43 protein-coding genes and 4 pseudogenes are annotated in these 57,671 nt (G+C 53.8%); 16 read left to right on the top strand and 31 right to left on the bottom strand.

All coding sequences use genetic code 11. The features are described from left to right. The first annotated feature begins 373 nt into the window (after window positions 1-373). From AC2FIO_RS21140 to AC2FIO_RS21115, 6 genes are read left to right on the top strand one after another with little or no spacing between them, the layout of a single operon-like run. Window positions 374-1,534: a LacI family DNA-binding transcriptional regulator gene (locus tag AC2FIO_RS21140; RefSeq protein WP_496699858.1), complete on the top strand. Its 1,161-nt coding sequence runs from the start codon at window positions 374-376 to the stop codon at window positions 1,532-1,534. Continuing rightward, window positions 1,531-2,886 (top strand): ABC transporter substrate-binding protein, encoded by a 1,356-nt coding sequence (locus AC2FIO_RS21135; protein ID WP_496699857.1) that lies wholly within the window; start codon window positions 1,531-1,533, stop codon window positions 2,884-2,886. Before AC2FIO_RS21140 ends, AC2FIO_RS21135 begins: the two co-directional genes overlap by 4 nt. 57 nt (window positions 2,887-2,943) lie before the next feature. Further along, a complete protein-coding gene (locus AC2FIO_RS21130; RefSeq protein ID WP_496699856.1) occupies window positions 2,944-4,176 on the top strand; it encodes a carbohydrate ABC transporter permease in 1,233 nt (410 codons plus the stop codon). Then, on the top strand, window positions 4,176-5,384 hold the full coding sequence (locus AC2FIO_RS21125) for a carbohydrate ABC transporter permease (protein WP_496699855.1): 1,209 nt from the start codon (window positions 4,176-4,178) through the stop codon (window positions 5,382-5,384). The genes AC2FIO_RS21130 and AC2FIO_RS21125 overlap by 1 nt, the downstream gene beginning before the upstream one ends. 5 nt (window positions 5,385-5,389) lie before the next feature. Then, window positions 5,390-6,637 (top strand): MGH1-like glycoside hydrolase domain-containing protein, encoded by a 1,248-nt coding sequence (locus AC2FIO_RS21120; RefSeq protein WP_348774500.1) that lies wholly within the window; start codon window positions 5,390-5,392, stop codon window positions 6,635-6,637. Next, window positions 6,637-7,692, top strand: coding sequence for an ABC transporter ATP-binding protein (locus AC2FIO_RS21115; RefSeq protein ID WP_496699854.1), 1,056 nt, complete (start codon window positions 6,637-6,639; stop codon window positions 7,690-7,692). Before AC2FIO_RS21120 ends, AC2FIO_RS21115 begins: the two co-directional genes overlap by 1 nt. 2 nt (window positions 7,693-7,694) lie before the next feature. Here AC2FIO_RS21115 and AC2FIO_RS21110 read toward each other — a convergent pair. Then, window positions 7,695-7,823, bottom strand: a pseudogene (locus tag AC2FIO_RS21110) (IS6 family transposase); the annotation flags it as partial. Between the two features lie 125 nt (window positions 7,824-7,948). On the opposite strand from AC2FIO_RS21110, the gene AC2FIO_RS21105 reads away from it, so the two are divergent. After that, on the top strand, window positions 7,949-8,980 hold the full coding sequence (locus AC2FIO_RS21105; RefSeq protein ID WP_282150826.1) for a GlxA family transcriptional regulator: 1,032 nt from the start codon (window positions 7,949-7,951) through the stop codon (window positions 8,978-8,980). Here AC2FIO_RS21105 and AC2FIO_RS21100 read toward each other — a convergent pair. From AC2FIO_RS21100 to AC2FIO_RS21070, 7 genes are read right to left on the bottom strand one after another with little or no spacing between them, the layout of a single operon-like run. Then, complete coding sequence (locus AC2FIO_RS21100) at window positions 8,958-9,890, bottom strand: 3-hydroxyacyl-CoA dehydrogenase NAD-binding domain-containing protein (RefSeq protein ID WP_496699853.1); 933 nt, start codon at window positions 9,888-9,890, stop codon at window positions 8,958-8,960. The genes AC2FIO_RS21105 and AC2FIO_RS21100 overlap by 23 nt on opposite strands. Then, the gene (locus AC2FIO_RS21095) at window positions 9,890-10,630 is read right to left on the bottom strand and encodes an SDR family NAD(P)-dependent oxidoreductase (protein ID WP_496699852.1); all 741 of its coding nucleotides are present in this window, start codon (window positions 10,628-10,630) and stop codon (window positions 9,890-9,892) included. The genes AC2FIO_RS21100 and AC2FIO_RS21095 overlap by 1 nt, the downstream gene beginning before the upstream one ends. Then, window positions 10,630-12,048 carry a gamma-aminobutyraldehyde dehydrogenase gene (locus tag AC2FIO_RS21090; protein ID WP_496699851.1) on the bottom strand — a complete coding sequence of 473 codons (1,419 nt, stop codon included), beginning with the start codon at window positions 12,046-12,048 and terminating at the stop codon, window positions 10,630-10,632. Before AC2FIO_RS21090 ends, AC2FIO_RS21095 begins: the two co-directional genes overlap by 1 nt. A gap of 10 nt (window positions 12,049-12,058) precedes the next feature. Then, on the bottom strand, window positions 12,059-12,991 hold the full coding sequence (gene kce / locus AC2FIO_RS21085) for a 3,5-dioxohexanoate:acetyl-CoA acetone transferase (RefSeq protein ID WP_496699850.1): 933 nt from the start codon (window positions 12,989-12,991) through the stop codon (window positions 12,059-12,061). Continuing rightward, window positions 12,991-13,785 carry an SDR family NAD(P)-dependent oxidoreductase gene (locus AC2FIO_RS21080; RefSeq protein WP_496699849.1) on the bottom strand — a complete coding sequence of 265 codons (795 nt, stop codon included), beginning with the start codon at window positions 13,783-13,785 and terminating at the stop codon, window positions 12,991-12,993. The genes kce and AC2FIO_RS21080 overlap by 1 nt, the downstream gene beginning before the upstream one ends. Before the next feature lie 5 nt (window positions 13,786-13,790). After that, window positions 13,791-15,290 (bottom strand): choline-sulfatase, encoded by a 1,500-nt coding sequence (gene betC, locus AC2FIO_RS21075; protein ID WP_496699848.1) that lies wholly within the window; start codon window positions 15,288-15,290, stop codon window positions 13,791-13,793. A gap of 23 nt (window positions 15,291-15,313) precedes the next feature. Beyond that, window positions 15,314-16,435: an aromatic ring-hydroxylating oxygenase subunit alpha gene (locus AC2FIO_RS21070; RefSeq protein ID WP_496699847.1), complete on the bottom strand. Its 1,122-nt coding sequence runs from the start codon at window positions 16,433-16,435 to the stop codon at window positions 15,314-15,316. A 482-nt stretch (window positions 16,436-16,917) separates the two neighbouring features. On the opposite strand from AC2FIO_RS21070, the gene AC2FIO_RS21065 reads away from it, so the two are divergent. Both AC2FIO_RS21065 and AC2FIO_RS21060 read left to right on the top strand, forming a co-directional pair. Further along, entirely contained in the window at window positions 16,918-17,487 is a 570-nt protein-coding gene (locus AC2FIO_RS21065; RefSeq protein ID WP_496699846.1) for a hypothetical protein, read from the top strand. A gap of 545 nt (window positions 17,488-18,032) precedes the next feature. Then, window positions 18,033-18,718: pseudogene (locus AC2FIO_RS21060) on the top strand (IS5 family transposase). A 485-nt stretch (window positions 18,719-19,203) separates the two neighbouring features. Here AC2FIO_RS21060 and AC2FIO_RS21055 read toward each other — a convergent pair. Beyond that, complete coding sequence (locus tag AC2FIO_RS21055; RefSeq protein ID WP_282121420.1) at window positions 19,204-20,883, bottom strand: BCCT family transporter; 1,680 nt, start codon at window positions 20,881-20,883, stop codon at window positions 19,204-19,206. A 366-nt stretch (window positions 20,884-21,249) separates the two neighbouring features. On the opposite strand from AC2FIO_RS21055, the gene AC2FIO_RS21050 reads away from it, so the two are divergent. Next, on the top strand, window positions 21,250-22,182 hold the full coding sequence (locus AC2FIO_RS21050; protein WP_496699845.1) for a LysR family transcriptional regulator: 933 nt from the start codon (window positions 21,250-21,252) through the stop codon (window positions 22,180-22,182). 136 nt (window positions 22,183-22,318) lie between these two features. Here AC2FIO_RS21050 and AC2FIO_RS21045 read toward each other — a convergent pair whose 3' ends face one another. From AC2FIO_RS21045 to AC2FIO_RS21020, 6 genes are all read right to left on the bottom strand, one after another. Beyond that, a complete protein-coding gene (locus AC2FIO_RS21045) occupies window positions 22,319-24,052 on the bottom strand; it encodes an adenylate/guanylate cyclase domain-containing protein (RefSeq protein ID WP_496699844.1) in 1,734 nt (577 codons plus the stop codon). A gap of 379 nt (window positions 24,053-24,431) precedes the next feature. After that, complete coding sequence (locus AC2FIO_RS21040) at window positions 24,432-25,418, bottom strand: zinc-dependent alcohol dehydrogenase family protein (protein WP_496699843.1); 987 nt, start codon at window positions 25,416-25,418, stop codon at window positions 24,432-24,434. 41 nt (window positions 25,419-25,459) lie between these two features. Further along, a complete protein-coding gene (locus AC2FIO_RS21035; protein WP_496699842.1) occupies window positions 25,460-26,305 on the bottom strand; it encodes an enoyl-CoA hydratase/isomerase family protein in 846 nt (281 codons plus the stop codon). A gap of 92 nt (window positions 26,306-26,397) precedes the next feature. Further along, window positions 26,398-27,186, bottom strand: a complete 789-nt coding sequence (locus tag AC2FIO_RS21030) for an SDR family NAD(P)-dependent oxidoreductase (RefSeq protein ID WP_496699841.1) — start codon at window positions 27,184-27,186, stop codon at window positions 26,398-26,400. Between the two features lie 12 nt (window positions 27,187-27,198). Then, a complete protein-coding gene (locus tag AC2FIO_RS21025; RefSeq protein ID WP_496699840.1) occupies window positions 27,199-28,164 on the bottom strand; it encodes a TIGR03571 family LLM class oxidoreductase in 966 nt (321 codons plus the stop codon). Between the two features lie 12 nt (window positions 28,165-28,176). Then, window positions 28,177-28,551 carry a hypothetical protein gene (locus AC2FIO_RS21020; protein WP_496699839.1) on the bottom strand — a complete coding sequence of 125 codons (375 nt, stop codon included), beginning with the start codon at window positions 28,549-28,551 and terminating at the stop codon, window positions 28,177-28,179. Window positions 28,552-28,664: 113 nt separating this feature from the next. On the opposite strand from AC2FIO_RS21020, the gene AC2FIO_RS21015 reads away from it, so the two are divergent. Then, entirely contained in the window at window positions 28,665-29,570 is a 906-nt protein-coding gene (locus AC2FIO_RS21015) for a LysR family transcriptional regulator (RefSeq protein WP_282151899.1), read from the top strand. A 241-nt stretch (window positions 29,571-29,811) separates the two neighbouring features. On the opposite strand, the gene AC2FIO_RS21010 is transcribed toward AC2FIO_RS21015, so the two are convergent. The 7 genes from AC2FIO_RS21010 to AC2FIO_RS20980 all read right to left on the bottom strand — a co-directional run bounded on the left by AC2FIO_RS21010 (window position 29,812) and on the right by AC2FIO_RS20980 (window position 37,684). Continuing rightward, a complete protein-coding gene (locus tag AC2FIO_RS21010) occupies window positions 29,812-32,184 on the bottom strand; it encodes an autotransporter family protein (protein ID WP_496699838.1) in 2,373 nt (790 codons plus the stop codon). A 324-nt stretch (window positions 32,185-32,508) separates the two neighbouring features. After that, complete coding sequence (locus AC2FIO_RS21005) at window positions 32,509-33,375, bottom strand: NAD(P)-dependent oxidoreductase (RefSeq protein WP_282168680.1); 867 nt, start codon at window positions 33,373-33,375, stop codon at window positions 32,509-32,511. A gap of 409 nt (window positions 33,376-33,784) precedes the next feature. Further along, entirely contained in the window at window positions 33,785-34,117 is a 333-nt protein-coding gene (locus tag AC2FIO_RS21000) for an NIPSNAP family protein (protein ID WP_496699837.1), read from the bottom strand. A 136-nt stretch (window positions 34,118-34,253) separates the two neighbouring features. Continuing rightward, window positions 34,254-34,766, bottom strand: coding sequence for a DUF6653 family protein (locus tag AC2FIO_RS20995; RefSeq protein ID WP_496699836.1), 513 nt, complete (start codon window positions 34,764-34,766; stop codon window positions 34,254-34,256). An 82-nt stretch (window positions 34,767-34,848) separates the two neighbouring features. Further along, complete coding sequence (locus tag AC2FIO_RS20990) at window positions 34,849-35,952, bottom strand: alpha/beta fold hydrolase (RefSeq protein WP_496699835.1); 1,104 nt, start codon at window positions 35,950-35,952, stop codon at window positions 34,849-34,851. Between the two features lie 386 nt (window positions 35,953-36,338). After that, a complete protein-coding gene (locus tag AC2FIO_RS20985) occupies window positions 36,339-36,842 on the bottom strand; it encodes an outer membrane protein (RefSeq protein WP_282168684.1) in 504 nt (167 codons plus the stop codon). A 146-nt stretch (window positions 36,843-36,988) separates the two neighbouring features. Then, window positions 36,989-37,684, bottom strand: coding sequence for a hypothetical protein (locus AC2FIO_RS20980; RefSeq protein WP_496699834.1), 696 nt, complete (start codon window positions 37,682-37,684; stop codon window positions 36,989-36,991). Window positions 37,685-37,880: 196 nt separating this feature from the next. On the opposite strand from AC2FIO_RS20980, the gene AC2FIO_RS20975 reads away from it, so the two are divergent. Next, on the top strand, window positions 37,881-38,606 hold the full coding sequence (locus AC2FIO_RS20975) for a TetR/AcrR family transcriptional regulator (protein WP_496699833.1): 726 nt from the start codon (window positions 37,881-37,883) through the stop codon (window positions 38,604-38,606). Window positions 38,607-39,067: 461 nt separating this feature from the next. Here the strand turns inward: AC2FIO_RS20975 and AC2FIO_RS20970 are convergent, their stop codons facing one another. The 6 genes from AC2FIO_RS20970 to AC2FIO_RS20945 form a co-directional block, all read right to left on the bottom strand. After that, entirely contained in the window at window positions 39,068-40,468 is a 1,401-nt protein-coding gene (locus AC2FIO_RS20970; RefSeq protein ID WP_282168687.1) for a TRAP transporter large permease, read from the bottom strand. A gap of 11 nt (window positions 40,469-40,479) precedes the next feature. Then, complete coding sequence (locus tag AC2FIO_RS20965; RefSeq protein WP_496699832.1) at window positions 40,480-41,112, bottom strand: TRAP transporter small permease subunit; 633 nt, start codon at window positions 41,110-41,112, stop codon at window positions 40,480-40,482. A 68-nt stretch (window positions 41,113-41,180) separates the two neighbouring features. Then, window positions 41,181-42,191 carry a TRAP transporter substrate-binding protein DctP gene (gene dctP, locus AC2FIO_RS20960; RefSeq protein ID WP_496699831.1) on the bottom strand — a complete coding sequence of 337 codons (1,011 nt, stop codon included), beginning with the start codon at window positions 42,189-42,191 and terminating at the stop codon, window positions 41,181-41,183. A gap of 125 nt (window positions 42,192-42,316) precedes the next feature. Beyond that, window positions 42,317-43,657, bottom strand: coding sequence for a sigma-54-dependent transcriptional regulator (locus AC2FIO_RS20955; RefSeq protein WP_496699830.1), 1,341 nt, complete (start codon window positions 43,655-43,657; stop codon window positions 42,317-42,319). After that, window positions 43,654-45,384, bottom strand: coding sequence for a sensor histidine kinase (locus AC2FIO_RS20950; RefSeq protein ID WP_496699829.1), 1,731 nt, complete (start codon window positions 45,382-45,384; stop codon window positions 43,654-43,656). Before AC2FIO_RS20950 ends, AC2FIO_RS20955 begins: the two co-directional genes overlap by 4 nt. Before the next feature lie 270 nt (window positions 45,385-45,654). Then, entirely contained in the window at window positions 45,655-46,272 is a 618-nt protein-coding gene (locus AC2FIO_RS20945) for a GNAT family N-acetyltransferase (protein ID WP_496699828.1), read from the bottom strand. A 59-nt stretch (window positions 46,273-46,331) separates the two neighbouring features. Between AC2FIO_RS20945 and AC2FIO_RS20940 the strand changes: the two genes are divergently transcribed. Then, window positions 46,332-46,559 (top strand): hypothetical protein, encoded by a 228-nt coding sequence (locus tag AC2FIO_RS20940; RefSeq protein ID WP_496699827.1) that lies wholly within the window; start codon window positions 46,332-46,334, stop codon window positions 46,557-46,559. 469 nt (window positions 46,560-47,028) lie between these two features. On the opposite strand, the pseudogene AC2FIO_RS20935 reads toward AC2FIO_RS20940, so the two are convergent. Beyond that, window positions 47,029-47,662, bottom strand: a pseudogene (locus AC2FIO_RS20935) (IS6 family transposase); the annotation flags it as partial. Window positions 47,663-48,110: 448 nt separating this feature from the next. Between AC2FIO_RS20935 and AC2FIO_RS20930 the strand changes: the two are divergent. The 3 genes from AC2FIO_RS20930 to AC2FIO_RS20920 are packed head-to-tail and all read left to right on the top strand — an operon-like array spanning window position 48,111 to window position 56,880. Next, the gene (locus AC2FIO_RS20930; protein ID WP_496699826.1) at window positions 48,111-55,517 is read left to right on the top strand and encodes a GAF domain-containing protein; all 7,407 of its coding nucleotides are present in this window, start codon (window positions 48,111-48,113) and stop codon (window positions 55,515-55,517) included. 3 nt (window positions 55,518-55,520) lie between these two features. Continuing rightward, on the top strand, window positions 55,521-55,862 hold the full coding sequence (locus tag AC2FIO_RS20925) for an Hpt domain-containing protein (RefSeq protein ID WP_109310482.1): 342 nt from the start codon (window positions 55,521-55,523) through the stop codon (window positions 55,860-55,862). Then, the gene (locus tag AC2FIO_RS20920) at window positions 55,855-56,880 is read left to right on the top strand and encodes an adenylate/guanylate cyclase domain-containing protein (protein WP_472723425.1); all 1,026 of its coding nucleotides are present in this window, start codon (window positions 55,855-55,857) and stop codon (window positions 56,878-56,880) included. Before AC2FIO_RS20925 ends, AC2FIO_RS20920 begins: the two co-directional genes overlap by 8 nt. A 123-nt stretch (window positions 56,881-57,003) precedes the next feature. Here AC2FIO_RS20920 and AC2FIO_RS20915 read toward each other — a convergent pair. Then, window positions 57,004-57,219, bottom strand: a pseudogene (locus tag AC2FIO_RS20915) (protease HtpX); the annotation flags it as partial. Between the two features lie 252 nt (window positions 57,220-57,471). Beyond that, window positions 57,472-57,671: hypothetical protein (locus AC2FIO_RS20910; protein WP_496699825.1), on the bottom strand; the 200-nt coding region annotated here is incomplete at its 5' end.

Genomic DNA, 57,671 nt, shown 5'->3' with positions numbered 1-57,671 from the left:
CGTTCGGCGGCTGTCCCTGGCTGTCGCAGATGGCCCTTTCCTTCGAGCTTGCGCTGCCTTTGGTTCGGCCGATCAGCCCTCTTTGTCCCTTTAGTCCATAGGGTTGGACGACGTGCGTCCATCTGCAGATAGGTCTGATCAATCACCACGGGTACGTCCTCGCTATGATCGGCGTCCAGACCCTTCATCATTTCCGCTAAGAGGCCTTTGATGTGGACGTCCCCTGCCAATCAAACAAGTCATAAATTATCGAACTGTTAGAGAACAGGTGAACATCAGAGCACCGGAGGTTTAGCGCGGTCAAACGAGTAATCAGAAGAGTTTTTCGATTTTTTGATTGCCGAAACCGGTTTCGGAGCGAACAAATAATGGAATGAGAACGAATCCCAGTCTACCGAAGCGCGAATCTTCGCTCCGTCGCGATCCCTCATCCCGAAGGGTGAAGCTGGACGAGTTGGCTGATCACCTCGGTCTTTCAAAGAGCACCGTGTCGCGCGCTTTGAACGGGTATTCCGACATCTCGGAGACCACCAGAAAACGGGTCGAATCTACTGCAAGAAAGATGGGCTATCGCCCGCTCAGCCACGCGCAGGCGATCCGCACAGGGAAAGTACGTGCAATTGCGATGGTCATTAACAGCGGGGAACCGGACCGGCACAATCCGTTTCTGCAGGACTTTCTGGCAGGCGCTTGCGAAGGTGCCAGCGCATTCGATTGGACTATGACTATCTCAACGGCCAAGTCCGAAAAGGATATGCTCAACGTTCTGGGGCGCCTTGTGGAAGAGCGCAAGGCGGACGGGTTTATTCTGCCCAGAACGGAAGTCGACGACGCTCGTATCAAGTATCTAAGCGCCCTGAATGTTCCATTCATACTCTACGGTCGAACGGGATACGGGCAAGCGGACCCTTACGACGATACATCTTGGTTTGATATCTCGGGTGAAACGGCAATTCGTAGCGCGGTCAGTCGTTTGAGTGGTTTTGGCCATCGTCGCATCGGCTTCGTCGGCAGCGATCCGAAATTCAACTACAGCCACCTTCGACGTGATGGCTATCTCGAAGGTCTGAGCGCTGCTGGCTTGCCCATCGACCTTGAACTGATACGCGAGGACGCGCGCACCCGTGATGAAGGAGCAATCCAGGCGCGAGCTTTGCTGGAATTGGAGAATCCACCGACCGGGATCGTCTTTGCGACTGATTTGGCCGCATTAGGGTCTTACACTGTTTGCGCCGAGTTTGGCCTGCAAATCGGTAAGGATGTCTCGATCCTTGGGTATGACGGCATACCCGAAAGCCAATACGTCAGCCCGGGTCTTACGACATTCAGCGTCGATTCACAGCGGGCTGGCGAACGCCTTGCTGAAATGCTCATACGGCAAACCCGTGGAGAAGCACCCGAAAGCCTGCGTGAGCTCGGCGAAGCCGTTCTTTTGGAACGGGATTCTGATGGACCACCGCGCCTGACACCTGAAGAGTTGGCGCGAAAAATTACACAATTCAAAAATGGAAATCGGGGAGGAGACCGATCATGAAACTTACACCAAAGGCATCTCGACTGATGCTTGGCACATCGCTGGCGCTGGCCCTGGCAGCCGTGTCAGCACAGGCAGATACAATTCGTTTCTGGACAACTGAGGAGCAACCAGAACGGCTCGCAAAGCAGCAGGAAATGGCGGACCAGTTTAAAGCGGAAACCGGCACCACAGTTGAGGTAATCCCGGTCACCGAAACAGATCTGGGCACACGAGCTACCGCAGCTTTCGCAGCGGGAGATCTGCCTGATGTGGTCTATCATCCATTGCAATACGCGCTGCCTTGGGCCGAAGCAGGTATCCTTGACACCGAAGCTGCGACAGAAGTGATCGAAGAGCTGGGCGCCGACACATTTGCACCCGGCGCATTGGATATGGCGGCCTTTAATGACGAAACAGCCTCGGTACCTGTCGATGGTTGGACGCAAATGGTTGTCTACCGCAAAGACCTATTTGACGAAGCCGGCCTGGATGCGCCCAACTCATTTGACAGCGTATTGGCTGCGCTGGAAAAACTGCACAACCCGCCGGAAATGTACGGCTTTGTCGCCGCGACCAAAGTTGATGAGAACTTCATGAGCCAGGTGCTGGAACATGTGTTCCTCGCCAATGGCGTCTCGCCAGTTGGCGCTGATGGTTTCCAGCCACTGGATGAGGCCAAGACAACCGAGGTTCTGGACTTCTACAAAGCAATCTCGAAAGCGTCGCCTCCGGGTGAGCTGTACTGGAAGCAATCGCGAGAGCTGTATTTCGACGGCAAGGCCGCGATGATCATTTGGTCGCCCTTCATTCTGGATGAACTGGCCGGCTTGCGGGACAGCGCTCCGCCAACAATTAGCGACGATCCGACCTCAAGCGAATTGGCGAGCAAGACTGGAATCGTGACCAACTTCTCTGGCCCGTCCAACCCGGATGGCGCAGCATGGGGCGATGTGCGGTATTTCGGCATTACCAACGATGCGGATACGGACGCCGCGATGGAATTCGTGAAATTCGCGATGGATGACGGGTACACCCAAACTCTGGCAATTGCGCCTGAGGGCAAATTCCCTGTTCGTCGCGGCAACGCCGACAATCCGACAGCCTTTTCTGAAGCATGGGCCGAGCTGCCTGTAGGCGTTGACCGCAAGGCCCCCCTGGGTGAGCTTTATGACCAAGCCATGATCGACGAAATCGTGGGCGGTCTGGACGTTGCACAGCGCTGGGGCGTGGCTGAAGGTCAATTGGCGCTGGCGTCGAAGATGATCAACTCTCAGGCCATCAACCGCGTGGTCCGGCAGTATATCGACGATGAGATTGACGCGGCTGCCGCAGTTGCAGCCATGAACGAAGAGCTGGCCAAAGTTCAGTAATCAACCAGCACCTGCAGCGGCGTTCGCGCCGCTGCTCGCAACCCTTCGAGGTATTCCATGTCTTCGGCCACCCCACCGACCGGAACCGGGGCTCTTGCCAAACGCGAGGCGCGTCTGGCTTGGGCGCTGCTGGCTCCGACCGTGATCAGCGTGTCGCTTGTGGTGATCCTGCCCTTGCTGGCGATCATCTGGATCAGCTTCAAACCGTTTACCCTTTCCGACCTGCGCCCGCCTGCTCCAGTTGTCCGTGAAAGCCTGCGCGGCTCTGGTGACGATCTGCGGATCGAATACCGCCTGCGCAACTCCAGCCAGGAAATCGCCGTTGAAGGCGTGACCCTGAGTGATGTGCTGCCCGACGGCGTTGCTGTGGGCGAGGTCACGGCACCCTGTGTTCTGGACGGGAAGAATTTGTTCTGCGATTTCGGAACCTTGGACGGCGGCCAGCGTGAGCGTATCCGCATCCCGGTCACGGTCGACGGAGATCTCCAAGCATTCGAGGATTTAGTCGAAGAATCCGAGCCTCGCCTCACAGGAAGCGGGCCAAACGTTCTGACCAACCTTGAGTTCAGCCTGGAAAACTTTGCCCGCGTCTTTGATGGCTCTGAATTCTGGGGCGTTCTCTGGGTCACGCTGTTCTACACAGTCTTCGGCACGATTGGCGCTTTGGTCATGGGCTTGTTCGCCGCTTTATTGCTGAACAAAAGCTTTAGGGGACAAGGCTTCATCCGTGGCCTCTACCTGTTCCCCTATGTCGCCCCCGTCATCGCCGTCGCATTCACTTGGGTGACGCTGTTTGACCCTTTCTCAGGTTCCGCTAACGCTTTGCTAGTGCAGATGGGGCTGAGCAGCGAGCCAATCAATTTCTTCGGTGAACGCCCATTGGCGCTGATCATGGTCACCGTGTTCGAAATCTGGCGCTATTTCCCGCTGTCGTTCCTGTTCATCCTGGCCCGGATGCAGTCCATCGACTCCAGCATGTATGAGGCGGCGGATATGGACGGAGCTTCGCCGTTCCAGAAGTTCTGGCTGCTGAGCATCCCGCAACTGTTGGGCATTCTATCAGTGCTGTTCCTGCTTCGCTTCATTTGGACGTTCAACAAGTTCGACGACATCTTTCTGCTGACCGGCGGCAATGCGGGCACCCGCACGCTTACCGTGAATGTCTATGAACAAGCCTTTGCGATCTCGAACATCGGTGCCGGTGCGGCGGTGGCCGTTGTGATCCTGGTGTGCCTGATCGCCTTCAGCTTTGTCTTCTTCCGCTTCATCAGCCGTGAGGAGGGTCTGTGATGCGCAAAGGGTATCTTACTGCCCCGGTACTGGGCGCAATCTGGCTAGTCGTGATCGCAACCACGGTGGCAATTACCATGTCGTTTTCAACCGGGGCCGCTTTTCGCCCACAAGTTCTACTCTGCCTGGTCTGGGGTGCAGTCGCCGGTTTGGTCTATGTCCGCTTTCCTGCGCAGCATGCTCCGGCCCGCCTCGGTATATCGGCGTTTCTGGGCCTGTCCGGGCTGACCGGGTTTGGTCCGGTTCTGATCGGCTCGGACACATCCCTGCAGGCTGTTGTGGTCACAGTTGTCGCCATGACCGTCGTCATGCACCTTTCCCTGGCGGCGATCCTTAAAGAAACGCCATTCGGAGAGCTCACGCGCCATGAATACGAAGAGGCGGTGATCCGCTTCTTCACAGGGTTCGGGTACATATTCTTCACGGCAATCGTCGTGATCCCGTTCTACGTGATGGTCATGACCAGCCTGAAGTCTCAGCAGGCATTGTTACAGAACCCGTTGGACTTCTCGGTCGACTTGTCCCAGGGCACCGATCTGTTCCGCAGCTACACCGAGCTGTTCCGTGACTTCAATTTCGGTACATACCTATGGACTTCGCTTTATGTCTCGGTCCTGACCGTATTCATCACGCTACTGTTCAGCGTGCCCGGAGCTTACGCGGTTGCTCGGTTCCGGTTTCAGGGTCAAAAGGCGTTCTCGCGTTCGATCTTGTTGATCTACATGGTGCCGATGATCGTTCTGGCACTACCGATCTATATCGCCTTCTCGCTGACAGGGCTGCGCAACTCGATCCTCGGGATTGTCATGATCTATCCGGTCACCACGATCCCGGTGGCCCTGTACATGTTGCAAGGTTATTTCCGGGGCCTGCCGACCGAGGTGGAGGAAGCCGGGCTGATGGACGGTCTGTCGCGCCTGGCGGTGATCTGGAAGATCACCCTGCCCCTCAGCCTGCCCGCGCTGGCCTCAGTCTCGCTCTATGTCTTCATGATCGCGTGGAATGAATTCCTGCTGGCATTCATGCTGCTGGACGACCCGTCGAAATTCACTCTGACCCGAGGGGTCACGATGTTGAACTCCTCAGAAATTCCCCGTCAGCACCTGATGGCCGGTGCGGTGATCGCCACCGTTCCTATCATGGCGCTGTTCCTGGGGCTTGAACGTTTCATGACCAAGGGCCTCACAGCGGGGTCTGTCAAAGGATGACACAGATGAACCAACATACGAACCCCGACCGCGAGGCGCGCAATATCCTGATTGCGAACGATCGCGGCGGCTACACCATTCCTACCGAGGGGCTGTATCCATACCAGTGGAACTGGGACAGCGCGATTGCCGCGCTTGGCTTTGCCCAGTTCGACCTCGACCGCGCCTGGACTGAGATCGAGACGCTGTTCACCGGGCAATGGGAAGACGGCATGGTTCCGCATATCCTGTTCCACCAGCAGGATGAAGGGTATTTCCCCGGCCCCGATGTTTGGGGATGCAATGGCCCGATCCCGTCTTCGGGCATCATCCAACCACCCATTGCTGCGACCATGGCACGTAAAATCTGGGAACAGGATACCGCGTTTGGGGATGCTCGCATGAAGGAGCTATTCCCTAAATTGTTGGCGTGGCATCGTTGGATCATGAAATGGCGCCTTGATGAATTCGGTGCCGTTTGCACGACCCATCCGTGGGAGGCAGGTCGCGACAACGCACCTGATTGGGACAACTCCATGGCGCGCATGGATGCATCGGATGTTGGGGAATACCAGCGCCGCGACACCAGCCACGTGAACAGCGACGACCGACCCACAAAGTTCGACTACGACCGGTACATCAAGCTGGTTCAGATCGGCAGAGATGCGGGATGGGACCAACAAGCCCTGTTGGCCCTGAACCCGTTCCGCGTCGCCGATCCCACTATGACGTTCACCACGCTTCGCGCTGCACGGGACTTGCTGATGATCAGCGAGAAGCTCGAACTGGAAGCCGAGGGCCTGAGTGAGGATATTGAAAAGCTCGAATCCGGCGCGCGTTCGCTTTGGAACGATGACCTTGGGAGCTTCGACTCCCGTGACGCGCATACCGGAGAGATGGCCGACAGTATTTCCAACGCGTCATACTTGTGTTGGTACGCTGGCATGGAGTCTGATCGGATGCTTAAAGGATTGAAATCAGTACTGGAAACTGTGCCTTACCCCGTTCCAAGCTATGATCCGGATATGCCGAAATTCGACGCACGTCGGTACTGGCGAGGTCCGACCTGGGCTTTCATGAACATGATGATCGGGTTTGGCCTAGCGGATATGGGGCATGCACAACAGGCAGAACAGCTGCGCCAGAAAACTGCCGAACTGATATCGGGCTTTGGGTTCGCAGAGTACTTCGACCCAAAAACCGGCAGCCCTGCGGGTGGCCAGGCATTCACCTGGACAGCCGCCGTCTGGCTTCACTGGGCAGGGAGGGCCTGATGGGTAGCATCGAACTAAAGTCAGTCGAAAAGTGGTTCGGCTCGGCGCAGGTTATCAAGGGCGTAGATCTCAAGATCGAGGAAGGTGAGTTCATTGTCTTCGTCGGCCCGTCCGGCTGTGGGAAATCTACCCTGCTGCGCATGATTGGTGGGCTCGAGGACATCTCGCGCGGATCTCTGTTGATAAGTGACAGCGACGTCACAGATCATCCGCCCTCAAAACGCGGGCTGACGATGGTGTTCCAATCCTATGCGCTATACCCGCACCTGACGGTTGCCGAAAACATGGGGTTCTCTCTGAAAGTTGCAGGGGTACCTAAGGTCGAGATAGCCGAACAGGTCAACCGGGCCGCCGAGGTTCTCAAGTTGGGACCATTCCTTGAGCGCAGGCCAAAGGACCTGTCTGGCGGTCAGCGGCAGCGGGTGGCGATCGGAAGATCTATCGTACGCGATCCGACGGCGTTCCTGTTCGATGAGCCGCTTTCAAACCTAGATGCAGCGCTTCGTGTTGAGATGCGGTATGAGATCGCCAAACTTCACCAAAGCCTCAAGCGCACGATGATCTACGTCACGCATGATCAGGTTGAGGCAATGACTCTCGCCGACCGGATTGTTGTTCTCGAGTACGGCAAAATCGCTCAAGTAGGTACGCCTCGCGAGCTTTACGAACACCCGGCCAACCTGTTCGTCGCACAGTTTATCGGCAGCCCGAAGATGAATGTACTTCCCTGTTCCACCCAGGCAGGCAAATACACCCTAGAATACGGCAGAAGCGGTGATTTTGCTCTGCCAGGTGTTGCCGAGAAGTTGGGTGTTCGTCCTGAACACATCGAGGTGGTTGCCGCGGGTGAAGGTCAGTGTGATGGGGTCATCGAGGTGATCGAATACCTGGGTGCAGACACTTTCCTGATTGTTGATTGCGGCGTGGAAGAAAAGGTAACCGTCCGACTTAACGGTGATACGGACCTTAAGCCTGGGGCGAAGATTGGTCTGCACTTCCCGACCGACAAACTGCACTTTTTTGACGAAAACGGGCAGGCTCTGGGGCATGAATAGCAAATGCCACGCTCAGGCAGCAGGTCTTCGACGTTGCGAAGTGACAGCGGAAATCGAACATACATCATCAACATCAGGCGGGTGATCTCAGGGCTGGTTTTGAAGTAGTGGAAGCGCGAGCGTCTTGTCATCCCGCGAAGCGACGAAACCACCCTACCCGCCTCAAGCCGGTTTCCTCTGACAATGCCCTTTGGTGTCTTTTGCGTATTTCCGGAACATAATTGACAATTTTGGACGCTGTTTTACAAAATCGGCCATGACGCAGCCAATAGATCGCAAGTTAGACATAGTTGTTTTGGTGAGTTCGCATTTTAATGTTTCGGCGACAACGTCTTTCGTGGATCCATTCAGAGTAGCAAATTACCTGACGGGTTCAGCTCGATTTTCTTGGACCTATGTCTCAGACCCCGGTGGTCCAATTGAATCCAGCAGTGGCTTGGTCGTTGACACTGCCCCATTGGCGGAGGTGGTGAGGCGCAAGCCTTGGATGGTTCTGGTGAGTACTAGTTGGACACCTGAGCGTCACGGGACACCTCAGTTCAAGGTAGCCCTACAGAAATGGGAATCGGGTGGAGCAATCGTTGGTGGTTTGGATACCGGCGCGATTGTACTTGCGACGGCTGGACTACTCAAAGGAAAGACCGCAACGGTTCACTATGAACACATCGACGCCTTTGCCGAAACGGCCCATGACACCACCGTGTCAGAGAACATGATTATTATGGATGGAAAGATTTTCACTTGTTGCGGGGGTTCTGCAGCAACCGATCTGGGATTGCGGTTTGTACATTCTGTCGCTGGTGAGAGTATCGCCAATGCATCTGCTCGATACCTTTTTCATCACAATGTGCGCGGAGAAGGCCAATCACAGAACCCCAAAGACATGGAGCCGCTGGGTTACGTCACCTCTGGAGTGGTAAGGGACGCGATCGATTTGATGGAGGCGCACTTGGAAGCCACTTTGTCGATCCCTGAAATATCAGCGAGGTTGAAGATTTCGCAACGACAACTTAGCCGATTGTTTCAGCAATATGTCCATAAGTCACCGATCGAGTATTACCGCGACATTCGCCTTGATCGCGCGCGCGGATTAGTGACGCAAACTGAGCTTAAGTTCAGCGAGATTGCGGAAGCATCAGGGTTTAATGGACAGGTTCATTTCAGCCGGGCATACCGCAAACGATTTGGATTGACACCCAGTGCGGATCGCATTGAAGGCCGCACCCCGTTCGAGTTTCGCGCTTGGCCAATGTTCAATCCCGACATCAAGTCCGAAAGTGTTGGGTAGCTTTTTGCATCGCTGTAAGCATCTTGTCGCGTTGCGCTGATAACTCTTCGGTACTTTGCCCCTGAGTTTGATCGTTAATGCCATCGACCAGTTTATTGATGACATCCTCATCAAGACGAGGGTCGCCCAGGTCGTCCCACCAGCCATTGAATGTGTCTTTGAAATGGTCACAGAAAGCCTGCAGGCCACCATCGCCTGCGCCTAAGTGAAAAAGGGTTGTCGGACCCATCGCCGCCCATCGCAGTCCCGGGCCAGCCCACATCGCTTTATCGATGTCTTCGACACTGGCAACACCTTCGACCGCCATATGAACGGCCTCGCGCCAAACTGCGGCTTGCAAACGGTTCGCGACATGTCCTGGCATGCCTTTCTTGATCCGGATCGTGATCTTACCAATGTCTTTGTAGAAAGCTTCTGTGCGGTCCAAGACATCTGAACCGGTGGAATCGTTGACGGTCAATTCGACCAATGGGATGAGATGCGGTGGGTTAAATGGATGACCTAGGATCAATTTGCTGGGATCGCGCCATCCCTCTTGCAAAGCTTCAAGCGTCAGGCCGGAAGTTGAGCTTGAAACTATTGCGTTAGGGTTCAACTCTGGCTCAATCCCGGCATAGGTCGAATGCTTAATTGCCAGTCTTTCTGGCACGTTCTCCTGAACGAATTGTGCGCCCTGGACAGCCGCCTCGGCGGTTGAAACGAAAGTGATAGCGTCGGGTGTGGCCCTATCTGTGAGGTTCAACTCGTCCAGTGTCGGCCAGGATTTTTCGATATAAGAGCGAACGGATGCTTCGGTATTCGGATCGGGGTCAAAGACCGTCACGCTACGGCCCGAGGCGAGAAACAACGCTGCCCAGCTTGCCCCTATCACACCGGCTCCAAGAATGGCGGTTCTTTCAATTTCTGACATCATAACAGTCCCGGATTAAGGGGGGAGGCCGCCGTCAGGCCACCGTCCACCGTGAACAACTGGCCGGTTGCAAAAGACGAGTCGTCAGAGGCCAGCCACACAGCCATCGCTGCAATATCGGCAGGTTTGCCAAAGCGTTTGACCGCGTGGCGAGCCAGCGCGTCGGATTTGGCCTGTTCCGGGTCATGCGCGAGGTCGAACGCTGCGTCCAGCATGCCCGTCTCAATCCATCCCGGGCAGATCGCATTACAGCGAACCGCTGGTCCATGGTCCACTGCAATAGAGCGTGTGAGCCCATGCACAAACGCTTTTGACGCATTGTAGAGCGCCATCGACGGGTCCGCGGCATTGCCCGAGATCGAACCGATGTTGATGATCGAGCCACCTTGCGACATTTCTGGAATGAAGGCGCGACAACAGTTAAAAACGCCTCGCGCATTTACGCCCATCACCAAGTCCCAATCCGCGTCCGAGCTTTCGGTCACAGTTTTTTCAACCTGAACGCCGGCGTTGTTTACAAGGATATCAGTCCCACCGACTATACTGACGATTTCTGCAACCGCTTCGGCGTCGGACACATCCAGTGTGTACCAAATTACGTTTTCTGGCAGATCATCGGGTTGAGGGCCGCGCCCGCAGGTAGTGACAGCGGCCCCTTCAGCCATGAACGCCTCAACAATACCCCGCCCAATGCCCTGCTTGCCGCCTGTAACAAAGGCGCGTTTTCCACCCAACCGCATCAGTGTGCCACCATGACATGACGGATCGCAGTATAAGCGTCCAATGCATAGACCGACATATCACTGCCTGTGCCCGAGCCTTTCATCGCGGCCCATGGCATCTCGGGGGTCGCAACCCCATGCGTGTTTACCCAGGTGAATCCATAGCGCAACTTGGACGTCATTTGCATTGCTCTCCCAACATCTCGTGTCCAGACTGATGAGGCCAGTCCATAGGGCCCGTTGTTGGCGATCTTCAACGCATCTTCTGCCTCGGAAAAACGAGAGACAGTTACAACAGGTCCAAATACCTCGTTGCAGGCAATCTCTGCAGTGTTGTCGACATTGGCAATGACTGTCGGCTGGTAGAAAAAGCCTTCTTCTTCGCCAGACGCCCCACCGGAAACGATTTCAGAGCTGCAGCGTGCGCGATCGACAAAACCAGCCACACGATCCCGCTGTGCCGCAGAGACAAGCGGGCCCATTTCCGTTCCTTCAGCTTTCGGTGCACCAGTCTGGATCTGGCCAACTTGATCGGCAATCGCAGCCACAAGTTTGTCGTAAACACTGTCTGCAACCACCACGCGGCAAGGCTGTGCGCAGTCCTGACCGGCATTGAAGTAGCTGCCATATCGGATCGTCTCGGCCACAGCATCGAGATCAGCATCATCAAAGACAATGACCGGCGCCTTGCCGCCCAATTCCAGATGAACGTGTTTAATTTTCTGGGAAGCAGCCCGCATTGCAGCCATGCCTGTCGCCGGAGAGCCCGTAACACTGATCCCTTCCATCTGCGGACTGTTCATCAGGGTATTTCCCACTCCGAGCCCGCGACCATGAATCACGTTTAGCACGCCTTTTGGCAGAACATCTTGTAACAATTCTGCAAGTCGCAAAGTAGACAGCGGCGTGATCTCGGAAGGTTTCAACACCACCGAACATCCTGCTGCAATTGGTGCGGCAATCTTCCAGGACGCCATCATCAGCGGATAGTTCCACGGCGCTATGGCCGCGACAGGGCCAATGGGGTCGCGCCGGATCATCGAGGTATGACCCGCGACATACTCTCCAGAGGCAGACCCCATCATGGTGCGCGCAGCCCCGGCGAAAAAGCGAAAGACATCGATCGTCAGCGGCATTTCGTCATCATGAGCCGATGGCCAGGGTTTTCCCACATCCAAGCTCTCAAGTTCTGCCAACTCCTGGCCGTTCGCCTCGATAACTTCAGCTATGTGAAGCAATATCGCAGCGCGTTCCGCGGGGGTCGTACCCGAAAAGGTCTCAAATGCCTCTGCCGAACTGCGCACTGCCGCCTCGGTCTGTGCATCGCCGGCCTCTTTTACTGTGCAGATGATTTCGCCTGTTGCAGGGTTCAGGATTTCCAACGCCTCTTCGGTACCTTCGACCAATTCGCCATTGATCAACATTTTCGTCTGCATAAGCGTCTCCTCAAAACCCAACCTGATCGCCGCCTTTTAGTGCGAGCCGCATGCGCGCTTCTGCTGGCGTCGCGACCGTAAGGCCAAGGTTCTCTACGATTGATCGGATGCGCGTAACCTGCTCCGCGTTAGATTTGGCCAACTCACCTTTGCCAATGAACAGGCTGTCTTCGAGACCAACCCGAAGGTTTCCGCCGCGCAATGCACTTTGGGTTGCAAAAGGCATTTGGTGACGGCCAGCGGCAAGGACAGACCATTCGTAATTCTCTGCCCCGAACAGCTTGTCCGCTGTGTTGTGCATGTGGGTTAGATGGTCTGCATCCGCGCCAACGCCACCCAAGATGCCGAACACCATCTGAATGAAAAAAGGCGGTTTGATCAGGCCTTGATCCACGAACCATTTGACGTTGTAGAGATGGCCAAGATCATAGCATTCGAACTCGAACTTGGTGCCATGATCACCACCAAGTTTTTCAATGGCGTAACGAATTGTTTTGAAGGTGTTGGGAAAGATGAAGTCCTCTGTCATCTCCAGGAATGGCTGTTCCCAATCGTGCTGAAACTCGGTGTATTTCTGCAGCATCGGAAAGATGCCAAAGTTCATAGAACCCATGTTGAGAGATGCCATCTCTGGGCTAGTCGAAGTTGCGGCCAGCAGGCGCTCATCCATCGACATACCCAAACCGCCGCCGGTAGAGACATTCATCACCACATCAGTGGACTGTTTGATCACAGGCAGGAACTGCTGAAATAGCTCGGGTCGGGGGTCGGGTTTGCCGGTCTCTGGATGCCGTGCGTGCAAGTGAATGATCGACGCGCCGGCTTGTGCCGCTTCAATACTTGCTGTCGCGATCTCGGCAGGCGTAATCGGCAGATGTGGTGACATCGCCGGCGTATGGATGCCCCCTGTGGGTGCGCAGGTGATGATGACGGATTTGGGCATCAGAGCTTCATCTGCTGCACTTGTGCAGACAGCCCCCCGTCCAGAACCCACAACTGGCCAGAGGCATACCGTGCTTCGTCGGAAGCAAGCCAGTTAACCAGGTTTGCAATGTCCTGTGGCGTCCCGTAGGTGCGCGTCGGATGAACATCGCGCACGGCCTGTTGCAGCGTTTCAATATTGCCGCCGCCGCCACCAGATCCATCTCCGTTGAAGAAGCTTTGCAGCATTGGGGTATCGATATAGCCGGGGCAGATGGCGTTTACGCGGATACCTTCGGGGCCATGATCGCAAGCCATTGCGCGGGTCAAAGCGTGTACTGCACCTTTGGTTGCGCAATAGGCCGCAAGGCCCGGATCAGCAATGAACCCATCGTAGGAGCCAAAATTGATGAGGCTTGCGCTATTCCCTGTCTTCGCCGCTTCGCGCATCAATGGGATGGCGTATTTCGAGGTCAGGAACGTGCCCGTGGAATTAACCGCAAAGCTTTGGTTCCATTCCTCCAGCGTGGTCTCTTCAACCGTTTTTTCGATCTCGATCCCGGCCGCGTTTACTAAGATGTCCAACTTTCCTTGTGTGGCGCGCACATGATCCATCGCCGCAACCGAGTCTGCCTCTTGAGTCACATCCAGCTTAACAAAATGACTGCCATCTTCGTCGTGCTGGTCTAACGATCCTTCCGGTGTGAGGTCAGCTGCAAATACTGTTGCCCCTTCTTTTAGGAACCGCGCGACAATTGCACGCCCGATGCCACCGCGCGCGCCGGTCACAAGGGCAATTTTTCCGTTCAGCATCATTGGCTTCAATCCTTCAAAGGCGGATAGCGGTAGCGACTCGCGGCCACCGTCCAATCCAAGTTGTTGCGGACATATTGCTGACTTGCATCAGATGGTGGGTTGTAATCCCATGGCGCGCTGGCACCTGCTTCCATCGCGGCATGTAACGCGCGGCGTGATCTCTGCGTGGCGATAATCTTCTTTCGCAATTCACTACCGTCCCACCGTTCCGCGACTTCGGCTGCAAAGCGGGCTGCCGGGTCAGCATAGTCAGGGTCTGTGGCAACATTTTTTGTTTCCAGCGGGTCAGCGTTTAGGTCGTAGAGCTGCGGCGGGTCGCTGTCGCAATGAATGTATTTTAAAGGGCCGCGCCGGATCATGATTACGGGATAGCCCGTCATCTCGGCACAATACTCACCGATGGCTTCATCAACTGGGTCGTATTCGCCACGGGCCAAAGGCATTAGACTGCGGCCGTCGATCGGTTCTCCGATCATCGTCTCATTACCGCCGCCGATATCGATAAAGGTCGGCAGCAAATCAACCAGTGACACTGCATTCTGCGTTGTCCCCACTACAACGCCCGGCCCGGCCATGACCAGTGGAACGCGCGCAGAGTGTTCAAAGAAATTCATTTTATACCACAGCCCACGTTCGCCCAGCATGTCGCCGTGATCCGCAGTTACAAACACTATGGTGTTGTCCAACTCGCCCGTCTCTTCGAGGGTCTGAATCAGCTCCCCGATCTTGCTGTCGAAGTAGCTGACATTGGCCAGATAAGCATGACGCGCGCGACGGATTTCTTGGTCGCTGAGCGGCACATATGATGCTTCGATCCCATCCATCAATCGACGCGAGAACGGGTCCTGATCCTCCGTCACGGGTGTAAAGGACGGCATGTCGATCTCATCGTCCGAATAAAGATTCCACCATTCAGGTCGCGCAACGTAAGGATCATGCGGGTGAATGAAGCTTACCACCATCGCAAAGGGTGCATCGTTCCCACGTGCTTTGTCTCGGGCCACATCGAAGAGCCAGCGATTGGCGGCAAAGCCAACTTCATCGTCATAGTCGATCTGGAAGGTCGCATGGGCCAAACCGCTTTCCTTGACGGTTTGCATGTTATGATACCACTTATCGATCCGCTCATCTGGCGCTTCCCAATCCGGGGTCCATGCGAAATCCGCGGGGTAGATATCGGTTGTTACCCTGTCTTCGAACCCATGCATCTGATCTGGGCCAACGAAATGCATCTTGCCTGAAAGGCAGGTCCGGTAGCCTAGCGATTTAAGGTAGTGCGCAAATGTTGGCACCGATGCTCTGAACTCGGATGCATTGTCGTAAGCTGCAATGCGGCTGATGTGCTGGCCCGACATAAAGGCAAACCGTGAAGGTGCACAGAGTGGAGAATTGCAGTAAGCCGCATCAAAGCGCATGCCGCGCGCGGCTAACGCATCAAGGTGGGGTGTCTTGGCAACCTTGTGCCCGTATGCCCCAGTGAAGTGCGGTGCCAATTGGTCCGCCATTATCACGAGGATGTTTGGCCGCGTCACGCAGCACCTTTTGCGTAAGCATCCAGGACTAAGCCATGGAAGTGATGTACGGCGTGCTCAGATTTGCCGGAACCATCCGGGTCATTGACGATCCGACCTTGGGTGAACGCAGGTGTGTTCATCCCGCGCTGCACACTTTCGACAAGGCTGATGTCTTCGACCTGAAGAACTTCGTCCAGATAACGAATTGCGTCCAACTCCATCGCGTCGGGTTCCGGCGTCTCAAGGAAGAAGTCGTAAGTTTCAAGCGTCCGATCTGGCCCAACGGGGATGATGTTCAACACGATCATGCTTGACCGTCCCGGATACCGCATCAGGCAGGTCGTCGGATAGAGCCACCAAACCGCATGGGTTTTCACGGTGGCATTCGACACGTCATAAGCGGAATTCGGACTTGTGCCCGCGTCAGCCATATGGCTGGAGTAAATGCCGTAGGTCGTAACCTTATAGGTATCCATATCCACGAGGTCACAAAAATCCTTGTGCGCTGTAGGACAGTGATAGCACTCTAGGAAGTTGTCCACTACGTTCTTCCAGTTGGATTTGATGTCATAGGTCAGACGATGGCCAAAAGTGAGTTGATCCACATCCGGTGCCCAATGGCGCACTTCGGTTTCCAAGTTGCCGGATTGTTCTGACAAAGAAGTTGCCATCGGATCCAAATTAACGAAAACAAAGCCGCAAAATTCCTCGACCTGCACTGCATCGAGGCAAATCTCGTCTTTCCTGAAATCTTCGAGGTTTTCGGTATGTGGTGCGCGGGCCAATTGCCCGTCAAGTTTATAGACCCAAGCATGATAGGGGCACATGATCCGCGTTGTATTGCCTTCCCCCGACAGCAATTCATGCGCACGGTGTTTGCAGACATTATAAAAGGCACGAAGCTCACCCTCTTTATCACGCACAACGGCAATGGGTTGGCCGGCAATATCCACTGTTACATAAGATCCCGGCTCACGTGTTTTCTCGACATGACATACCCATTGCCAAGTTTTGGAGAGGATGGCGCGAAGGTCTGCGTCAAACCACTTGCGCTCGGTGTAGGCAGCAGCCTGCAATGAGCTGGAGCGCGATGGATCAGCATGATAGCCAAAGAAAATTGTATCTGAATCAGTCATGATTACGCCTCCGATGTTAGGTTAAATCTATTTCAAGTGGGATTCGGAGCTATGTTTAATCAGCCGCTAGTTTGATTATTTTCGCCAAGCATTTGGCTTTCGCGGACACCGTATTAATCCACCAAGCATTGGAATTAGCTGACAAGCGAATGCTGGCCCCTTGCCGGCACCTGTTCAGCGGTCATTCCTGCACATTGCAGCAATCAGCAAAATGGGCCCAACGCGGACATCTGAGCACTTTTGTCGGATGTCCACAAAGCGGCTGCAACCGGACGCCAATACCAGCCGGCACGCGGCAACGTCTGCTTTGACGTCCCACTGACTGCTTATGCGGGAACCGGACCTTGAATTGAACAGGACCTACGTCCGCTGTGCGGACAAAGCTAACTTTCATGTGGCGTGAATACGCACCTCGCTTCTTTCTAACCGACTTGCCCACACTTTGCCTTGAGACATAAGCAATCTTGATAGTATCTGATCCAATGAGAAATCTTCTGGCCACTATCGTCTGTGTTTGCGTTACCCCATGTTTTGCGTTGGCAGATATACCGACGCCTTTCTACAGCAAATCTGCGTTGCTTGACGCTGACAGCTTAATTTTGTGCTCGGATTTTGACGAGATCAACGCTTCGCGTGTCTCTCAGTTTCTCAGCGAACTAGATCAAAACACCGCAACAGTGAATGTGAAGGATGGTCCTAAGCGCCCACCAAAAGCATTAAGTTTCAATGTGTTAGCAGTCGTCACCGGGGTTGAAGCTCAATATACTACCGAACAGTGCGCAAGCGACACTGTTCCATACGGAGGCATTGTATCGAACGAGATTGCAACTGCAGCAAAGAGGCTCTTTGAAGATTTGGAGCATCCAAACGCAGCAATAGATGCGGCACTCGGCGAGACAAAATGGGTCAGCTCAAATTTCTACCACGAAGCAGAAAACTGGGTGACTATCGTCATTGCGATGCGAGAGCCGTCCACTAATTTCACGATGATCAATTTGTTCGACCAACCTCATACGGCCTGTGAGCAGAATTCGGCTTGCGTAGAACCGTAGGTTTGGGCTCGAACCAGACCTTTGATGAGGCCGATGGAAACGGCCGCTTTCAAGGGCCGTTTGCTTCCTTCGGAATTTCGATGGGAGAGGCGAGCTTCACCGACCAAGAACGGTTGCGGCATGCGAATTAATCCTGATAGTTGGAGTGCAAAGTTTCGGTTGAATCCGAGTGCACAGTTTTTGGTAGCAACGCCGAATCTTCCCTGCAATTTCGTGCGCCGCAGTGCAGTGATATGCGCATCCCTACAACTTATTGTAGGTGCGCCCATAGCTTTGCATTTCGCCTAAAGGTTTGCGTCTTTGGCCCAAAGCTTTGGGCGCAGTGACCGCCCGTTGTTTCTTGAATTCGAAGCTGAATGCTCGCAGGGCTAATTCTTGACTAGCTCCTGGCTCCAGTCGCCATTCCGGTAAAGCTTACAAAGCCGCTGCTTCTTGGCCAGAGCGGCTATGCCTGATCCGAGAACAGGACTGAAGGCTGCTAGGGTCAGGATGCATTGATTTTCGGTGCGCAAAATGACTCATGGCTCCCAAAACGGAGCGGTGACATGAGCGATCTTTATCGGCTAACCGACGAGCAGATCGCCAAGCTCGTCCCATTTTTTCCCGAAGTCGCACGGCAAGCCCCGGGTTGATGACAAACGGGAGTTGAGTGGGATTATATTGATCAATCGCAATGGTTTGCGCTGGCGAGATGCCTCAAAAGAATACGGATCTCACAAGACGCTTTATAGCCGATGGAAGCGTTGGAGCGAGAAAGGCATCTTCGCGCGGATCATGGCTGGTCTGGCCGCCGTGCATGGCGAAGAGAAGACATTCATGATTGACGCGACCTATCTAAAAGCACACCGCACTGCGACAATTATTGTCGCGAAAAAAAGGGGGCGTGACCATCTGATCGGTAGAACCAAGGGCGGTATGAATACCAAGCTGCATGCTATATTTGACAGCCAAGGGCGCCCACTCAACCTGTTCGTTACCGCCGGGCAAGTCAGTGATGACATCGGTGCTTGGGCTCCGCCCAGCAGTATATCAAACGTGGATTGGCTGCTCGGGGATCGCGGCTATGACGCCGGTTGGTTCCGAGAAGCGCAGATACAAGCGGCGAAACCGCATCGAGATTATGTTTGACAGGCTCATGTATTCGAGGCGCGTGGCGACACGCTATGACCGTTGTCCCAAGGTCTTCCTCTCAGCCATCGCACTCGCGGAAACCGTCATATACTGTTTATGAATCCGGACCCTAGGTCTCGTCATGTCAATTCCTCATGTAGAAAATCAGGCAACCATCGCAGGCCGAAATTAATCTCACGTATAAGAATTGCGGACTTTGCACCCGATCCAGAGACTGTATTAAATTCAAAATAAGTAGCGAAAATAGAGCGCTGCACTCTCCTCAGTCAGCCACCCGGTGCATCCGAACATCGGCCAGCCGTGACGGTTCTTTCAGCGAATGGTTCGAGCCCAAAGTTCAAATTGCTTCTCGACACACTAAGGTCTGCGATGCGCAGAATGCGGACTTTGCAAAGTCACGTGTCACAGCGCCACCTGCCCAGTCAGGACGGTCAAAAGCCGACATTCATCGACTCGGTACACTCCACAGTTCAGATACCCCATTCCTGCCGTTTACGATCGCATAGCAAATTTCAAAATGGATAAGGATGTCTTGGAAAATGAGGCCCCAGATTTTAACCAAGGCCTCATTGTTTTCTGCGATGCCTATTCAGCTGGCATCGTCGAGGTTTCCGGATCAATTGTTGAAGCAACGCCTGCGGCCTCGCGCCGACCATCATTCCAAATTGCCTTGATCAAAGCGATGCACATAAGAGCCATCACAATCGAGAACGGCAATGCCCCAATCACCATTGCAGTCTGAATGGCACCGGTGCCGCCTGAAATCAGCAACCCTCCAACAACCAGAGCCAGTGCAGCACCCCAGAACATGATGTGCGGGCGTGCTTTGGGACCTTCGTCGCCTGCAGCGTTGATCGTATTCACAATCAAAACGGCAGAGTCAGCCGAGGTGACCAAGAATGTCATCAGTAGAACAACGATGACCACCGCCATAGCCCAGGCCAGCGCTTGAGCAATCGGAGCCAGCATGAATTCTGTCATGGCAAAGATTTTGTCGCCATTCGCTGCATCCAGGATTACGCCGTTCGCATTGCCATTCAATTCCAGATCAATCGCTGTGCCACCGGCCCATGCAAACCAGACAAAACACATCAGCGAAGGAACGATCATTGCACCCAACACAAACTCTCGGATCGTACGACCACGAGAGATGCGGGCCAGGAACAGTCCAACGAAAGGTGCGAACGCAATCCACCAGGCCCAGTAGAATACTGGCCACCAGCCTTGCCATTGGGCAAGCAGGAAGGATTCCGATCCTTCGACGCCATCAGATGCATAAACGTTAAAGCTCAGCCACGGCAGAGCGACCAGATAGTCCCAAATCCCGACGAAGAAAGCACTTGCGCCAAAGAACGTGGCACCGAAGATGATGAAGAAGCCCAGCAGGAATATCGACAACACCATGTTGATGTTCGACAGCCATTTGATGCCCTTGCCAACACCGGACAGCGCCGACAATGTCGAGGCGCCCATGATGACCAAAAGCGCAACAATGATCCCAAGCGTGGTCGCCGAACCATCAGCATGTGCCAACCCGCCAATACCGATCCGCGTTAGACCCGCTACGAACTGTTCAACCCCGAAACCCAGAGTTTGAGCAACGCCGAGGATCGTGGCAACAACGGCCACAATATCGATCAGATGACCCAGATTACCGGACAGCGCCTTGCCAAACAGCGGAGTCAGCGACGATCGGATCGTCAATGGTAATCCGCGGCGGTAGCTAAAGAACGCCAGCGCGAGGCCTGCAATGGCGTAACACGCCCAAGCACCAAGGCCCCAATGCAAATAGGACCAGACATAGGCGGTACGAACATTATCCGCCTCGAGGGCGGTTGTGACGCCTTGAATGACTGATGGGTTATTCTTGAAATGCGCGACAGGTTCCGCAACGGCCCATGTCAGCATTCCGACCCCGATCCCGGCGCCAAACATCATCGAAAACCATGAGAAGTTCGAGAATTCGGGCTTTTCACCTTTCACACCCAGGTTTAGCCGCCCTGCTGTGGGCCAGATTGCCAGCCCAATACAAACGATGACAAAAGCTGTTACGACCCAGATGTACCAAGCGGCAAATTGAGCCAGAATGGCCGCGTTCCAATCGCCCAAGACCCTGCCAGCTTGTGTAGGCCACACAATACACCAGACCACCAACAAACTGATTATGATCTTACTGATTACCGTCACGTTGACGCTGAACCCCCGATAAAAACCGTTGTCAGCGGTTTTGATCGGAAGTTCCGATAGTGGAGGCTTAACTGCCATATTCGTTTTCTCCCTATTGCTGATCAAGCAGATTGCAAGATCAGATTGCTCTGCCATGAATGTCCATGCTGCGCTTGGAGCAGCCACAATCCGTGTCGCCCAACCGAAGCCAAAGAAAAGCGGCGAATTAGGTTCTGCATGCACAGTCTGTTAAATGGCAATCGCCCCACCGTGCAGACGAGACACCCCATCCAAAGATGCCCTCAGTAACCCTACCCACCTGCATTGCCATTGCAGGCTGAACCGTCTGGTTGCGTCTGTGGTCTGTCATAACTCGGTCCCATGTTTTTCTAACCGGGTCGGAAAATCACCCTTTGACAAAGTTTTTGGTACATATTCGAGTGGTTTTGCAGTAGCTCAGTAATTATGAGTGACATTAACCAGGCTAATATCAATCTCAGCCGTAACCTTGTTGCGCTCTATGCGTTTGAAACGGTCGCAAAACACGGGAACTTCACAAGTGCCGGAGAAGCGCTTGGCTTGACCCAATCCTCGATCTCTCAACGGATCAAAGGCTTGGAGATCGATCTGGGCGTAGTACTTTTCAAACGAGAACACCGAGGCGTTTCGCTAACGTATGAAGGGCTCAGGCTTCTCAACGTGGTCAAACCAGCAATGACACAAATGGGCTATGCGGTTGGTTCATTACTGGAACGTAAATCCAAACCAAGGGTTCGGATTTCTGCCGACTTCGCCTTCTCTACGTTCTGGCTGTTACCGCGTCTGGCCTATTTACGTGAGGAACTTGGGGACGAGATTGAAATTCAAATTCTGGCATCTACCGTGCCACCAGGCCTGGACGACCCGGATTGTGACATACAGATCCATGTCGCACCTAGGAGCCAGATTAGACCTGGTGAAATTCTATTATTGGAAGAAATCGTCGCGGCAGTTTGCAGCCCCCAGCTATTAGAAAAGATAACACCAATTCGATCTTCGACAGACCTACTGGATGTTCAACTTCTAAGTTTGTCAAAACCCGCCACCGCCGAGTGGCAAACCTGGCAGGGATGGTTTGATAACCTGGGCATTACAGGCGAAAGAAAGAAAAACTACATCAGCTTTAACAACTACGACATGGTCACACAGGCTGCTTTGGCAGGAGATGGCGTCGCGTTGGGTTGGATCGGCCTAATTGATGGCTTGCTCAACAATGGTTCGCTTGTGAAAGTCACAAATGACGTAGTCATAAGCGACGCTGGCTACGTCATGTCGCGGGACCCGGCCAATTTGGGTCGCGGTCCTCGCATGGTTTTCGACTGGATCGCGGACCAGGTTTTCTCATCGCCTTCGGCATAGTGCCCTGCATCGGCAGTGAAATCACATCTATCTTAGTCGATACTGTGCCTGATCCAAGTTTCCGATTTACATATGAAAGCGCCGCGCAATTTCCTGGCAGCCTAAGCAATCTTCTGATCTCTGCAATACTGCGACGTTATTCTGGTAGACCCGCTTTTAGCATAGCATCCGCCCAGAACTTGCGCAGGGCGTCAGTCTTGTAGACGGTGTGGCCGGTATAGGTTTGAACTGAAAATTGCGGATCGATGGAAAGAACGGCCTCTACCGCTTTCTTGGCGTTTTCAGTGTCATCAAAATCAGCGTGGATCGCGGCCATACGGACTTGGCACAACACGGTGCCAGGCAGGCGGGTTTCCAAGTGCCGGTAAACCGTTCTTGCCTGCTCCAGCTGCCCTAATCCGCGATAGGCATCCCCCAAATGGCTGAAATACCAGTCTGGGCTATAGGGCGACAGCCGAATGGCCTTTCGCATGCTGTTCAGGCTTTCCTCAAATTCACCACAACTATTGTACGCAATTGCCAGCATGGCATGAGAAAGCGAGACACTGGGTTGCCGTTCGATAGCTTCGTTGCAGAAGGCTTTGGCTTCATCAAAACGAGATTGGTTTGTGAAAATATACCCTTGTAGTGCATAGACATCAGCTGAGACATCGTTCCTCTTTAACAATGCATCGCAAATTGACTGGGCCTCGTCAGTTGACGCCTTTGGGTCTAGATGGAACCCAAGGCGGGCACCAGCTTGCAACGCCCACCCTAGGCCCGTTTTGAATGACGAGTTCTCGGGGTCAAGCTCAACTGCTTTCCGGTAAAGCTGAATCGCGGAAAGGTTCCCTTCTTTTGTAAATTTGTATTGTTCACTGATGCCACGCATCATCAAGTCCCACGCCTCAAAGTTAGGCGCTTGATCAGCCCAAAGTCTGAGCTCTTGCCCGTGTGTAAGGTTGACCGCCAATGAAACGGAGATTTCGCGTGTGATTTCATCTTGAACTGCAAAAATATCTTCAATCTGACGGTCATACCGGTCGGCCCACAAATGCGAGCCGGATTGACATTCAATAAGCTGCCCTGTGATGCGAACCCGCTGCCCCGCCTTTCGGACACTCCCTTCAAGGACGAAACGAACACCTAATTCCCGTCCGACCTGTCTTACATCGACAGACCTTCCTTTGTAGGCAAACGTCGAATTGCGCGCCATCACGATGAGACCATTGATATGCGACAAGGCAGTGATGATGTCTTCGGTAATTCCGTCCGCGAAGTATTCCTGCTCTGGGTCGCCTGACATGTTTTGAAATGGCAGGACAGCGATTGAAGGTTGGTCCGGCAACTCCAACCGCTCACCTGTCAGAACTTCGTAGAACTCAGGTGACAGGCGCGCCGGGTCGAGATCGATGTTGTAGGCCCCAATCTTATGTTCGATGTTTTTTAAGTTTTGCTCGCCCAGATCCCTGAAACTGCCAGAGACCTTTCCTTTGATCTGACGGTATACATCTTCGGAAATGCAGACGCCTCCAGGTTCTGCGATTGCTTCCAATCTTGCGGCCACGTTGACGCCTTCCCCAAAAATATCGGAGCCTTCGGAAATCACATCTCCCAGATGAATACCGATCCGCAACTGAATGGGTTGTCCGTGGGGGGCGTCAGGTTCTCGGTCCTGCATAGCCCGTTGAATGGCGACAGCGCAGTCCGCCGCGTCGACCACACTTGTGAATTCGGCCAACAGACCATCGCCCATCAACTTGACAATTCGCCCACTGGAATCGCGTATTTGGGGTTGAACCAATTCAGAAAGCAGAAGGTTTAGACGCCGAATTGCGTTTTCTTCATCGCGCCCCATAAGGCGTGAGAAGCCGACGACATCGGCTGCCAATATCGCCGCAAGTTTCCGCTTCACAGTCAGCCCTCCGCGAAAACCACGTTAGAGGTAATACCCGTCGCGGTCTACATTCGTGCCACCCCTTAACGTCTGCTATTCTATCGCGAAGACCCTTGTTGAAGCCAATAATAATATAGCCACCAAGGCTCCGTACGGCCTGAATTCAACTTTGGGGATTCGAAATCAAAGACCGCTTTGGACTGCCTATCGGTCACTGTTACAGGGTGCAGTGAACTTCAGCAACGAGCCCAAAGTAACCTATGCTGGAGTTTACACTGAAGTCAGCTAAGCACTGAAAGGCGACATCAATTGCAGCTCAAACTGAGTTGGTGCGCAAGGTCATCTTACGCGCACCAACCCCAACCGGATCAGATCATAGTTCCACAACGACTTTTCCGACCGCACCTCCATGCGTTAGATGCGCATAGGCGGCATCGACATTGCCCCACCCAAACTTCTGTTCGTCGACAATTGGCTTGAGCCTGCCAGAATCCACCAGATCCGCCAACGACCGCAAGATGTCTCCATGGGTTTGCCGCCCGACATCGTGCATCATTGGGATCAGCATGAAAACGACGTGCAGAGACAGACCTTTGAAATGCGCAGGCGTCAAATCAATCTCGACCATCGCGACCGTTGAGGCGACATGGCCATTGAGCCTGGCGGCTTCGAACGAGTTCGTCATGTTCAGCCCGCCAACGCTATCAAACACCACATCGAAGCCCACGCCATCAGTATGCTCGGCAACATAGTCCTCGACTGTTTGCGTTGTAAAATCTAAGGGACGCGCACCAAGACCCTCGATCAAGGACAACTGATCTGCGCCGCGGCCTGTCGCGGACACGTTTGCGCCAAGATGACGGGCGATTTGAACCGCGACATGACCAACGCCACCTGCGCCGCCCTGAACCAGAACAGTCTGCCCTTCGCCAACACCGGCGCGGGTTAACCCTTCGTAGGCCGTGATGCCAACGAGAGGTAGAGCGGCGGCTTCCCGCATGCCCAGAGTCTTAGGCTTATGTGCAATCAGGCGGGCATCTGCATTGATGTACTGTGCCAGAGAGCCCGGAAGGTCCACCAAACCACCGGCGCAGCCGAACACCTCATCGCCGATGGCAAAACCTGTCACGCCTTCGCCAATCGCGATGACCTTGCCAGCAAAGTCCATACCAAGCACAGCCGGCAATTTGGGGGACAGGGGCAGGTCCGCGCCCATGCTGTGGATCATTGTATCGACGGTATTGACGCTAACCGCGGCCACTTTGACGACCACATGCCCAGGTATCGCGACCGGGTCGGGCACTTCACCAAGCTCGAACGGTGCATCGGGTCCGTAGGTATTTAAAACCATTGCTTTCATTGGGGTATTCCTTTTCTTCCGTGATGGTTTGGTTCGGGGGATCAGTTGATGTCCTGCACCTGCATCACCAGATCGCCCCACTTGCGCTGGTTTTCGATGTCGTGTTCCAGGCCTTGTTCATCCGCGATGGTGAATCGTTTGACCGCCGGAGTTTTGCTGGTGGCCTGATAGAGCCAATAGGCTTCGGCCTTCAGCGCCTCATCAATCGGTTTGTCGATGGATTCATAAACCATCTGTTTGCAGGCATTGATCGACTCTGCGGGGAATTGTGCGATCCGTTCGGCAAGTGCGGTCACATACGGGCCGATTTCATCCGGCTCCAGAGCCTTGTTGATGGTGCCCAAACGCTCTGCATCATCCGCGTCGTAGTCTTGCGCGCTCAGGATGATCTCAAGCGCTTTTCCAAGGCCGGTCTGACGCGCCATGCGCGAGGCGCCGCCGCCGCAGGGCAGGATACCCATGCCAACTTCCATCTGCATGAACTTATACTTTCCCCGCGCTGCAAAGCGCATGTCGAGGGCCAACGCCAATTCGTGCCCACCACCACGTGCAAACCCTTCCAGCTTTGCGATAGTTGCCTGCGGCACCTTACTGATCCGCTCGCAGATGGATTGCAGATCCAAAAGCTGCGCATCCTCGCGGGATACTGCCTCAGTCGACATGTCCTTGAGCAGGTCGGTGTCGTAGTGGCAGACCCAGATTTCCGGATTGGCAGATTGAAAGATTACGACCTTGGTATCGCGATCACGCTCCAGCCGCATGGCCAGACTGTTGAGATCTGCCAGCATTTCCTGGCCCTGCACATTCACGGAGCCAAAGTTGAATGTCACTGTAGCGATACCGTTCTCAACGGCTACGTCAAAGGTTTGAAAGTTCTCGAATTTCATCAGGCAGTCCTTTCTTGGGCCTCGACGCGGCATGCGCGAGGGTCAGGGGAGAGTTAATGGTGGAAGTACGAGGCGCTTTCGCGCCGCGTTGGTCAGGCAGTCTGGCTGATCAAGTCTCTTATTGTGTTCATGACGTCTGCAACGTGACCTTTGTCCAGCGCCGCAGCATGCGGATTTGTGAAGGCTCCACTATCATTGTCGAAATATGCACCCGACGCACCAGCGAACTGCTCACCCAACGCCGCATCAACAAGAACATCAGCACCTATGCTCATGTCGTTCCCGGCAACGCCGAAGCCCTCTTTCACCATTTTTGAGGCCAATAGTGATCCGGGATTTACAGCGACCATAACCGGTGCCTCGGTTTGCGATCTCGCCCATTCCCGGGTCCAGATGGTGATAGCCAGCTTGCTTTGAGCATAGGCTTCCATATCCGCCAGCGGAACATTGCCTTGCATGGCCTTGATGTTCACCGGGGCCTGTGCTGCCGATGACAGATTCACGACCCGCCCGTCGGGGGGAATGATCGGCAGTAGCAATTCGGTCAAAAGGTATGGTGCGAGCGTGTTCACCACAAAGCGGATATCCTGCCCATTCTCAAGCACGGTTTGCGGGGCTTTCAGCACACCTGCGTTGTTGATCAATACATCCAACCTGTCATGTTCGGCCCGTATGCTTTCGGCCAGTTTTCGAACCGCGGACAGATCGCTCAGATCTGCGGCATAGGTTTCGACATCGCCTCCGACAGCGGCAGCTGCGCTCTCCAATTTGGGTACACTGCGACCATGCAAAAGCACTTTGTGCCCATCGGCGGCCAGCTTCTTTGCTGTGAGCAAGCCAATGCCGTCGGTCGAGCCTGTGATGAGAATAGTTTTGGTCATCGGTCTGTTCCTTTAGGAAAAGTCAGACAGCAAAGTGTCTGCTAGGTGTTCGAGGGTTGAATCGATGGAAGCTTGATTGAACCGAACGTTCAGGGCGACGTGATTGACCCCGAGCGTTTCAACCTCGCGCAGATAGCTGCGAAGGAAATCGGTGCCAGACTGAAACCCAAGATGGATCGGACGCGGAGGCGCAGCGGGGTCGGCAACGACATCGACATAAAGCGACTGCATGACGGGCTTGTCCAGTTGGCCCGCTTCCCTAACGCGTCGTCGGTAATCCGCGATGACCTGCCCCTGGGCAGACGCATTGCGCGGATAGGTCATCCAACCGTCGCCGTTCTGCGCCACCCAATCGGGGGATTGCTGGCTACCGCCGGTAATAAGCATCGGCAGACGTGTGCCATGCGGCTTTGGCAATAGGTCAATACCGCCAGACAGCGTGCCCTGAGCGCTTTCATACTTGGGATAGACCGTTCCAACCGCGCGAATGTAGTCAATGCTGTCGCGGAAACGTGCCCCTCGGTCGTCAAAGCTGTGGTTCATCGCCGGGTACTCCTCGGGGCGGTCACCTGAAGCAACGCCCAACAGCAACCGACCACTCGAGAGCATATCTGCGGTCGCCGCTGCTTTGGCCACATGCGCAGGGTGACGCAATGGCAGGATGACACTCGACGTTCCAAGCGCAATCCGGTCTGTCACTGTTGCCAGAGCACCCAGATAGACAAATGGATCGTAAACTTGTCCGGGATCGCCAAAGCTTGGAACATTGAAAGGTACGTCGCGCAGCCAAAGTGCCGCAAACCCAAGCTCCTCGGCTTTCTGAGCCGCTTTCAGGTGTCCCCGTAGCGTCGGCTCTGCGTCGACGGCATAGGCTTCGAGAGGCAACACAAGGCCAACGCTCAGCCGTCCGGGACGGAACACCCGGTTATAGGCCACATTGATTTGGTCAAACTCAACCGGCTGCACTTTATCCAACATCTCTGGGTTCCTTTAGTAGAGCACCAAAGTACGGCTCTCGATGCTTTTGCGCGTTGCATGGGAGTCATCCGTCCGACCAGTGTGATCAAAAACTACAACCTCGCGCACGCCCAACCTGTCCGACAACGTCGCTGTCAGCTCAGCATCGTATACCGGTTTCCAAGCCTCTCCGGCAAAATCCCGAACCTGCGTTTCCAGCGATATGAATTCAACGGCATCAGAGGCAAATGCAACTGTGTTGGTAGTCACGCGGGTATCTTCCAGTGCAACAACCGCGGAGGTCAGTTCGGGGGACACCGGATTACCAGCAGTCCCGCCTGCATCTAGCTCAAATGCTTGCCGATAGAGTGTGTGAACGTGGTAGTTGACTGTGGCTGTCCGCGCCATTTGCGCCTCCTTCCCATGCTTCATTGCATCGATGAGAGGGATTTAACGTCAATCCAATTGCATATAAACTACCTATTCACGGATTGATAATTCGGGTTTGCCACATAATGGGAATTGATACAGACGCGCTGCGATTATTTGTAAGAGCGGCAGAAATGTTGAACATCAGCGCGGCGGGGCGCGCATTTGGAATGGCCCCGGCCGTCTCAAGCGCAAAGCTCGCCAAGTTGGAGCAGAGCTTGGGTTCCGAATTGCTGCATCGCACTACACGCAAAGTGTCGCTGTCAGTTGAAGGTGCCGATTTCCTGCCTTTCGCCCGAGAAATCATCGCGCAGGAAGAGGCCGCACTTGCGGCTCTGGGCAAGCAAAAAACAACCATCAAGGGCACGTTGCGCTTCGCTGCGCCAAGCAGTTTTGCACAGCTCTACATTGCGCCAATCCTGCCTAAGTTCCTTGAACAGCACCCCGACCTCACAATAGATCTGCGTCTGTCGGATGTGCAGTTCGACCTGATCGAAGGAAGCTATGATCTGGCACTCAGGAACGCGCCACTTGTCGACAGCAGCCTTAAGGGTCGCAAACTGGCTGATGACCAGCGTATTCTTTGTGCCGCGCCGCACTACCTCGACACGCACGGCGTTCTCGATACACCAGCCGATTTGACAAACCACCATCTGATCGCTTTCCAAAACCGACAACCGCGACCACTGACAGGACCGGCAGGCGAGAACGCCATTTTCGATCCCGCATCAGCCAAAGGTCAATTGATTATCGATGACGGTCAATGCCAGGTTCACGCCACATTAGCCGGAGCCGGTATTTCCTTGAACGCTCTATGGAGCGTGCACGATCAACTAAAATCAGGCCGATTGATACGGGTTCTCCCAAGCTTTGAGGCCAGCGAAGACAATGTCTTGTGGTTGATCTATCCCAAGTCCAACGTGCTGTCCCCCAAAGTGCGGGTGTTCATGGATTTTCTGGTCGCTGAGATTGGCACCAAGCCTCCTTGGGAAACATGAGTGCAAAGTAGGTCAAGTGCGCTTTCAGACATCCTGACGCCAAGGTCGGAGACTGGCGCTAAGCGGACATGCTTTGTCCAATCGCGAAAGCCTGGTTTGTCCACACAGCAGCCGTACGCTGCAACTTGTTCGAATGTCCACGTTGCGGACAAAGCTGACGTCCACAGGGCTCATCGATGATTGCCGCAACAACTGTGGTCAACGTGTATGATGTCAAAAAAGAAACAACTGTGTCACGAAATCAGAATCGAACACTAAGATTTGCCCCCAAACCATGTTCTTGACCATTTGAACGTACCGAATAGCCGTATCCTGCTGTTAGTCTGGCTTGCTCGGATATTTGATATCCCAGCCCCAACCCGAGGACGAAGCCGTTGGTTCCTCGGTTTTGCCCGACCTGCGTAAATGTCCCAAATATCGGGCTTGTAACCGTGACTTCATGCTCACTATCCTTGTTGGCAAAAAAGTCGTACTCGTAGCGAGCAAAGGCAATTGGGGTTAGCACACCATTGTCACTCAAAAAGTCCCGTTGATAGTCGACGCCAATCGAGGCGACCAAAGACTCTGCATCCGCTTTTTCAATTGAATAGTTGAAATCGCCGCCTCCGGTTTCTGTTCCAGAGCCTTGTTGGATGCGCCCGTAGTTTAGTCCGAAAACCGTGGAAACTCTTGCGCCACTCTCCAGATTAAACAGCTTCCGTGCCTGGATACCGGCGTGAATGCCTTCTTGGTCCAAATCCGACTTTGCCTCGCCTCCCGTAAATCCGTCTACAGAAGGGTTATTCCGCTTGGCGTCAGTTTCACCGAACATGTAACCGATCAGCCCAGAGAACTCCCACGTTCCAGTCGTTGTACGCCCGTAGACGCCCGCGTGATAGCTGTCGGTGGAAAAGTCCTGATCAACTTGATCGTGCTCATCCATTGAGGACGTCCCGAATCCTGCGTACACGCCAACGACCCCTCTTTCCGAACTGAAGACATCCGCACCGACCAAAATGGTGCCGAGCGAATAGTCGAATGTCCCGAGGCCGTTAGTTCCATCAACGTCCCCGCTCACATACGCTGTGTCGATCCACCAGCGCCGATCAGAGCAGTCGACTGCACCACTAGGGCTGTGGACCGTGTCGATGCCACCTGATGCAACGGGTCGGTTTTGATTGTTGAGACCAACTGCTTGAAATTTGCGGCAGTCAGCATGGCTCAGAACCGTGTTGGTTATCAGGTCTAGTTGCTCAAGCCCAATGGTCAGGTTGGAGGAATAGGGTTCCGCATGCACACGATTAAACCCAGCCAGACCTGAATTGGTGAGCGTGTTGACTGCGGCACCAATTGTTGAGCCACTACTGAGCCCCGTCCCCGGTGACGTGTTTGTGGTATTAGCAACCGCTCCTGCGAGGTTGCTGGCATTTGGCGAACTGGTAACTGCCGGGTTCTGCGGTAAGCTTGAGACCGGTTGTGCAGTGAATGCAATGTCGACCTGACCATCTGCCGTGGGCGTATTGGCTATCGTAAGGTTAGACAAAGCTGGCAGAGATCCACCTGCAACGAGCGTCGGTGAGTCTCCATCAAAACTTGAAGCTCGAAAAACAGTATAATTGTTGCCGGCAGCGTAGTCTTGCGCAGTCAGGCCGGGCCGAGCAGCTTCGACTTGTATGGTAGCTTTGTTGATACCAGTGACTGCGTCTGTTGACGAAACCAGATCCGCATTTTGTGCCGCTGTGGGGTCGACTTCCGACAAAATCGTCGACCCTGCATCGAAGGAAATTGCACTATTAATATTCAACGTCCCAATCGAGGAGCCCGGTGAAAGAACAGCGCCATTTCTCACGTTGAAATTGAATGCGTTCACGGTGCCGTTGCCGGCCAGAGTACCAAAGTTATCAAAATCGACCGTGGTCAGACTGCTGGATGCATCGAGTCGTAGCGTTGTGCCGCCACCTATCACCATATCGCTAGTGGCCGACATCGAACTGTTGGTCAGAGTAAAATCAGACGCTTCAGCAACTCTTGTCTGAATATTGAGCACACCAAAAGCGATTTCTGTCGCGTTAGTGACTGTCAAATCATCGTAGGTCAATGGAGTATCTGACTGGAAGTAAACCTCTGTAGGATCAACATCGCCACCGTTTGCAGGTGCAAATGTCATGGATCGTCCTGATCCAATCGAAGTCCCTACAATATTGACTCGTAGTGTGCCGTTGATTTGCGTCGTCAAGGCCTCCCGTGAAACAAAGTCGCCGCTCCCAGCCGCTACATCGACGTTCAACAAAGTCAGTACCGATGCTCTGTCTGGATTTTGACTCTGCCCCGGGACATAAAGCTCAATTTCCCCAGAAGGCGTTATGGAAGAATTACCAATCAGAAGCGCCGTGATGGGTCCGTTTGGAATTGGCAGGCAGGTTTTCACAGTAGAAGATATCGTCTGCCCGCTAAGAATAGTCTCTGTTCCAGCAGTGTATTCGTCACGGGGAGCACCAACTTCGACGCAAGATTGCGAACTTTGGGCCCAGGCATCGCCCGGCAATAGCAAATAAGCCAAGGCACCCAACGTGGAACTAGAGACAATTAAGCGCTGAGCGTACCTTGCTGAATTTGCCGGGTCCTTTGTTTGCATTAGCGTTCTCCCCTAACTACACAAGTGAGGCTACACCCGTTTTTGATATGCAGTGCACTTTTTTTAAATATTTTGGAAAAGTCGAACGATTGACTGCTTTGGGCTCAAAGCAGACGTTTGCTGCAGGCGACATGAACGACTGCCGGGCGGGACAATGCTGCCGATAAGTCAGTTTGTTGGAACGCGTGGTAACAGCCCTTAGCCGACATCCATCGGCTTGTCTCGATGCTGCAGTCGCAACCCGCATAGCTGCCGTTCGTCGCGCGTGCGAAATCCTGTAGAACGGTAACTCACAGTCTGCGGACGCAGCGGACAATTGGCGCCTCAATTTTTACGAAGCGCTTTGATAATTGCTGCTGTTTCCTGTTTTCCAAAGCCAGCGTCCTGCGCACGTTTGACCCAATTGCGCATTACAGTCGGTAGTTCAGTGTTGATACCCATGGAAACAGCGTGATCGTACAAACCGGTGACCGCCTCTGCTGCCACATCAACTGATGCGCCGCCGCCAGAAATCTCGTCGAAAGAGCCTGCATGGATTGCTTCGGTTAGAGGAATAGCCCTGTCACCAGGCGGAAGGATGGACGTGAACTCAGACACAGGTAACCCCTCGGCTTCGCAGACAAGCGATCCGTGTATACTTCCAAAAATTATGCCAAGGAGTCGCGAAAGAAACGCAAGCTCCAATGTCGCTGCCGAGCGGACGTTGGAACCCAAGTAGCGTAAATCGCCGGCGAGTACGTCAAGGTCTGCTTTGCTATCAGAAAATGCGATTTCGTCTCCTGCGACCGCTATCCGGCCGGTTGACGTTCCGATGTCGCCTGGCCAACACATGATCGTGCCGTCAAGGTAACCTGCGCCCCAATTGTTAAATTGCTTTTTACTGTCCTCAGATTCTTGCGGCGACGAAGTGCCAAGCTGAATAATGTCGCTACCGACGGCAGCCTTTGAGACTGGAGGAGTATCAAAAAGAGCGTTTGTGGTTGCGTAGTTGAGAAGGCAGATCAATGTCCTAGGGCTTGCCGAAATGGCCTCATCCAATTCATCGGCACCCCGCGCACCCCGCTCCACCAAGGGCTCTATTTTGTCTTGCGTGCGGTTCCAGACGGTAACATTACGCCCGGAGTCCAAGAGCGCGGTTGCCAGAGCAGTTCCCATTGCGCCCAGTCCAACAACTGTAATGTCGCTTGTCATTCCCCATTCCCCCATTGTGCCCCGCTTACCAACCGCAAGCCTGAAAACGATATCACGGATGACTGAGAAGAGCCGGGGAATCTAATTTTCCGTTTTGAGCTCGCTGCTGACCTCGGTGCCCTTGCAGCAAAGCCCCCTGCCCCGCCAATAGCTGATCACGAGGGCGGCCCACAGCAGACATTCAGCAGCCAGCCGAGAAGCTGCGGTCGCAGCCCTCTTTACTTTCGAGATCTAATGCCTTTTTCGCTTCCGGTTAATTGGGTGGGTATTGGCGTCGCTAGTTTGCCGTCCGATCAAGGTCTGTTTTGGATCATCGCCACCCACTGCGCACCCGCCAGTGGCTACAATCGGTGCTGTGGAACGTGTCTTGTTCTCTTCTGTCAGCCCTTCGGATTGTGGGCCCCGGAATTTAAAGGGATACGCCACCGCCGAAATTCTCAAACCCGTTTGTTGTTTCGGTTACATCCGCCTCGAAGTGGGCGATTAAGGGCATTACCAAGGGCTCGATGTGCTTGTTCCATACGGGTCCCTTGTAGAAACTATCTTTGATCCTGTCTCGTTCCTCGAGCGACGAGAATGCCCGCATCCAGTGGACTTTGTCCGGATTGTCCAGATCTCGCAGGGGGCCAAAGACCAGCATCCCGGCGCCTCGCAATGCAACACGGTTCTCTTGTTCAAAGAACTCTATAAACTCCTCGCGACGTCCGGGTTTTAGTGTGTAGCGGCGAACTTCGATAATCATGTGTGTAACCTGATTGTTTAGAATATTCTCTTGGGTGAAGCCTGTTGAGGCTGATCCTCGCCGTGCCACCCATCGTACCCTTGAATGATGCAAGAAGCTCAGAACATTCCGATTGATGGAAGTGTGGTGCCATAGCTCAACTTCCAACTGTCAGATCATCTAGAGTTCCACCGTCGCGCACGAAGTCGCTCCAAACCCAGGCCATGCGGTCCACAAACCACATCTTGCCACCTGAGATCACAACTATGCCGAGGCAAGTGAACCCCAGATCGAACGCCCAAAGGCCGTATGCAAAAGGCACCAGACCCATACTACTGGCGAAGGCAACTGCATTTGCGGCGCGTTTATGATGAGCCGCAACCTTATCGCGGTGCCGCAGCCAGACACGCTCGCCAAGAACACCCTGCGCGGACCAACTGTCGAAAGTCTCCGGCCGCGAAAAAACGCGTGGGTTGGTCCATATCCAGACAAGAACGACGCCGACCGCAAGCCATGCCCAAAAATCAATCCATGCTCTGCTCCAGATTGCCAAGCCCATAAGCGGCAGGGGTGTCAACACACGGGTCCAGACGGACCAAGGGTTCGCATGCCGCAGCCAAACCTCGTCCTTCATGCCCATCAGGCGTTCGGAAAATCGAGCTATGTCCATCTTTGCAACTCCTTGATCCACCTCTCCGAAAATGGGAGGGGTAGGATTGATTGAACTGTATGACGACGCGCCGTACCGCTCGTCAGTTGGTAGGCGTCTGGTTTCTTATTTGAACCAGGGCTTCAGCCCAGGCAATGGGTTGGTCGTACATCACCATATGGGCGGCGCCATCGATACGGGTAAAACTCTTCGCTGGAGCCTTGAGGTGTTTGTAATACTCATGTGCCAGATCTGCCGGGGTGTTCTGGTCTTCTGCTCCAGTTATGAAGTGGACCGGTAGATCTAGGACCGGGTGCGAGGTGACGAGGTCGTATGCACCAACGATCTCGGGCTGTTCAATTGCTGTGCTCGATAGCTCAAGACCGCGGAGATAGTTCTTAACCTGTGCGTCCGTGTAGTAGGGGCTCCGCCCTTCTAGCACATAGGAGAGATAGCGATCCCATAGCCCTTCGGTATGAAAGTCTCCGGCTCCGTAGTCTGCTAAAACTTCACGCTGAACGGTGAGATCTGCCTCATCAAGTGCATCGAACGGCTCAATCGCCTTGAGTTTCCGCTGAGTTTCAGCATCGCCGCGAACTTCTGCCTGATCCAATGCCCACTCAAAGCCCATGTTCATACTGCTTACCCACGCGACACGCTCTGACGTTGGGATGAATGCGTGATAGGGTGAACTATTTTCTGCGATAGTCATGAAACCTAGCGCGCTGCCCCAGGAATGCCCGGTCAGGAATATTTTTTCTTGCCCAAAGCGGTCGCGTAAGAGGTTGGTAAGTTGAAGTGTATCCGACACCAACTTGGATGGCGCGATGCCTTCTATCGTGAGATCTTCGTTGAATGAACTTCCGGCTCCGCGTTGATCCCAATGGACAACGACAAAGCTCTCTTCCAGCAAGGGCGTGTGAAACAATTCGACCCAGGGCATCACGGCACCACCCGGACCTCCGTGCAAAAAAAGCAGCACCGGTTGGGACAAATCACAAGTGCGAATAAGTATCGTTTGTTCAATTCCGCCAAGAACAACTACTTCCTGTGAAACGAAACTTCCGAAACACTTTTTGGCTGCAACATCTTCACCGCTGCGCGTCACGGTAACTTCTTGACGATCCTGGGCAAAAGACCATCCAGCAACGATGGCAACACAAAATGTCAGTAGTAAGAGAAGGCGTCGAAGTTTGAATGAGTACATTGCTCGCTGTCCATTGGATTATTGCATTGCGGTGGCGTCTCGAATTCCGTTGCGACCTGATCTCAATACCTCAGGTAGAGATTGGGCTCGCGCTCGTGATATTCTGGGAGGCCAACATCGCGACGCATGTGATTAGACAGGAATGCCAGCTCCCCATGTTTGGGCAAACGCGGGAAAACAGGACCGCCCATAAACGCTGGGCGTTTCGAGACCATAAAAGAAAGATAGCCGAGCCAAGCTTTCACTTTAATTGGTCCTAGGGGTAGCCGTTCATTCTTTAGAGTCGATACTTTAGTCACCTGGCGCCTCGTCGAAATTTGAAGGTGGTAAAATAGTGGGGAACTGTTTGAAGTCCCCGCCATTTTCGAAATCTCGAATGGCTACAGCTAGAACTTGTAGGACACCCGAAGCGCGACAGATTCAGCCGTGATATCATCACCCGGCGTGTCATATGTGTCTCGTAGGTATTCAAGACCAACCAGAACCCTGTCCGTCGCACGATAGGCCACGCCAAAGCCAGCAGAATAGCCGTCTTCGCTCGTGGATCCGCCATCGATGTTCGCGTAACCAATCACGCCATAAAGGTATGTCCGGCCAATTACATGCCCGCCTTTGAACTTCAGGCGTACAGTATCGACTTTTTCGGCTTTCCCTCCGGACTCAACCTCAGCACCTGCGTCATAAGTAAGTTCACCACCAATTATGTAACCGTCAAAATCGTGAAGATAACCAGCATGGAGACCGAGGGCCGCATTTCCGTTGTCGTTGTTGCCCTCGGAGACATCGATTGTGGATAGCTGCAAACCGGCGTTGAAGCCGGTCCAGCTTTCATTTGCCAAGGACAAAGTCGGCATCATGGCAGCAAGCGCAATCATCGTGATAGTCTTCATTTTAAAGGTCCGTTCTTTTGGTTGTGTGGAAAGGCCATCTGAACGCTGGCCATACGTGATGCGCCAGAGGGAGTGATTTTCCGTTAGTGGGGGTATTGGAATTACCGCTTTCCGGTTTCCGTCCAGCCGTGATCCAAAACTTTGATTTAGAAGATGGGTTTGGGTTTACTGGTCATTTGAAGCAGTTTCCCTGATTGGTCATATCGGGCAGTGACCAGTACCCGACGCGCGTGTGCCACCTCTAGCGGGCCACCCACAACTTCCCAAAGCCCGAAGGTAAAAAGATCCAATGTTCCATGACCTGCTGCTCGCGCAAGGTTCGGTTTTGTCCTGGGCTCAACATCATAGACGGCCACCCAGTCTCCATTGGCTTGTTGCTGCAATTCATCGGGTGAGCCCAACTGGCGTTCAACTTTGAACCGGGTGGCCTCCTGGCTAACGACGCTCAGATCAGGGCCATCTCTGCCTGTCGCCGCCATGTTGGCGGCACATCCACTCAGAGCGGCACCACAGATGAGCGCGACGAACGCTGAACGTACAAACTGAACTGAGTTGGCAATGCGTCGTATAGAAAACCTTCGACTTCGACTTACTTCAAAAGATGCCGGGTTCTCCGGACCCCGTGGTTTGTGGCGTTTTTTCATAGCCTTTCCATATCCTGATTGAATTGTGCGTTGCTTTGGTGGCTTCTGCTTCGAGCTTGTCGGGGTTATCACTCGTAGTGCCACACACTGCTTCAGGCAATTTGTGATCAGAAACCCGAGCAATTCGCGAGTACCCGTCAGGCGAGACATTCGACGCAACTCGGGTGGTGAAACATTCCCGCAGACAAGAACAATCATGGCATTCAATCCTGCATAGTGAGCGCAACTCAACCGGGTCCACAAAGCACTATCGCTTGCGGAATTAGGCTGCGTAAACGCATCGTTAAACTAGGGTTGGCAGGCGAATTGCATTGCTCTGCCAGGCGAGTTGAGGTACAAACCGACCACGGGTCTGTATTTACAGACCGCCGGTCGGTTTTCAAGGGGAAAGTGTATGAAATCTACGACGCGAAAGAACATGCCGCCCGAAGAACGGCGTGCTCAGCTGCTGGGATGCGCGCAGATGTTGTTCTTTTCCAAAGGCTTCGAGGATACCACCATACAAGATGTGCTGGATATGGCGAGCGTCTCGAAGGGCGGATTTTATCATCACTTCAAATCTAAAGACGAGTTGTTGTTCGGTGTATTGGACGGAATGGCAGAGGGTGTAACTTCGCAAATGGCTGTTGTTGCCTCTGATGAGATGTCCTCTGCGCTTGACCTGTTGCACAGCTTTACCCACCTGCGGGCTAACTACTTACGCGAACATGACTACCCAGGTCAGGTCGAATTTTTCCGGGTCATGAATCAGGACAAAAACATAGTTCTGCTTGAACACTTCAAGCGCAGGGTCAGAACTGGCGCCATGCCCGTCCTGATCAGGATTATTCAGAAAGGCTGTGATGAGGGCACGTTTACCGTTGCGGATGTCGATACCGCCGCAGAACTCATTTTGTTCCTAAGCAACTTCATTGATCTCGCCCTGTTGCGCGCGATTGAAGTACGGGGATCTGACACAGCCGATCACGCCGCAGAGAAATTGCAGGCGGCAATCGACATGCAGTTTCTCACGCTCGACCGCATTTTGGGATTGCCGGATGGGACAACGGATTTCGGCTGGCCAGAAGCGGTGGAAGCTACCATGGAAACTGTGCCTGCAACTCCTCCGTCGGCAAACTAATCTGGTCTAGTCAGCGATTACCTCATGCAGCATTCAGTAAAAAGGGCTCGATGCTGACTTCGGTGCCGTTGCGGCAAAGCCCCCTGCCCCACAAAAACTGACGTGGGGACAGCTAATTGTTGCCTTTCAACTGATCACATCGTCGCTGCGCTGCGCCCCGTCGAACCTGCCGTTCGCTGCGGGAGCAAAACTTGAGGCTGGCCAAACTTACTCAATGTACAACAAGTCGAAACCTCGCTGCGCGTTAGCCCAATATCTGCATTTTCAAATTCGCAGACAATTCATGCTTCGTCGGATCAAAACTCCGAAAGCCAAAGGGCAACTCAAATTGACTGTTCGCATGCGACTCAGTCGCCGTATTTGAAAAGTCTCGCGAGATTTTTATCTTATGTCATGATGTTCGAACGTTCATTAGATTTCAAAAACAAGCGTGTTTCGACCTGTAGCAATTCCCATAACGTTCAAACCTGTCCAGGCAACCAAAGAACGATCGCCGGGAAGGCAACGAGCATTGCGATCGTCGCTGCATCCGCCAGAAAGAAGGGTGTTACCCCTTTGAAAACATCTTGGACGCTTAGGTCATCGCGCACGCCGGCGACGACAAAGCAGTTCAATCCGATCGGTGGCGTAATTAGACAGAACTCCGCCATTTTTACGACCAGAATACCGAACCAGATTGCACACATCGGGCCGGACATCCCGAAGGTACTGTCGGCCGCACTTACGGCCTCGCCACCGTTCAGAGCCATGACCGCGGGATAAACAACCGGCAACGTCAGCAACAACATTCCGATCGCATCCATGAACATGCCCAGAACGGCATAAGCCAGAAGGATGCAAATCAGGATCAGCATTGGCGACATCTCGAGCGAGACGATCCAGTCGGAGAACGCGATGGGCAGCTCAGCAAAACCCAAGAACCGGACGTAAACTAACACGCCCCAGATGATGGTAAAGATCATGACGCTAAGCTTGGCCGTCTCCAGCAACGCGTCTTTAAGTTCGGACCAGCGCATGCCCTGATATAGCGCCATCAGAAAGACAACGAAGGCACCGATTGCGCCACCCTCGGTTGGCGTGCCCCAAGCATCGCCTCCGAATGGGTTGTAGACAAAGAAGATGATGGTAACGACGACAAACAAGATCGGCAGTGCGGGCGGAAGAGACATGAAACGCTCTTTCCATGTAAAGCCTGAGACCGCGGGACCAAAGTCTTTGATCACAACAGCCATGCCGATGATCAGCAAGCCATAAATTACCGCCGAGAACATACCCGGGATGAACCCGGCCAACAGCAGTTTGCCCACGTCCTGCTCGACAATAATCGCGTAGATGACCAGAATGGCCGAAGGCGGAATGAGCGAGGCAAGCGTACCGCCTGCAGCCACGACACCTGCAGCAAAACGCTTGTCGTAGCCGATCCTTAGCATCTCGGGGATGGCGATACGGGCGAACACAGCGGATGTGGCGACCGAGGCCCCGGATACCGCTGCAAATCCAGCGGTTGCGAAAACGGTCGAAACCGCCAGCCCGCCCGGGACCCATGCCAGCCAACGCTTCGCGGCTTCGAATAGTGCCTTGGTCAGGCCCGCGTAATAGGCGAGGTAACCAATCAGGATGAAGGTCGGGATAAGGCTCAACGCCTGGCTTGAAATCTTGGAGTGCGGCACCTGCCCCGCTGTTTTGACGGCCACAGTCACAGCCTTGCCGAACCGCGCCGGATCATAACCAAACTTGGCCCAGAAGATCCAAATTAGACCAACCATGCCTGCTGTCGCGGCCGCAAAGGCCACGCGCATCCCCAACACCACAAGAACAAGCATACCGCCCGAGACAATCAGACCAATATCAATGGGTTCCATCAGACTTAACCTCAGTTGTCGTGGCCCGAGACGTGCTCGGCTTCCATTGCAGCTTGAGTGGCTGCATCGGCTATTAGCGGGACGGCAATAGGTGCCTGATCGGGGTGCCGGATCGCGCGACCGTAGGCCCAGAGCTGTAAAGCAAGCCTTAGGCAAAGCACGCTAAAGGCAACGGGGGCTAACAGCTTCGCGGGCCACAGCGGGATACCTATGTCGATAGAGCTGTCACGGCTCCAGAGTGGAGCACCAAAGTCAAAGCTGCGTGCGAAGTGCGCCCAGCTCCCCCAGATCAGCAAGACGATCAGAGCCAGAATGGCAGCGGTTGTGACGAACTCAACGATATAGAGCGTCCGGCCTCTAAGCGCTCCAACAACCATGTCCATTCGGATATGACCGCCATCACGCTGCGCATAGGAAATCCCCATGAAGGCGATCAACGGCATGGCCTGCTCGATCCAGTCCACGTAACCGGGAAGTGGCGCATTGGCGAAGTTCCGACCACCAACGGAGACTACGGCCATTACCATCAGCGAAAAGACTGCAAGACCGCTGATCAAGGCCAGAAAGCTCTCCAGTTTGTAGAGATGTTGATCGAGAATGCTGAGACGGCTGTCGTCAGACAGCACCTGGGATGACCCGGCCATCGTTGTACTCCGCTGTCAGGGGAAAGGGCACCCGACGCCAGCTTGGCCGACGCCGGGTTGTGAGTGGATTAGCTGCCGTTTGCGATCTTCCCAGTCACAAGGTCATAAAGCTCTTGTGCTGGCAGGCCACGCTCGGTGTTTTCTGCAATCCAGGCCTCGGCCGCGGGGGCGGCAGCGGCTTCTTTAAACGCCGCGACTTCTTCATCGCTGAAAGTGACCCGTTCGATGCCGCGTTGATCCAGCTCAGGACCCCACGCTTCCATCGTTTTGGTCTGGTAGTGGCTCACATAGTGATCCAATGCCTCCTCCACCGATCCCAGCAGAGCTTCGCGGTGTTCGTCAGATAAGTCTTCCAGCGCCAGCGTGTTCACCACGACTGGGCAGTTGACGGTGCCGGGGTTGAGGTTCGTCGTCCACCACGTGCCATTTTCAATGGTGCCGAAGGACATATGTGCGTGTGGTGCAAAGCTGACAGCTTTGACGATGCCGCTATCCATGGCCTGACGCACTTCGGACGCAGACATCGAGGTCGGAACTGCTCCAACCGTCTCCATCGCTTTACCGATGCCGCCGGTGGCGCGCACACTCAGACCTTCGAAATCGGTTAAGGATTTCGGCGCGTCACCGACGCCAACAAGGTTGTACTGCGGTAGCGGCGACGGCATCAGCAGAGTCGCGTCCCAGCGTGCCAAATCCTCGACAACTGCCGGGTGTTGATAGACAGCCCTCGACAGGTCAATTTCCTGTTCCAGCGATGTCACGCCCAGAAACGGCAGTTCCAGAACGGTGATCGAGGGGTTCTTGTCGCGGTGGTAGCCAGCGCAGAACTGGGCCATTTCAAACGCACCAATCGAAATCCCATCGAGATTTTCTTTGTTCTTCGACAAGCCGCCATAGCTGATGTTGAGCGTGAACTCGCCGCCCGTCTTTTCGTTCACCAGTTCGGCGAGTTTCTCGACGTGTTCGGTAAAGGCACGACGCTTGCCCCACAAGGAAACGTTCCATTCGACAGCTAGTGCTTCGGATGCAACGGTCAGCGACAGGGCGGCGATGGCCGCCCGGTTAAGATGTTTGCGCATAATGGCTCCTCCCAGATCACGCAATGTGTTTGGGCAGAGTATTCAGGATGCGCAGCAGCCTGCCTATGAAGGAAAATGCGCGTGAAGTTTCGGAGTCCCTGCGGATATCCGCAGAGTGATTTCTCCTACAACAGCGCCTCTTTATCGAGACCAAGTTTGACGATCTTTTCGTTGAGTGTCCGGCGGCCGATCCCAAGCGCTTCGGCGGCGGCATCCATTCGGCCTTTGTGCGCTTTGATGGCTTTGCCGATGAGCTCGCGCTCAAAAGCAGCAACCGCTTCGCGCAGCGTATCTGGCACTTCGTCGAAGTGCTGATCGCTGTGTATAGCCTGTGCCACCGACCCTCCTCCGCGTCGAGCCGCCAAAACGCACCGTTCGCAGACATGGCGCAATTCACGCACATTGCCGGGCCAATCATGTGCAAGCAGAGCGGCCAAATCGTCCTGATCGAGTTCTGGCGCGTCTATCTCGTAAACCTGCGCGTATTCGCTCAAGAAATGCGTTGCCAACAGAACCAGATCATCCCGTCTTTGTCGTAGTGGATGTAAGGATAAGACAACAGTATTCAATCGAAACAAAAGGTCCTGACGCAGGCGGCCTTCCTCGGCTGCCAGTACAACGTCTTCGTTGGTTGCTGACACGACCCTGAAGCTTACTGGCACCGGCGACACAGCCCCCACCGGCAGCACCTGCTGATCTTCGATGACCCTTAGTAGCTTGGCTTGCGCCGCTGGTGGGCACGAGCAGATTTCGTCCAGAAACAAGGTTCCGCCCGATGCCGCCACAAGCCTTCCGTCGGATTCACCCGCGACGCCGAACATTTCCGCTTCAAACGTATCGGCAGACAATGCGGCGCAATTCAACGCCAGAAACGGTGCCTCCGGCGAGCGACCCAAATCATGTAAAGCATGGGCAACCAGCTCTTTCCCGGTGCCGGTATCCCCCTGCAACAAAACCGCAACCGAAGTATCAGCAAGATCAAGTACATCTTGTCGCAAGTCTGTAATGGCGTCTGTTTGTCCCAGCAGGATGCGGTCAAGGCCTGACAGTTTGAACAGCCGGTCTTTGAGGCGGGCATTGCTTTTTCGCATTCGGTTTTGTTCAGCCGCGTGCCTCAGCACCGTAAGCAATCGCCTTGGTTCATATGGCTTTTCGATAAACCCATACGCCCCGTCCTGTATGGCCTGAACCGCCATCGGGATGTCACCATGTGCCGAAATTAAAACTACTGGAGGCGCCACATGCCTATCCAGGCTGGCCAGCAATTCAAGGCCCGACATGCCGGGCATACGTACATCGGACAAAATGACATCGGCTGATGCTTTGGCCAGATGTTCCGTCACCTGGGTCGCACGCGGCAAGGCGCTGACAGTCCAGCCAGCGGCTTCGAGCAACTCGACAAGAGATTGTCGCATCGATTTGTCATCGTCAACGACCAGAACTTTGAAGGGTTGCTGCTGGGTCATTCGTCCGTTTCTTCAGTAATTGAGGCCGTCGGAAAGGTGACACGGAATACCGATCCGCCGCCCTCACGATTTCGGGCCGTCATTGTGCCATCGTGATCTTTGACAATGCTGGTGGAAATGGCCAGTCCTAAGCCCATGCCTCGCCCGCTCTCTCTTGTGGTTACAAATGGCTCTTGCAACTCAGCCAGCGTTGCCTCGCCCAACCCGTGACCGTTGTCCTGAATTTCCAACACGACCTCATCATCAGAAGCCGTGACAGCGGTATGGATTTCAGGCGCATCCGCTTCATCCGTAGCATCTATGGCATTGCGCAAAAGATTAGTGATGACTTGTTCGATCCGCAGTGCACTGCCCCGGATAAAAACCGGACCGGTCGGCGCATCAACTGAGATTTTCACCTTACACTGCTCGATGTTTGGCGCAACCAGAGCCAACGCGGCATTAACTGAAGCGCACAGGTTTACGTCGGCGAAAGCCTCGCTCTCTGAGCGCGCGAAGAACCGCAATTGGCGTGTAATCCCTTCCATCCTGTCAACCAAGCTTCCGATTTTTCGCGATAGCTTGGTTTCAACCGGAGATCCGATCTCTGCCGCAACCAAATGATTGCGCATGGCGGCGATTGGTTGGCCCAGTTCATGTGTTACTGACGCCGAGAGTTGTCCAAGGGCCGCCAGTCTACTTGCGCGCTCCAATTCGCCTTGGGTGCGTTTGAGGCGCCGTTCGGCTGACTTGCGGTCTTCGACTTCGATCGCGAGCCGTTCATTCGCTTCGCGCAACATCGATTCCTCTTGTTCAGACCGCGCCAAGGCCGCGCTTACACGTCGTGCACGTTGTACCTGAAAAAAAGTGAATGCGAGCCCTGCCAAAAGGACAAAAAGCGCGGTCACAAGCCAGCTTCGCGCGACGGCCCGATCATCGCTTGCGAAATAGTGAAGCGACCACCCATGCGGTAAGTTTGCTGCTGCAAGATGCAACCGCTTCGTCCCCGCAATTCTGGCCCGATCCCCCGGCAACTCAGCCCAATCCAATGGATCTAAGTCTTGCCCCGGAAATTGTCTTGCGTTTTGAATCCGTTCTTGTTGCTGTTCCGACAATGGCGACAGCACGCGGTATTGCCAATCAGAGTTAGAGGACAGAAGAACAACACCGTCCTCATTGGCCAACAAAACCTGTTCGCCCGAATTTTTCCAACTGTCCTGAAGGTCCGAGAAGTCGATCTTGATAGCTATGACTCCAGTTGAAGCTCCGTGATCGTCAAGCACCGCGTTGGAAATGAAGTAGCCCGGCAAGCCAGTCGTTGCCCCAATGGCATAGAAGCGGCCTTGTTCACCGGAAATGGCAGTTTGGAAATACGGGCGGAATGCGTAGTTCTGGCCAACAAAGCTCTCAGTGTCGCGGTAGTTCGATGCGGAAATCGTGATCCCGTCCTCGTCCATCAGGTAGATCGCATCCAGTCCCGCCCGCGCCGCAAAATCTTCGAGCCGTCGGTTTAATATTCCCGTGCCGTCACCTTCGGCCGTTCCAATGACATAGGAGTCTTGTGAAAGCACATATGTGAAGTGGGAAAACCGTTCGAGTTCGCTGTTAACCGAACTTTGATAGAGAGAAAGTCGGCCCTGCGCTTTCGAAAGCTCCTCCGAAAGGAAGTATTGGTATGACACCAGATTAAGGCCAATGCTCGCTGCAATGGCTGCTAAAAAGATGACAATAAGCGAAGTTGACCGCATTAATTGCTCATAAACTGCGTCAGCATAGGATCACAGCATTTTTTGGCCGTCCATCCCGGGACTTCTAATCCTAAGTGTGAGTTTTCAGGCCCAATAAGGCTGTCAGGGTCTTTATGGCAAGTTAAGTTAACGTTCCGGGCCACAGCCAACATCCAGCAGCCAACCGAATTGCTGCGGTCGCAGCCCTCTTTGCCGCCATTCGTTGCAGCGGCGAGATAGGAAGCCTGTCAAACTCACAGATCGCGGACAATGCAGCCGTTTGATCTCTCTCTATTGGGCGGCTCGAAACATCGGAAACAGGGGTGGGGCTTGGTCGGCTTTTATTAGACCCATCTCTTGGAAACCATAGCGCCTATACAGCGATAGATTTGTAGGGTTTGTCGACTCCAAGTAAGCAGGTCTTCCATCTTCGTCACAACGTTCAAGGCAGCATTCAAGCAACGCGGACCCCAACCCTTTTCCTTGGCGAATTGGATCGACCGCAATAAAAGCTAAATGCCAGCAGTCTTCATCGGGATGATAATTGTCCATCTGCCCGAAGGTTTCGAACAACGCATCATGCTTTTCTGGTGAGACCGTCTGCTCAAAACAGGCGACAAGCCGTTCTTCGTCAGGGTGAATGCTTGGCCGAAGCCAAAGTGCGCCAGCAGTGAAATCATCGTTTTGAAACGCGCTACCCTTTTCAAATGCACGCCCGCCAAAGAAGTCCATTACTCGCGGGAAGTGGGTAAGGAAATCGGCAGGTTCAGGATACAGCCAACGCATGAATGGGTCGGCAGAAAATCCAAGAGCAAGTCCGCTTAACAAACTTTCTGCTTCACGTCGGGTTGATGATCTAAACATGAAATTACCTTTGGTCGTTCCACCTCGATTTTCACGTTTCAGCATGTGGGTCGCAAATACATGTTGTCAAATGCGCAATTTTTGTCCTGCTCAAGCACCGATGGATGACTGAACTGGCCCAGGCGTTTGTGGGCGGTACAACATTCGGAGGTCAGGCGCATTTCACTTGGATGAATACCGGCCCATTCTGGCCGTTGACGTTGACGTCATACGCCGCAGTGAAACTTCTACAAACCGGCCATTCGCTGTACTGGCAAAGCATTGCGCTGGCTGAACTCTCACACTCCGGGACTTTGCGGACCAATAGCCTGCGTTACATCCTTTGCGACTAACATGGTCGTAAACTGAACTACGACCAAATTCAGAAGGCCACGATCGTGCAACGCAAAAAGCTGGGCCTCGACGCTTACAGCCTTCACGGCTTGCGATATAGCGCAGCAAGCGAACTGGCAGAGGCGGGATGAACTGACCACCAAATTTCGGCCATCACAGGTCACAAAAGCCTGGCCATGGTCCAAAAATACTCGAAGAGTGCCAGTCAAAAGCGACTCGCGAAGCAGGCCCGGTTAAGCGGGACCAGAACAAGAACTGAACATGAACGTGAGAAACTTTCTGGGAAACCGCAAAATCGACGGTTTCTTGCGTGGTCAAAGGGTGGTCGGATTTGCCATATATTTATGGCGGTGCTGTTAGACAAATTCGAACCAGTCTCAGCTAGTCCAGCATAGCTGACCTTTATTTGGCACAAAGATCGCGCCACTCGGAAAGAGCGCCGGAGCGTGTCAGTTTGAAAGTGTCTCAGCTAGTTAGAGATCTCTCCTGGTTGAATTGGTTGTAGACAGAGGAATGGACGGAGGCGAATTTCCGCAAACTTCGCATGCGCCTGAAACGTTGAATGGCGCGTTCTCTTCGTCGGAATGGCAGGTGGGAGATCTCAACGCGGTCGTTGAGCCACCTGCTCGTCTGCTGTCTTTCGGTTGCACCAAGCTCTCTGAGAGCGGCCCGATACGATGCGAAGCGATCCGTGACGACGTTTTCCGCTTTACCGTGTCGCTTCATAAATTTCTTGAGGAATTTCAATGCCGCATGCTTGTTTCGACGTTTGGTGACAATCGCTTCCAGTACCTCGCCTTCGTGATCAACAGCCCGCCAAAGACAATGCCGCTTGCCATTCACCTTCACAAAAACCTCTTCCACGTGCCACTTCTATTGGGAGAACGCGCGCAGTTGCTAGACACGCTTCCGTCTGATCTCAGCAGCAAACATCGGGCCAATCCTGTTTCACAAATAGCGGATGGTTTCGTTGCTCACCTCAATACCACGCTCATGCAATAGGTCTTCCACGTCTCTAAAGTGGGAAATGAACGTACAGCATGACCGCCAGACGAATGACCTCTGGACTGGTTTTGAAGTACTTGAATAGCGATTGCTTAATCTTGCGCGAAGGCTACGAGGGCACCCTGCCCGCTTCAACACAAGTTCTGCTGACTAAACCTTCGGTGGAGCACCTCAGAGGTCGAACATCCTGAGGATTTCGAAGCGCGTATGGAGGGCCAGAGCAGTAAGGCCTATAAGGCCCTTCAGCGCCTTGACACTATACTGTTGATTCATCGCGCTGACCTGCTGGATGATCCGAGCTTAGTGGGCCGTGCTCGCATGTGCATGAATGCAAGGGGCATCATCCGTAAAGAATTCCAGTGACTTCTATTACATGCTCTCTAAACTCCGGGCAGTTGTTAGTCAGAATTGACGTGGGAGTTTGGGCGCAGTTGGGCGACAAAAAGGCATCAGGGACCCCTATAAGTCCTGCGCCATCATCTGCGCCAAGTTCGGAGTTAAGCGCAGCTGATCAACAGGCGCGGTTTGAAGCCACCGCTCGCGTGATGCAGGCGATCTCTGTGACCAAGGACGACGTACAGCCGGTTTGCGATCTGATTGTCGCGCTTGCCAAAGACCTTTGCGACGCTGTTTTTGCTGGCTTGGTTCTTGGACAGGAAGGCGACGCTCTTCAGCGGCTCGTGGCCAGTGTTAACCTGCACCCTGACATTCAGCAGCTCTGGCGCGACGGTAAATACACGATGGAGCCGGGCAATTCTCTGGTGACTGAAACAATCCTCAGCGGCGAGACCAAACGCGTTGTGGATATGGGAGACACTGATTTCCACAAATCCGGCGATGAACGGTTCAAGTTGATTGTCGACAAGCATGGGTGCCGCAGCAATCTGTTTGTTCCTCTAAAGGTGGACGGCGGTGCAATCGGATGCTTGATGTTGGCGCGAGACGAGGTGCGGCCCTATACCGACGATCAGGTTAAGCTCGTCGAAACCTTTGCCGCCCAAGCGGTAATCGCCATTGAGAACGTTCGCCAATTCCGCGAATTGCAAATCCGCCTGGCACGCGAAGGCGCCTCGCGTGAAGTTCTTGAGACAATTAGCCAATCACGAGAAGATGAGACGCCGGTGTTCCAGACGATCCTGGAAAACACCGCTCGGCTTTGCGAAACAGATGTCGCCACATTGAGCCTTTTGAATGAGGCTGGAACCCACCTTGAATATGCGGCCCATTTTGGTGATCAGTTGGCGACCTACGAGGTTGGCGTAGATCGTTGGTCACTGGACTCACATCTCCAGATTGCGGAGTCCGTGCGCGAGGCGCGCGTTGTTCACAATGTCGATTTGCGCCTGACTGACCAGTATATCAAGGGCGACCCATGGCGCCGTCAACTTGTAGACGAAGAAGGTGTCCGGTCATTTCTGACGGTCCCATTAATGTCGGCAGATGGTACGCCCGTGGGCGTTATCGGGATTTACCGACGTGAGGTTCGGGCCTTTACAGACGACGAGATTTCTCTGGTTGAGGGCTTTGCCGCCCAGGCCGTGATCGCCTTGGACAACACACGACAATTGAATGAGCTGCACACGCAATTGGAGCGTCAGACGGCAACGCAGGAAATTCTGACGGTCATTAGCCAAAGCCGTGATGACGATGCGCGCGTCTTTGATTCAGTGCTTCAGCAGGCCACCAGGGTATGTGATGCAGATCAGGCGGTACTTATTTTGATCAACGCTGCAGGGACCCACGGGCGGTTGGCGGCGAATTGGGGGCATCAGAGAACCGAATTTGATGTTGGAGACGAGTGGCAGTTGGATGAATCGATTCCCATAGCCACTGCGATACGAACAGGCAAGGTTGGTCGCATCGATGATTTGACCGACACGGATTTTTATCGCTCGGGCCATCCTACAGCTGCCATGATGGTTGAGATCGAAGGCATTCGGTCACGCGTTACAGTCCCCCTGATGCAAGGAGATCAGGCTATCGGTGCCATCGCGGTCAGCCGCCGTGAGGTCCGGCCATTTGCTGACCCTGACGTGCAGTTGATTGAAGAATTCGCCAAACATGCAGTCATTGCCATCGAAAACACGCGCCAGTTTCGTGAAGTTCAGGAACGACTTGAACGGGAAGAAGCGTCGCGCGAAATCCTCGAAGTCATCAGCCGCAGTCGCGATGACGATAGCCCTGTCTTCAATAGCATACTCAAAAATGCCAGCCGTTTGTGCAAAGCCCCACTGGCCTTTCTGTGTGTCGCCGATCACGAACGTGGCCTTGCAACAATTCCGGCCAATATCGGTGCGCGAACGGATTTTGATGAGGCCCTGAAGGGGTTCGTGGAGCCCTTGACCCGCACGGAACTCGTTGCAATCCGCCCTATGTTCGATGGCCAGGTCATCCGGCAAGACGATATTGCAGATGATCCGCTTTATTATCAGGATCGCGATCCAAAACGGGTTCAGATGGTTGAAGTCGAAGGGGCTCGCTCGGTCCTTGCGGTGCCGTTGATGAAAGACTACAAGGGTCTTGGGGTGATCGTTCTCTATCGCCGTGAAGTTTCGCCATTTTCGGATGATGATGTCGCTCTGGTCCAAACCTTTGCGGCCCAAGCCGTGATCGCAATGGATAACGTACGCCAGTTCCGAGAGGTGCAGGACCGTACCGCGGAAGTCACGCAAGCCTTGGAGTATCAGACTTCAACATCCGAAGTGCTGCGTGTGATCTCAGCGTCTCCCAATCAACTGTCGCCTGTTCTGGACGCCATTCTTAAAGAAGCGTCGCGCATCTGCGAATTGCAGGATGCCTATGTCGCAATGCTCGACCCGGACGATGGGCTTTTTCATGTGCACTCGACGCTCACACAAGACACGGCCTTTGCAGAGTACGTCAAAGCTCACCCGATTTCGCCAGCGGAGAACGGTGTAAGCGGGCGTGCAATCTTGTCGAAACGCACAAGCTATGTCGAAGATGTCGAAGCGGATGACACCTACACCTGGTTGGAAGAAAGCGGCGTGGGTGATTACAAATCATTGCTTGGACTTCCGCTTGTCAAAAACGGCGAAGTCGTAGGCGTTATCTCTCTTGGGGCGCCAATGGTCTCGGGTTTTTCCGCCAAACAGATCAAACTGCTGGAAACTTTTGCGGATCAGGCGGTTATCGCGATTACCAACGCAAACCTTTTCCACGAGTTGGAGGAGCGGACAGAAGAAGTCACGCAGGCGCTGGAGTATCAGACCGCCACGTCAGACGTATTGTCGGTGATTTCGCGATCTCCGAATGAGCTGGAGCCGGTGCTGACGGAGATACTGAGAGTCGCCAGCCGGATTTGCGAGCCAAAATATGCGGCAATCTCGATTCTGAATCCCCAAGACAACCTTTACCATACTGACATCATGCTCGACTTTGACAGTGATTTCATGAAGTTCATGAAGGCACACCCAGTGCCGGCAGGTCATGGGAGCGGCATTGGCCAAACAGCTGCACGAGGAGAAACAGTCTACTACGAGGACACTGAAGCTAACGAATACGCCTGGAAGGAAGCCGCACGTATTGGCAAGTATCGCTCGCTTCTGGGTGTCCCATTGGTCAAGGATAAGGTTGTGGTCGGTGTGGTCGTGCTCTGCCACGACAAAGTTGCACCATTCAATTCAAAACAGATCGCGCTCTTGGAAACGTTCGCCTCCCAAGCGTTGATTGCTATCAATAACACTCGGCTTTTTGAGCAAGTTCGGGCGCGCACGGCCGAGGTCGAAGAGGCATTGGTGCGCGAACGTGCCAGTGCTGAAATCTTGCACCTCATCAACGAAGCATCGTCCGACATCCAGCCTGTGTTTGACCTTGTCGTGCAAAAATCCGCTGAGCTTTGTGGAGCGCAGTTCTGCGTCCTCGAGCGCTTTGACGGCAATCTCTATCATTTCTGCGCACAATACGGGTTTCCGCAGGCTACTTTGAAGGCACTGACTTCGGATTATCCCTTGGAAGCTTCAAAGGGTCATCTGGCTCCATTGGTCGTGGAAAGCGGCGAAGTTCAGCATCTAGCAGATGCGCGGGGACCCGAGTATTTCAGTCCAGAGCTTGCCCGAAAGGCTGGGTATCGGCGCTTGATGGCCGTACCGATCCGGGCTGAGGCGCGGATTTGGGGCGTCATAATTGTCGGTTGGGCCGAGGCCGGACCGCCGCAACAAAACAGCGTCGAGCTCGTTCAGGGTTTTGCCAATCAAGCCAGTATCGCCATCGAGAACGCACGGCTATTCCGGGAAACTCAGGAACGCACTGCTGAAGTCGAGGAGGCGTTGAAGTATCAGACGGCGACGTCTGAAGTGCTCGACGTCATCTCGCGCTCACCGAACGATCTTCCACCGGTATTGGACGCCATCCTGGAGGTCTCGTCGCGTATCTGTTCACCGGAATACGCGTTCTTTGCAATGAAGGATGCTGACGATGGCCTATACCGCGTGGCCATGTCTCACAATGTCAGTGATGCTTTTCTCAAATTCCTGTCCGACAACCCTATCGCGCCCGAGGAAGGTTCTTGCATCGGGCGCACAGCCCTGCATGGCAAGACAGTCTATATTAAAGACACTCGTGGAGACCCGTCTTACACTTGGAAAAAGGCGGCTGAGATCGGGGACTATCTTACCACTCTTGGTGTCCCTTTGGTCAGCAATGGCGTAACCGTTGGCGTTATTGTTATGGCGCATCGGCAGGCAGCTGCGTTTAGCGACAAACAAGTCAGCCTACTCGAAACCTTCGCGTCCCAGGCCGTGATCGCCATCAACAATACGCGACTGTTCAAAGAAGTGCAGGCCCGAACTGCAGAAGTTGAAGAGGCATTGGGGTATCAGAAGGCGACATCCGAAGTGCTCGAGGTGATTTCCCGTTCCCCTGACGCTTTAGAGCCGGTTTTGGAAGCGTTGGTGGCCGTTTCGTCGCGCATCTGCCGCCTACAGGATGCTTTTGTGGCGCTTAAGAAACCCGAGGACGGAAAATTTCATTTCTTTGCCGGGCACAATATCACAGAGAGTTTTGCCAAATTCCTCGAGTCGCACCCATTTGAGCCGGGGGAAACTTCGGCAACCGCCCGGGCGCTTTTATATGGGCGCGCCGATTACGTTGAGGATACTCGAGCGGACCCTAACTATGATCCAGTCCTTAGGTCCAACTTGCAAGGATACAGGTCGGTTCTTTCTGTACCTTTGATACGCGACGGTGACACGATTGGTGTCATCAGTATGGGCAGCCGAAACAAAGCCGCCTTTGAGGACAAGCAAATCAAGCAGATGGAGACCTTTGCCTCGCAGGCGATCATAGCGATTCAAAACTCTCAATTGTTCAACGATACGCAAGTCGCACTCTCTCGCCAAACGGCAAGTGCGGATGTCCTCAGAGTGATCTCGGAATCCCCAACAGATACTAAACCGGTTTTTGAGAAGATTGTCGGACTGGCTACAGCTCTCATCGATTGCGACTTGTCGATTGCTATGCAGGCTAACAAAACTGAATACTGGCAAGTGGCGGCCGCAACTCCGGATGGTTTAGAGGAAATCACTTGGACTGAGCGCCTGCCAATTGATCCCGACGACAACCTGCCATCCCGCGTCATCCAGAGCGGCAAGACGCTGCAATTGGATGAATCGCGCTTTGATGAACTATCTCCGCGGGACACGGAAATCGTTGAGCGACAAGGATTCAAGTCGTTCTTGATGGTGCCCTTGATGCGAGGGAAAGACTGTTTCGGCACTCTCGCCTTTATTCGGAAAACGTCGAAGGCTTTCAGTGATGACGAAGTAGCCATTGCCGAATCTTTCGCGGATCAGGCTATCATCGCGCTGGAAAACGTGCGTCTGTTCAATGAAACTCAGGCTTCCTTAGCGCGACAGACTGCCAGTGCTGATGTATTGCGGGTAATCAGCCAATCGCCTTCAGATACCACACCTGTTTTTGAGGCGATTGTAAATTCCGCGACACGGCTTGTTTCATGCGACATGGCAGGCGCCGCTTTGTCAGATGACAGTTTCTGGTGGCAAGTGGCTTTGGCGACGCCAAAAGGCCTTTTACGTGATTTCGGACGAACCCGACACCCGCTGGACCCGAAAGATAATTTTCTGTCGTCCGTGTTACTGTCCGGGAAAACCATGCATGTACACGATTTGACGTCGCAGGGTTTACCGCGCTTGGCAAAGAAGCTTCACGAAGAAAACGGATTTGAAGCTTTCCTTGGCATACCGTTAATGCGCGGAGACAAGTGTTTGGGCGGGCTCTATTTCATCAGGAAATCAAAAATACCGTTTTCAGACGACGATATTGCAATGGCTGAGTCTTTTGCGGATCAGTCTGTTATTGCCATCGAGAACGTGCGCCTTTTCCGCGAGGCCGAAAAGGCCCGTGAGGTGGCCGAGTCTGCTAACCAAGCAAAAAGTGCGTTCCTCGCCACCATGTCCCACGAAATCCGTACACCGATGAATGCCGTTATCGGGATGAGTGGGCTCTTGATGGATACCAAGTTAGATGCCGAGCAAAGCGACTATGCCAACACGATCCGGGACAGTGGCGACGCACTACTGGGCATAATCAACGAAATCCTCGATTTCTCAAAAATCGAAGCCGGGCAGATGGACATCGAGAACCATCCGTTCGATTTGCGTGAATGTATTGAAAGCGCGCTTGATCTGATCAGCGGCAAGGCCGCCGAAAAGCAACTCGATCTGGCCTATGAATTTGACGACGCTCTGCCCCTTGCGATCAGTGCTGACCTGACCCGGTTGCGGCAGATCCTGCTGAATCTGCTTTCCAACGCCGTAAAGTTTACCGAAAGCGGGGAAGTGGTTTTATCTGTTGAACAAACCACCGAGAAACGCGGATTGCTTGAGTTGACTTTTAAAGTCCGCGACACTGGTATTGGCCTGAGCGAAAAAGGGATGAGCCGTTTGTTCCAGTCCTTCAGTCAGGCAGACAGCTCGACAACTCGCAAATATGGCGGCACCGGTCTTGGTCTGGCGATTTCCAAACGTCTTGCGGAACTCATGGGCGGCACCATGTGGGCACGAAGTGACGGCGAGGGGCACGGTTCGACCTTTACGTTTACAATCCAGACCAAACCTTCCAAACCAGTCAAATCGTCGTCGCGCGATCTGGTTGGTATTCAGTCCGAGCTTGAAGGCAAGCGCATTCTTATGGTGGATGATAACGCCACCAACCGTAAAATCTTGTCGCTCCAGACCGAGAAATGGGGCACTAAAACCACTACCTGCGAAACCCCGTCCGATGCGCTGGCGACACTCGAGAAGGCTCAAAAGTTCGATCTGGCCATTCTCGACATGCACATGCCAGAAATGGATGGCGAGGAACTTGCCCAAAAAATTCGGACCATGCATCCGGACTTACCGCTGATCCTCTTTAGTTCTCTTGGTCCGCGCGACATTGACCTCGAAGACGGCCTCTTTGCTGCCAACCTCACCAAGCCGCTGCGTCAGTCGCATCTCTTTGACACTCTGGTCACGTTGTTTTCAACCGAAGATACCCCAGTGAAGCCGGCCAAGCCCGTAGACAAACCCCAGACCGATCCAGAGATGGCAAAACGCCACCCTCTGCGTATTCTGTTGGCTGAGGATAATTTGGTGAACCAGAAACTTGCGCTTCGCCTGCTTGAACAGATGGGCTATCGCGCTGATCTGGCCAGCAACGGCGCTGAGGCGGTCGAAAGCGTGAACCGGCAAGCATACGATGTCGTATTGATGGACGTGCAGATGCCCGAAATGGATGGGCTCGAAGCCTCACGCTGCATAAACCAAGATTTTCCCGGAGAAGACCGACCGCGTATAGTCGCCATGACCGCTAACGCCATGCAAGGCGACCGCGAGATGTGTTTAGATGCCGGGATGGACGACTACATCGCCAAACCGATCCGCCTGCCTATTCTTATCGAAGCCCTTTTGAATGTTCCTAGGAAAAGCAAGTAATCCATGACAAACGGTCCAATTGATCTTGATATCTTCGCTGAACTCAAGGACGCGACAGGCGACGAATTTGCCGCCGAGCTTGTGAACACCTTCCTCGACGAAGCCCCTGGCATGATCGCCGAATTGAAAGCGGCTGCCGACGCGTCTGACGCTGATGGATATCGCCGCGCGGCTCATTCCATTAAGTCGAATGCAAACACCTTTGGTGCGACTGCACTGGCCGAGTTGGCCAGAAAAATCGAGCTCGGGGACATACCAGCGACTGGCGACCTTACAGATGCGAAAGCTCTGGAGGCCGCTTTCGCCAAAGCTGCTGCGGCCCTGCGGACCCTGAACAATGACTGATACACCCGGCCACCTCCTCATCGTTGATGACAACAAAGTCAATCGGCTACTCCTGTCTCGCAATGTTGAATTGTTGGGGCACAAAGCCTCTGTCGCGGAAAACGGCCTCGTCGCGATGGAGATGTTGTCGAGTCAGTCCTATGACCTGCTTCTACTCGATATCGAAATGCCGGAAATGGACGGGTTCCAGGTTCTGGAGGCAATCAATGCGGACCCCGACCTGCGCGAATTACCGGTAATTGTGACCTCCTCTGTCGAAGGGCTCGACAATATTGTGCGCTGCATCGAGTTAGGCGCAGAAGACTACTTGCCTAAGCCGGTGAACAAGACGCTTCTCAGCGCCCGCGTCTCCAGCTGCCTTGAAAAAAAGCGACTGCGGGACGAACAAAGACGCCTTCTCGAACGCTTCGCAACCACCGAGGTTGCGCAAGACCTACAAGAGTCTGGGTTTGCCATCGGTGGCAAACGTGCAAACGCATCGGTTCTTTTTTGCGACATTCGCGGTTTCACAGCACTTTCAGAAAGCCTAGCGCCCGAGGCAACAATTGATCTACTCAACACCTTTTACACGTTGATGTTCGAGGCGGTGACCAGCAATGGCGGCATTGTCAGCCTGATGCTGGGTGACGGGTTGATGGCTCTCTTCGGTGTTCCACAACCTCTGAACAACACTGCGCAAAGTGCTGTAGCTGCGGGGCATGAAATGCAGAGCATGATAGAGATGCTGAATCACGACCGGCTCGCGGATGGAGAACGGAGTCTAAGGATCGGGATCGGTATCGCCACAGGCGAAGTCGTCGCGGGCTATGCCGGCACTGACAACCGGGCGACCTATACCTGTATCGGATCCGCGGTAAATCTCGCAGCCCGATTGGAAGCGGAAACCCAGAACACCGGAAGCCGGATTTTGGTCGATCAAGAGACCCTGGATCTGCTCGACGGAGTTGATATTCAGGAGACATTTGGCGGGACCCAGATCAAGGGCTTCTCCGATCCATTCGACATTCACGCTTTGTGATCTTCCGACACGAGTATCGTTTCTCAGATATCATTTCCTGAAAGATCGTTTACTATTAACCTCCCCGCCGTCGCAGCCACTCAATTTGGATTCGCGAAAACGGTTTGAATTTTTTACGCCGACCATTTGGGACAACCCCGTATGGTCACCAGATGAAACTGGCCTTGCGTTGTGCATGCGAAGGACCATTTTGTCTGAGTTCCACCAGGTAAACAGGTTCATGCCTGCTGCCAGCACCAATGCGAACAGCATGCCGCCCGCTCCGGCCAGAAGGTATCCCAACCCTATGAACAAGGCCGTCATTGCGGCCATCAATAATGCAGTCTTCGTATAACCCATTCGAAGCAGACCTCTACGCGGCTCATACATGATGTGTGATCAATACGTTCATGTTGCAATGATTGTCGCCCCGATCTGCGGCAATGGGGGCTACTACGCTGAGCAAATGGCGATTTTCCCTCGAACTGAATTTTAAATAAATCATTTATATTCAACAATATGAACCTTAACCCTCACTAAAGATCGTGCTGCAATGTGTGAACAATCTTACTTTCAAGAAGTTGGGTTTCTGACAGTATGGACTTGTGTGTTTCAACAAGTGTTGTTGGTTAGAAGATGTATTTTACCAAGTTCGAAGAACCGTTTTGCGCGGTCGATGACATCCGCAAAGATGAGTTTGCCCGGAAAAATCCGTTGCTGGACAATAGATCTGTTCATGCGCAGTGGAAGAAAGGTTCCTGGCAAATCACGCGAATAGGTGAGATCTGGAAGAGGACCGGAAAGGTTTTTTC

The sequence above is a fragment of the Ruegeria sp. CDSB086 genome, from assembly GCF_059611065.1.
Note: the sequence above shows the minus strand (reverse complement) of the source record. Positions and strands in the feature narration are given on the sequence as shown.

Bases quoted from the DNA above. Each gene is read 5' to 3' on its own strand.
- AC2FIO_RS20975 (WP_496699833.1), top strand. From the start codon at position 37,881: ATGAAATCTACGACGCGAAAGAACATGCCGCCCGAAGAACGGCGTGCT.
- kce (WP_496699850.1), bottom strand. From the start codon at position 12,991: ATGCCCAAATCCGTCATCATCACCTGCGCACCCACAGGGGGCATCCAT.
- dctP (WP_496699831.1), bottom strand. From the start codon at position 42,191: ATGCGCAAACATCTTAACCGGGCGGCCATCGCCGCCCTGTCGCTGACC.
- AC2FIO_RS21115 (WP_496699854.1), top strand. From the start codon at position 6,637: ATGGGTAGCATCGAACTAAAGTCAGTCGAAAAGTGGTTCGGCTCGGCG.
- AC2FIO_RS20970 (WP_282168687.1), bottom strand. From the start codon at position 40,468: ATGGAACCCATTGATATTGGTCTGATTGTCTCGGGCGGTATGCTTGTT.
- betC (WP_496699848.1), bottom strand. From the start codon at position 15,290: ATGGCGGACCAATTGGCACCGCACTTCACTGGGGCATACGGGCACAAG.
- AC2FIO_RS20930 (WP_496699826.1), top strand. From the start codon at position 48,111: ATGCAGGCGATCTCTGTGACCAAGGACGACGTACAGCCGGTTTGCGAT.
- AC2FIO_RS21135 (WP_496699857.1), top strand. From the start codon at position 1,531: ATGAAACTTACACCAAAGGCATCTCGACTGATGCTTGGCACATCGCTG.
- AC2FIO_RS21050 (WP_496699845.1), top strand. From the start codon at position 21,250: ATGAGTGACATTAACCAGGCTAATATCAATCTCAGCCGTAACCTTGTT.
- AC2FIO_RS20990 (WP_496699835.1), bottom strand. From the start codon at position 35,952: ATGTACTCATTCAAACTTCGACGCCTTCTCTTACTACTGACATTTTGT.
- AC2FIO_RS21105 (WP_282150826.1), top strand. From the start codon at position 7,949: ATGACGCAGCCAATAGATCGCAAGTTAGACATAGTTGTTTTGGTGAGT.
- AC2FIO_RS20980 (WP_496699834.1), bottom strand. From the start codon at position 37,684: ATGATTGTTCTTGTCTGCGGGAATGTTTCACCACCCGAGTTGCGTCGA.
- AC2FIO_RS21065 (WP_496699846.1), top strand. From the start codon at position 16,918: ATGAGAAATCTTCTGGCCACTATCGTCTGTGTTTGCGTTACCCCATGT.
- AC2FIO_RS20985 (WP_282168684.1), bottom strand. From the start codon at position 36,842: ATGAAGACTATCACGATGATTGCGCTTGCTGCCATGATGCCGACTTTG.
- AC2FIO_RS21035 (WP_496699842.1), bottom strand. From the start codon at position 26,305: ATGAAATTCGAGAACTTTCAAACCTTTGACGTAGCCGTTGAGAACGGT.
- AC2FIO_RS20955 (WP_496699830.1), bottom strand. From the start codon at position 43,657: ATGACCCAGCAGCAACCCTTCAAAGTTCTGGTCGTTGACGATGACAAA.
- AC2FIO_RS21100 (WP_496699853.1), bottom strand. From the start codon at position 9,890: ATGTCAGAAATTGAAAGAACCGCCATTCTTGGAGCCGGTGTGATAGGG.
- AC2FIO_RS21010 (WP_496699838.1), bottom strand. From the start codon at position 32,184: ATGCAAACAAAGGACCCGGCAAATTCAGCAAGGTACGCTCAGCGCTTA.
- AC2FIO_RS20920 (WP_472723425.1), top strand. From the start codon at position 55,855: ATGACTGATACACCCGGCCACCTCCTCATCGTTGATGACAACAAAGTC.
- AC2FIO_RS20995 (WP_496699836.1), bottom strand. From the start codon at position 34,766: ATGGACATAGCTCGATTTTCCGAACGCCTGATGGGCATGAAGGACGAG.
- AC2FIO_RS21095 (WP_496699852.1), bottom strand. From the start codon at position 10,630: ATGCGGTTGGGTGGAAAACGCGCCTTTGTTACAGGCGGCAAGCAGGGC.
- AC2FIO_RS21005 (WP_282168680.1), bottom strand. From the start codon at position 33,375: ATGACAAGCGACATTACAGTTGTTGGACTGGGCGCAATGGGAACTGCT.
- AC2FIO_RS20925 (WP_109310482.1), top strand. From the start codon at position 55,521: ATGACAAACGGTCCAATTGATCTTGATATCTTCGCTGAACTCAAGGAC.
- AC2FIO_RS20950 (WP_496699829.1), bottom strand. From the start codon at position 45,384: ATGCGGTCAACTTCGCTTATTGTCATCTTTTTAGCAGCCATTGCAGCG.
- AC2FIO_RS21090 (WP_496699851.1), bottom strand. From the start codon at position 12,048: ATGCAGACGAAAATGTTGATCAATGGCGAATTGGTCGAAGGTACCGAA.
- AC2FIO_RS21120 (WP_348774500.1), top strand. From the start codon at position 5,390: ATGAACCAACATACGAACCCCGACCGCGAGGCGCGCAATATCCTGATT.
- AC2FIO_RS20945 (WP_496699828.1), bottom strand. From the start codon at position 46,272: ATGCTGAAACGTGAAAATCGAGGTGGAACGACCAAAGGTAATTTCATG.
- AC2FIO_RS21125 (WP_496699855.1), top strand. From the start codon at position 4,176: ATGCGCAAAGGGTATCTTACTGCCCCGGTACTGGGCGCAATCTGGCTA.
- AC2FIO_RS21140 (WP_496699858.1), top strand. From the start codon at position 374: ATGAGAACGAATCCCAGTCTACCGAAGCGCGAATCTTCGCTCCGTCGC.
- AC2FIO_RS21070 (WP_496699847.1), bottom strand. From the start codon at position 16,435: ATGACTGATTCAGATACAATTTTCTTTGGCTATCATGCTGATCCATCG.
- AC2FIO_RS21020 (WP_496699839.1), bottom strand. From the start codon at position 28,551: ATGGCGCGGACAGCCACAGTCAACTACCACGTTCACACACTCTATCGG.
- AC2FIO_RS21025 (WP_496699840.1), bottom strand. From the start codon at position 28,164: ATGTTGGATAAAGTGCAGCCGGTTGAGTTTGACCAAATCAATGTGGCC.
- AC2FIO_RS21030 (WP_496699841.1), bottom strand. From the start codon at position 27,186: ATGACCAAAACTATTCTCATCACAGGCTCGACCGACGGCATTGGCTTG.
- AC2FIO_RS21080 (WP_496699849.1), bottom strand. From the start codon at position 13,785: ATGATGCTGAACGGAAAAATTGCCCTTGTGACCGGCGCGCGCGGTGGC.
- AC2FIO_RS21130 (WP_496699856.1), top strand. From the start codon at position 2,944: ATGTCTTCGGCCACCCCACCGACCGGAACCGGGGCTCTTGCCAAACGC.
- AC2FIO_RS21055 (WP_282121420.1), bottom strand. From the start codon at position 20,883: ATGGCAGTTAAGCCTCCACTATCGGAACTTCCGATCAAAACCGCTGAC.
- AC2FIO_RS20965 (WP_496699832.1), bottom strand. From the start codon at position 41,112: ATGGCCGGGTCATCCCAGGTGCTGTCTGACGACAGCCGTCTCAGCATT.
- AC2FIO_RS21040 (WP_496699843.1), bottom strand. From the start codon at position 25,418: ATGAAAGCAATGGTTTTAAATACCTACGGACCCGATGCACCGTTCGAG.
- AC2FIO_RS20940 (WP_496699827.1), top strand. From the start codon at position 46,332: ATGACTGAACTGGCCCAGGCGTTTGTGGGCGGTACAACATTCGGAGGT.
- AC2FIO_RS21000 (WP_496699837.1), bottom strand. From the start codon at position 34,117: ATGATTATCGAAGTTCGCCGCTACACACTAAAACCCGGACGTCGCGAG.